Source organism: Mesorhizobium sp. B1-1-8 (assembly GCF_006442795.2).
GTDB lineage: Bacteria > Pseudomonadota > Alphaproteobacteria > Rhizobiales > Rhizobiaceae > Mesorhizobium.
Map to the genome: position 1 here is coordinate 623772 of NZ_CP083956.1, position 54716 is coordinate 678487.

General features: G+C 63.8%; 58 protein-coding genes and 1 pseudogene (2 of these 59 cut by a window edge). 28 read left to right on the plus strand and 31 right to left on the minus strand.

Annotated features, from left to right (window positions below):
* On the plus strand, positions 1-984 hold the 3' portion of the coding sequence (locus FJ974_RS02910; protein ID WP_140537565.1) for a class I SAM-dependent methyltransferase. Its footprint begins 63 nt before the window's first position; 984 of the gene's 1047 nt are visible here — the last part of the coding sequence; its start codon lies off the left edge, out of view; it ends in the stop codon at positions 982-984.
* Between the two features lie 111 nt (positions 985-1095).
* Here FJ974_RS02910 and FJ974_RS02915 read toward each other — a convergent pair whose 3' ends face one another.
* Positions 1096-3075, minus strand: coding sequence for a putative bifunctional diguanylate cyclase/phosphodiesterase (locus tag FJ974_RS02915; RefSeq protein ID WP_140537564.1), 1980 nt, complete (start codon positions 3073-3075; stop codon positions 1096-1098).
* Positions 3076-3302: 227 nt separating this feature from the next.
* Entirely contained in the window at positions 3303-3779 is a 477-nt protein-coding gene (locus tag FJ974_RS02920) for an Lrp/AsnC family transcriptional regulator (protein ID WP_140537562.1), read from the minus strand.
* A gap of 140 nt (positions 3780-3919) precedes the next feature.
* Between FJ974_RS02920 and phhA the strand changes: the two genes are divergently transcribed.
* Positions 3920-4756 (plus strand): phenylalanine 4-monooxygenase, encoded by an 837-nt coding sequence (gene phhA / locus FJ974_RS02925; RefSeq protein ID WP_140537561.1) that lies wholly within the window; start codon positions 3920-3922, stop codon positions 4754-4756.
* A gap of 74 nt (positions 4757-4830) precedes the next feature.
* Here phhA and FJ974_RS02930 read toward each other — a convergent pair whose 3' ends face one another.
* The 3 genes from FJ974_RS02930 to FJ974_RS02940 form a co-directional block, all read right to left on the minus strand.
* Positions 4831-6270 (minus strand): GMC oxidoreductase, encoded by a 1440-nt coding sequence (locus FJ974_RS02930; protein ID WP_140537560.1) that lies wholly within the window; start codon positions 6268-6270, stop codon positions 4831-4833.
* A complete protein-coding gene (locus tag FJ974_RS02935) occupies positions 6267-6473 on the minus strand; it encodes a hypothetical protein (protein ID WP_140537558.1) in 207 nt (68 codons plus the stop codon). The genes FJ974_RS02930 and FJ974_RS02935 overlap by 4 nt, the downstream gene beginning before the upstream one ends.
* Positions 6474-6621: 148 nt before the next feature.
* Positions 6622-7383 carry a GGDEF domain-containing protein gene (locus FJ974_RS02940; protein WP_140537556.1) on the minus strand — a complete coding sequence of 254 codons (762 nt, stop codon included), beginning with the start codon at positions 7381-7383 and terminating at the stop codon, positions 6622-6624.
* A gap of 150 nt (positions 7384-7533) precedes the next feature.
* On the opposite strand from FJ974_RS02940, the gene FJ974_RS02945 reads away from it, so the two are divergent.
* A complete protein-coding gene (locus tag FJ974_RS02945) occupies positions 7534-8241 on the plus strand; it encodes a pyrimidine 5'-nucleotidase (RefSeq protein WP_140537555.1) in 708 nt (235 codons plus the stop codon).
* Between the two features lie 72 nt (positions 8242-8313).
* Here FJ974_RS02945 and FJ974_RS02950 read toward each other — a convergent pair whose 3' ends face one another.
* The 3 genes from FJ974_RS02950 to FJ974_RS02960 form a co-directional block, all read right to left on the minus strand.
* Positions 8314-8808, minus strand: coding sequence for a hypothetical protein (locus FJ974_RS02950; RefSeq protein WP_226891452.1), 495 nt, complete (start codon positions 8806-8808; stop codon positions 8314-8316).
* The gene (locus tag FJ974_RS02955) at positions 8808-9266 is read right to left on the minus strand and encodes a hypothetical protein (RefSeq protein ID WP_140537553.1); all 459 of its coding nucleotides are present in this window, start codon (positions 9264-9266) and stop codon (positions 8808-8810) included. The genes FJ974_RS02950 and FJ974_RS02955 overlap by 1 nt, the downstream gene beginning before the upstream one ends.
* A gap of 140 nt (positions 9267-9406) precedes the next feature.
* Positions 9407-10147: a hypothetical protein gene (locus FJ974_RS02960; RefSeq protein WP_226891453.1), complete on the minus strand. Its 741-nt coding sequence runs from the start codon at positions 10145-10147 to the stop codon at positions 9407-9409.
* A gap of 13 nt (positions 10148-10160) precedes the next feature.
* Here FJ974_RS02960 and FJ974_RS02965 point away from each other — a divergent pair, with 13 nt between their 5' ends.
* Together FJ974_RS02965 and FJ974_RS02970 are read left to right on the plus strand one after the other, a co-directional pair.
* A complete protein-coding gene (locus FJ974_RS02965; protein WP_181177255.1) occupies positions 10161-10784 on the plus strand; it encodes a sensor histidine kinase in 624 nt (207 codons plus the stop codon).
* A gap of 288 nt (positions 10785-11072) precedes the next feature.
* Positions 11073-11693 (plus strand): response regulator, encoded by a 621-nt coding sequence (locus FJ974_RS02970; RefSeq protein WP_264296799.1) that lies wholly within the window; start codon positions 11073-11075, stop codon positions 11691-11693.
* 25 nt (positions 11694-11718) lie between these two features.
* On the opposite strand, the gene FJ974_RS02975 is transcribed toward FJ974_RS02970, so the two are convergent.
* Positions 11719-12558: an LOG family protein gene (locus FJ974_RS02975; RefSeq protein WP_140537548.1), complete on the minus strand. Its 840-nt coding sequence runs from the start codon at positions 12556-12558 to the stop codon at positions 11719-11721.
* 144 nt (positions 12559-12702) lie between these two features.
* Between FJ974_RS02975 and dapD the strand changes: the two genes are divergently transcribed.
* The gene (gene dapD / locus FJ974_RS02980) at positions 12703-13557 is read left to right on the plus strand and encodes a 2,3,4,5-tetrahydropyridine-2,6-dicarboxylate N-succinyltransferase (protein ID WP_140537546.1); all 855 of its coding nucleotides are present in this window, start codon (positions 12703-12705) and stop codon (positions 13555-13557) included.
* A 21-nt stretch (positions 13558-13578) separates the two neighbouring features.
* Positions 13579-13950, plus strand: coding sequence for a DUF805 domain-containing protein (locus FJ974_RS02985; RefSeq protein WP_140537544.1), 372 nt, complete (start codon positions 13579-13581; stop codon positions 13948-13950).
* A 7-nt stretch (positions 13951-13957) separates the two neighbouring features.
* On the opposite strand, the gene FJ974_RS02990 is transcribed toward FJ974_RS02985, so the two are convergent.
* A complete protein-coding gene (locus tag FJ974_RS02990) occupies positions 13958-14992 on the minus strand; it encodes a 2-dehydropantoate 2-reductase (protein WP_140537542.1) in 1035 nt (344 codons plus the stop codon).
* 113 nt (positions 14993-15105) lie between these two features.
* Here FJ974_RS02990 and dapE point away from each other — a divergent pair, with 113 nt between their 5' ends.
* Positions 15106-16305, plus strand: coding sequence for a succinyl-diaminopimelate desuccinylase (dapE, locus tag FJ974_RS02995; protein ID WP_140537541.1), 1200 nt, complete (start codon positions 15106-15108; stop codon positions 16303-16305).
* A 2-nt stretch (positions 16306-16307) separates the two neighbouring features.
* Entirely contained in the window at positions 16308-16913 is a 606-nt protein-coding gene (locus tag FJ974_RS03000; RefSeq protein WP_140537599.1) for a transporter, read from the plus strand.
* Here the strand turns inward: FJ974_RS03000 and truA are convergent.
* Genes truA through def form a run of 4 tightly spaced genes read right to left on the minus strand, consistent with a single transcriptional unit; the run spans position 16910 to position 19730 of the window.
* Positions 16910-17698, minus strand: coding sequence for a tRNA pseudouridine(38-40) synthase TruA (gene truA / locus FJ974_RS03005; protein ID WP_140537539.1), 789 nt, complete (start codon positions 17696-17698; stop codon positions 16910-16912). The two genes, FJ974_RS03000 and truA, sit on opposite strands and share 4 nt — an antisense overlap.
* A 57-nt stretch (positions 17699-17755) precedes the next feature.
* Positions 17756-18262, minus strand: a complete 507-nt coding sequence (locus FJ974_RS03010; RefSeq protein WP_140537537.1) for a GNAT family N-acetyltransferase — start codon at positions 18260-18262, stop codon at positions 17756-17758.
* Complete coding sequence (gene fmt, locus FJ974_RS03015) at positions 18259-19194, minus strand: methionyl-tRNA formyltransferase (RefSeq protein WP_140537535.1); 936 nt, start codon at positions 19192-19194, stop codon at positions 18259-18261. Before fmt ends, FJ974_RS03010 begins: the two co-directional genes overlap by 4 nt.
* Positions 19195-19199: 5 nt before the next feature.
* Positions 19200-19730 (minus strand): peptide deformylase, encoded by a 531-nt coding sequence (gene def / locus FJ974_RS03020; protein WP_140537533.1) that lies wholly within the window; start codon positions 19728-19730, stop codon positions 19200-19202.
* A 103-nt stretch (positions 19731-19833) separates the two neighbouring features.
* On the opposite strand from def, the gene FJ974_RS03025 reads away from it, so the two are divergent.
* Positions 19834-21087, plus strand: a complete 1254-nt coding sequence (locus FJ974_RS03025; RefSeq protein WP_140537531.1) for a DNA recombination protein RmuC — start codon at positions 19834-19836, stop codon at positions 21085-21087.
* A gap of 62 nt (positions 21088-21149) precedes the next feature.
* On the opposite strand, the gene FJ974_RS03030 is transcribed toward FJ974_RS03025, so the two are convergent.
* Positions 21150-21554, minus strand: a complete 405-nt coding sequence (locus FJ974_RS03030) for a GFA family protein (RefSeq protein WP_140537529.1) — start codon at positions 21552-21554, stop codon at positions 21150-21152.
* Positions 21555-21589: 35 nt separating this feature from the next.
* Positions 21590-22549 (minus strand): cation diffusion facilitator family transporter, encoded by a 960-nt coding sequence (locus tag FJ974_RS03035; RefSeq protein WP_140537528.1) that lies wholly within the window; start codon positions 22547-22549, stop codon positions 21590-21592.
* A 235-nt stretch (positions 22550-22784) separates the two neighbouring features.
* On the opposite strand from FJ974_RS03035, the gene FJ974_RS30135 reads away from it, so the two are divergent.
* Positions 22785-22910: a hypothetical protein gene (locus FJ974_RS30135; RefSeq protein ID WP_006200611.1), complete on the plus strand. Its 126-nt coding sequence runs from the start codon at positions 22785-22787 to the stop codon at positions 22908-22910.
* Positions 22911-23241: 331 nt separating this feature from the next.
* Here the strand turns inward: FJ974_RS30135 and FJ974_RS03040 are convergent, their stop codons facing one another.
* On the minus strand, positions 23242-23670 hold the full coding sequence (locus FJ974_RS03040; RefSeq protein WP_140537526.1) for a DUF6481 family protein: 429 nt from the start codon (positions 23668-23670) through the stop codon (positions 23242-23244).
* Positions 23671-23895: 225 nt separating this feature from the next.
* Between FJ974_RS03040 and FJ974_RS03045 the strand changes: the two genes are divergently transcribed.
* A complete protein-coding gene (locus FJ974_RS03045) occupies positions 23896-24954 on the plus strand; it encodes an LLM class flavin-dependent oxidoreductase (protein WP_140537524.1) in 1059 nt (352 codons plus the stop codon).
* An 81-nt stretch (positions 24955-25035) separates the two neighbouring features.
* Here FJ974_RS03045 and FJ974_RS03050 read toward each other — a convergent pair whose 3' ends face one another.
* Together FJ974_RS03050 and FJ974_RS03055 are read right to left on the minus strand one after the other, a co-directional pair.
* On the minus strand, positions 25036-25854 hold the full coding sequence (locus FJ974_RS03050; RefSeq protein ID WP_140537523.1) for a helix-turn-helix domain-containing protein: 819 nt from the start codon (positions 25852-25854) through the stop codon (positions 25036-25038).
* 115 nt (positions 25855-25969) lie between these two features.
* Entirely contained in the window at positions 25970-26536 is a 567-nt protein-coding gene (locus tag FJ974_RS03055; RefSeq protein WP_140537521.1) for a carboxymuconolactone decarboxylase family protein, read from the minus strand.
* Positions 26537-26795: 259 nt separating this feature from the next.
* On the opposite strand from FJ974_RS03055, the gene FJ974_RS03060 reads away from it, so the two are divergent.
* The 3 genes from FJ974_RS03060 (at position 26796) to FJ974_RS03070 (ending at position 30046) form a co-directional block, all read left to right on the plus strand.
* A complete protein-coding gene (locus FJ974_RS03060) occupies positions 26796-27959 on the plus strand; it encodes an AI-2E family transporter (protein WP_140537520.1) in 1164 nt (387 codons plus the stop codon).
* A gap of 221 nt (positions 27960-28180) precedes the next feature.
* On the plus strand, positions 28181-29179 hold the full coding sequence (locus FJ974_RS03065) for an LLM class flavin-dependent oxidoreductase (RefSeq protein ID WP_140537518.1): 999 nt from the start codon (positions 28181-28183) through the stop codon (positions 29177-29179).
* 72 nt (positions 29180-29251) lie between these two features.
* A complete protein-coding gene (locus tag FJ974_RS03070) occupies positions 29252-30046 on the plus strand; it encodes an inositol monophosphatase family protein (RefSeq protein ID WP_140537516.1) in 795 nt (264 codons plus the stop codon).
* Between the two features lie 134 nt (positions 30047-30180).
* Here FJ974_RS03070 and FJ974_RS03075 read toward each other — a convergent pair whose 3' ends face one another.
* The gene (locus FJ974_RS03075) at positions 30181-30801 is read right to left on the minus strand and encodes a L,D-transpeptidase (protein ID WP_140537514.1); all 621 of its coding nucleotides are present in this window, start codon (positions 30799-30801) and stop codon (positions 30181-30183) included.
* A gap of 487 nt (positions 30802-31288) precedes the next feature.
* On the opposite strand from FJ974_RS03075, the gene dnaK reads away from it, so the two are divergent.
* From dnaK to FJ974_RS03105, 6 genes are all read left to right on the plus strand, one after another.
* Positions 31289-33205, plus strand: a complete 1917-nt coding sequence (gene dnaK, locus FJ974_RS03080) for a molecular chaperone DnaK (RefSeq protein ID WP_140537513.1) — start codon at positions 31289-31291, stop codon at positions 33203-33205.
* A 222-nt stretch (positions 33206-33427) separates the two neighbouring features.
* Positions 33428-34558, plus strand: a complete 1131-nt coding sequence (gene dnaJ, locus FJ974_RS03085; protein ID WP_140537511.1) for a molecular chaperone DnaJ — start codon at positions 33428-33430, stop codon at positions 34556-34558.
* A 119-nt stretch (positions 34559-34677) separates the two neighbouring features.
* Positions 34678-35283, plus strand: a complete 606-nt coding sequence (gene pmtA / locus FJ974_RS03090; protein ID WP_140537509.1) for a phospholipid N-methyltransferase PmtA — start codon at positions 34678-34680, stop codon at positions 35281-35283.
* A 98-nt stretch (positions 35284-35381) separates the two neighbouring features.
* Positions 35382-35978, plus strand: coding sequence for an NADPH-dependent FMN reductase (locus tag FJ974_RS03095; protein ID WP_140537507.1), 597 nt, complete (start codon positions 35382-35384; stop codon positions 35976-35978).
* Positions 35978-36700, plus strand: a complete 723-nt coding sequence (gene pyrF / locus FJ974_RS03100; protein ID WP_181177257.1) for an orotidine-5'-phosphate decarboxylase — start codon at positions 35978-35980, stop codon at positions 36698-36700. The genes FJ974_RS03095 and pyrF overlap by 1 nt, the downstream gene beginning before the upstream one ends.
* Before the next feature lie 30 nt (positions 36701-36730).
* A complete protein-coding gene (locus FJ974_RS03105; protein ID WP_140537506.1) occupies positions 36731-37018 on the plus strand; it encodes a DUF1330 domain-containing protein in 288 nt (95 codons plus the stop codon).
* 288 nt (positions 37019-37306) lie between these two features.
* On the opposite strand, the gene FJ974_RS03110 is transcribed toward FJ974_RS03105, so the two are convergent.
* From FJ974_RS03110 to FJ974_RS03140, 7 genes are all read right to left on the minus strand, one after another.
* Positions 37307-38365 carry a D-alanine:D-lactate ligase-like protein gene (locus FJ974_RS03110; RefSeq protein ID WP_140537504.1) on the minus strand — a complete coding sequence of 353 codons (1059 nt, stop codon included), beginning with the start codon at positions 38363-38365 and terminating at the stop codon, positions 37307-37309.
* Positions 38366-38474: 109 nt separating this feature from the next.
* On the minus strand, positions 38475-39347 hold the full coding sequence (locus FJ974_RS03115; protein ID WP_140537502.1) for an SMP-30/gluconolactonase/LRE family protein: 873 nt from the start codon (positions 39345-39347) through the stop codon (positions 38475-38477).
* Positions 39347-39985, minus strand: a complete 639-nt coding sequence (locus tag FJ974_RS03120; protein WP_140537500.1) for a 2-dehydro-3-deoxy-6-phosphogalactonate aldolase — start codon at positions 39983-39985, stop codon at positions 39347-39349. The genes FJ974_RS03115 and FJ974_RS03120 overlap by 1 nt, the downstream gene beginning before the upstream one ends.
* The gene (locus tag FJ974_RS03125; RefSeq protein ID WP_226891454.1) at positions 39982-40917 is read right to left on the minus strand and encodes a 2-dehydro-3-deoxygalactonokinase; all 936 of its coding nucleotides are present in this window, start codon (positions 40915-40917) and stop codon (positions 39982-39984) included. Before FJ974_RS03125 ends, FJ974_RS03120 begins: the two co-directional genes overlap by 4 nt.
* Positions 40914-41681, minus strand: coding sequence for an SDR family NAD(P)-dependent oxidoreductase (locus FJ974_RS03130; protein WP_140537497.1), 768 nt, complete (start codon positions 41679-41681; stop codon positions 40914-40916). The genes FJ974_RS03125 and FJ974_RS03130 overlap by 4 nt, the downstream gene beginning before the upstream one ends.
* Positions 41682-41831: 150 nt before the next feature.
* A complete protein-coding gene (locus FJ974_RS03135; protein WP_140537595.1) occupies positions 41832-43181 on the minus strand; it encodes a putative bifunctional diguanylate cyclase/phosphodiesterase in 1350 nt (449 codons plus the stop codon).
* 110 nt (positions 43182-43291) lie between these two features.
* Entirely contained in the window at positions 43292-45091 is a 1800-nt protein-coding gene (locus tag FJ974_RS03140) for a GtrA family protein (protein WP_140537495.1), read from the minus strand.
* Between the two features lie 127 nt (positions 45092-45218).
* Between FJ974_RS03140 and FJ974_RS03145 the strand changes: the two genes are divergently transcribed.
* The 3 genes from FJ974_RS03145 (at position 45219) to gshB (ending at position 47623) form a co-directional block, all read left to right on the plus strand.
* Positions 45219-46229 carry a glycosyltransferase gene (locus FJ974_RS03145; RefSeq protein ID WP_140537493.1) on the plus strand — a complete coding sequence of 337 codons (1011 nt, stop codon included), beginning with the start codon at positions 45219-45221 and terminating at the stop codon, positions 46227-46229.
* On the plus strand, positions 46226-46603 hold the full coding sequence (locus tag FJ974_RS03150) for a GtrA family protein (protein ID WP_140537491.1): 378 nt from the start codon (positions 46226-46228) through the stop codon (positions 46601-46603). The genes FJ974_RS03145 and FJ974_RS03150 overlap by 4 nt, the downstream gene beginning before the upstream one ends.
* A gap of 78 nt (positions 46604-46681) precedes the next feature.
* Positions 46682-47623 (plus strand): glutathione synthase, encoded by a 942-nt coding sequence (gene gshB, locus FJ974_RS03155; RefSeq protein ID WP_140537489.1) that lies wholly within the window; start codon positions 46682-46684, stop codon positions 47621-47623.
* Positions 47624-47701: 78 nt separating this feature from the next.
* On the opposite strand, the gene FJ974_RS03160 is transcribed toward gshB, so the two are convergent.
* On the minus strand, positions 47702-48316 hold the full coding sequence (locus FJ974_RS03160) for a TetR/AcrR family transcriptional regulator (RefSeq protein WP_140537487.1): 615 nt from the start codon (positions 48314-48316) through the stop codon (positions 47702-47704).
* A gap of 3 nt (positions 48317-48319) precedes the next feature.
* Positions 48320-48754 (minus strand): ester cyclase, encoded by a 435-nt coding sequence (locus FJ974_RS03165; protein ID WP_226891456.1) that lies wholly within the window; start codon positions 48752-48754, stop codon positions 48320-48322.
* Between the two features lie 241 nt (positions 48755-48995).
* Between FJ974_RS03165 and FJ974_RS03170 the strand changes: the two are divergent.
* Positions 48996-49216 (plus strand): annotated as a pseudogene (locus FJ974_RS03170) (glutathione synthase); the annotation flags it as partial.
* Between the two features lie 228 nt (positions 49217-49444).
* Entirely contained in the window at positions 49445-50539 is a 1095-nt protein-coding gene (locus FJ974_RS03175; protein WP_140537483.1) for a cyclic nucleotide-gated potassium channel, read from the plus strand.
* Here the strand turns inward: FJ974_RS03175 and FJ974_RS03180 are convergent.
* The gene (locus FJ974_RS03180; RefSeq protein WP_140537481.1) at positions 50536-51423 is read right to left on the minus strand and encodes a metal-dependent phosphohydrolase; all 888 of its coding nucleotides are present in this window, start codon (positions 51421-51423) and stop codon (positions 50536-50538) included. The genes FJ974_RS03175 and FJ974_RS03180 overlap by 4 nt on opposite strands.
* A 286-nt stretch (positions 51424-51709) precedes the next feature.
* On the opposite strand from FJ974_RS03180, the gene FJ974_RS03185 reads away from it, so the two are divergent.
* Together FJ974_RS03185 and FJ974_RS03190 are read left to right on the plus strand one after the other, a co-directional pair.
* A complete protein-coding gene (locus FJ974_RS03185; protein WP_140537479.1) occupies positions 51710-53242 on the plus strand; it encodes a YifB family Mg chelatase-like AAA ATPase in 1533 nt (510 codons plus the stop codon).
* 177 nt (positions 53243-53419) lie between these two features.
* On the plus strand, positions 53420-54301 hold the full coding sequence (locus FJ974_RS03190) for an SMP-30/gluconolactonase/LRE family protein (RefSeq protein ID WP_140537477.1): 882 nt from the start codon (positions 53420-53422) through the stop codon (positions 54299-54301).
* A gap of 295 nt (positions 54302-54596) precedes the next feature.
* Here FJ974_RS03190 and FJ974_RS03195 read toward each other — a convergent pair whose 3' ends face one another.
* A protein-coding gene (locus tag FJ974_RS03195) for a malate synthase G (RefSeq protein WP_140537475.1) crosses the window boundary here: on the minus strand, positions 54597-54716 show its 3' end. The gene runs 2055 nt beyond the window's last position; the window shows 120 of its 2175 coding nt (coding positions 2056-2175); the start codon falls outside the window, past its right edge; its stop codon occupies positions 54597-54599.

A 54716-nucleotide genomic window follows, 5' to 3' on the forward strand; every position in this document is an offset into this window, starting at 1 on the left:
AAGCACAAGGCGGCACCTGGCGACGCCGTCGATGCAGCCGAACTCAAGGCGCGCACGGGCCAGCTCGCGCTTGTGCTCGACCTTGCCTACCAGGCTTTCGGGCGACAGGAGCCGGCGGGCCGGATAGTGGAAGCGCTGGCGGGCCGGCTGCACCAGCTTCGCAGACAGGTCGCTCCGGCGCTGTGGCATGAACTCATCCCGTTGGCACAACAGCATCGCGTCGCGAAATACCTGCTGCAGGACCCGTTCACACGCTGGTCGTCCGAGAAGCCGCGCGGCTATTCGGGCGACGCAACGCTGCTCGACATTTACTACAAGCACCGCAGCGCCGATGAAATCGTGGCCTCGTCAAGCGAGCTCGGCCGGGAGATCTTTGCCTATACGAGCGAGGCGGCGAGTTCGGTGGCCGGGCGGGAGCGGCGCAGCATCCTGGCAAGGACTGTCGATGAAACGGCCGACCAGGTGGACGATGCGGAGATCCTGGCAATCGCCTGCGGTCATCTGCGCGAAGCCGAGCTTTCAAAAGCGCTCTCCGAGAAGAGGTTGAAACGCTGGGTCGGTCTTGACCAGGACCCCTTAAGCGTCGGCACCGTGAACCGCGATCTGGCCGGAACCCCGGTCGAGGCGATCGACGGGTCCGTGCGCGGCATTCTGCGCCGCGCCTACAACCTCGGCACATTTGACCTCGTCTATGCGTCGGGCCTGTATGACTACCTGCCGGACGCCGTGGGTGTCCGCCTGCTGCAGCGGGCCATGGAGATGGTCAAGCCGGACGGCGAATTCCTGTTCGCCAACTTCAGCGACGAGATCACCACCGACGGCTACATGGAGACATTCATGGACTGGCCGCTCATCCTGCGCTCGGCCGATGATATGTGGAGCATCATCAATGCGGCGCTCGACAGGAACCGCGTGGACGCCGAGGTATATTACGGATCGAACCGCAATATCGTTTACGGCAGGATCCGGAAGCGCGGTTCCTGAGACGCGAGATCCTGCCCAGACATTCGGCTGGAGCATGTCGTCGCGCGACATGCTCCAGGCCGTCGATTTCAAGCAGCTTTGTCCCGAAGCCGCCGCGCAGTTTCGGGTGACTTAGGCGACGAGCCCCGCTTTGGCCTGGTTCGATTCCTCGATCGGGACAGGGCGTCCCGTAAGGAAACCCTGTATCGATTGGATGCCCAGGCCCTGCAGCAAGGCTTGCTGCTCTTTCGTCTCGACGCCCTCGACAAGCACGGTATGGCCAAGATTGCGCAGGAGCTTGACCATGTCCTTGAGCAGGCTAAGGCCTCGAGACGTCTGGCAGTCGTGCAGGAAACTCCGGTCGATTTTGACGACGTCGAATTTGAAACGGCGCAGCCAGGCAAGGCCCGCAAATCCAGTGCCGAAATCGTCAAGCCAGATCTGGACGCCCAAATTGTGAAGCTGCTCGATGTTTCTGGCCGCCTGAGCCTCCAGGAAAATGTCGCTTCCTTCCGTGATCTCGAGCGCCAGTTTCTGCGGGGCCATGCCGTGCCTGCCGAGGATGTCGGCGATGCGCAACGGGAAATTCGGAGCCTTGAGCTGAACAATCGAAACATTCGCCGACACGACCGCGCCCAGTCCGTGCTCCATCATGTCGGCGCAGACCCGATCGATAAGCCACATGCCCAGTTCCACGATCCTGCCCGTCTGTTCGGCGACGGGTATGAATACGGCCGGACTGATCATGCTGCCGTCGACGTCGCGCAGGCGCATCAGCGATTCATGGCCGATCACGTCTCCGGACGCCACATCGCAAATCGGCTGGTAAACGACAGAAACAAGCCGTTTGGAAATAGCGAGTTTGAGCAATTCCGACAGGTTTTCGGTGGCGCGCTCCTGGTCGATAGCCTGCGCATCATAGATCGTGAATGTCGCGCGACCTGAAAATTTCGACGCGTAGAGTGCGCGGTCGGCTTCCTGCAACAGAACCCGCAGTTCCATGCTCTGCTCGGCGCGGGTCAGCGAGGCGCCGGCGCTGATGGTGACGACATCGATCTTGTCGCCCCGATCGGGATGAGGGATCTTCAAATCCTCGACAGCCCGGCAAAACTGCTGGGTTAGCTCCCGAAGATGGTCGCGTCCGGCCACCTTGCAGAGCACAACGAATTCCTCGCCGCCATAGCGTCCGGCGACCGCGTGGTTCAAGGCCGCCGTTTCGCGGAAGGAACGGGCAAGTTCGGTCAGACAATCGTCACCGGCCTGATGGCCGAGCCGGTCGTTGTATTTCTTGAAATAGTCCACATCGATGAGAATGACGCCGATCTCGTCATTATCGGTGCCCCAGTCGTTGCGCAGTTCGGAGAATTCCCGGGTGATCGCCCTGCGGTTCTTCAGTCCGGTGAGCGGGTCCGTGTCTGCCATCTCGATGAGTTTTTGCCCTTTTTCGATGGCGGCCTGCTCCTGGATCTGGGCCTGAAGCGAGTGCACGAAGGTCTGGTATCGTTCCAGACTAAGCCGCCACGAAAGGTAGAGGGACAAGACGAGGCAGTTGGCGAAATAGGTTGAAAGCACCAGGCGCGTGGCAAGCTCGGCCTGGAGAAGGAAAAGCGCGGCGCCGACAAAGGCGACCGTCACGGTCGCCGACGAGATCGCCGAAAGCCACAGGCGAAAATTGAAGAACAGGTTGGCCCCGAGGATAAACACCGTGCCGAAGATCATGAAATGGGCCAGCGCCGCCTGATGCGTCGTTCCGAGCGCGGCAAGCAGCCAGCCGATTGCGCCCGACACGATCGCCAATGCGGCAACGTAGTGCAGTGTGATGACGGCAAAACGCCTTCGGGCAACGATTTCGACAAGCGCCAGGAACACAAAACCCAGCGTTAAGCGTGTCAGGACAAGACGAATGGCAACGTCCGGAAAGAGAAACCAATCGAAGACACCGTAAGCGACGTAGCTCAGAACCGCAGCCGCTATGCCCCATCGCACGATCTGGCGGTTCTGATCCGCGTTTTTTTGCAGGAGCATCTCCGACAGCATCGGATCGGCCGGTTTCCACCTCGGCCGCGAGATCGCTTGTGTGACCCTCTGGGCCACAGCCTCCGTCAGTTGCATCGCAACGCTCCCTTGGCGATCATCCTGCGCATGCGGTTGGATGACCGAGGTCCATCAAGTCCCCACGGAAGGACGAGGGAAACCCGTGTATTATAGAACACTAATGTCGCTAACTGGCGGTAAACGGGCCAAAATTGCGTTGCGGGCGGTGCCTGTTCCTGATCCACCTGGTTTCACATCTTGCCGGTTCCGTTGCCGTTGCTGAGATCTTAAGAAGCATAACATCCTTATCGCCGAAGATGTCCGAGCGGCACGTGGCCCGGCCCCTTGATATTCTGCAATACCAGCTGGGTGTGGACGTCACGCACGCCGGAAAGCCGCATCAGCCGGTGCATGACGAAAGCGTTGAGATCGTCCACCGACGGCACCATCACATGCAGCAGGAAATCGTGATCGCCGGTCATAGTCCAGCAGGACGACACCTCATCCATGCGCTGCACGGCGGCGATGAAGCTTTCCGGCGAGCCGTCGCTGTGGCTGACCAGCCGCACCTGGATGAACACTTCGACCATCAGGCCGACGGCGCGGCGGCTGAGCACAGCGGCAAAGCCCTTGATGAAGCCGGCCTCCTGAAGCGCCTCGAAGCGGCGCGCGCAAGGCGTGGTCGACAGGCCGATCTCCTGCGCCAGCTCCGACACGGGCTTGCGTCCATCACGCTGCAGGGTGTCGAGCATCTTTATCTCGAAATCGTCAAGATGAGGCATTTTCACTCCCGCGAGGCGCCCTCGAAGTTAATATTAACTCGATTGGTCGATTCGGGCCACCATCAAAACCGATTTCTCTCGCCGAATCCGGTTAACCTCAAGGCACCATTCGCCATTCATGCCTTGCAGGGAGAACAACCATGACGACGATGAGCGTTGCCGAATATGCCCGCGAATGCGCGGCTCAAGGGTTGCGCGGCGACTATTCGGTCTGCCGCGCCGACTTCACAGTGGCTCAACAGTACAATTATTCAGACGAGGAGCAGGCGGTGTGGCGCACGCTCTGCGACCGCCAGACGAAGCTGACGCAGAAGCTCGCGCACCGCTCCTATCTCGACGGCGTCGCGACGCTCGGCCTGCTCGACAGGATCCCGGATTTCGACGCGATCAGCGAGAAATTGCGCAAGCTGACCGGCTGGGAGATCGTCGCGGTGCCGGGCCTGATCCCGGCCGCGCCTTTCTTCGACCATCTCGCCAACCGCCGCTTCCCGGTCACCAACTGGCTGCGGACGAAAGAAGAGCTCGACTACATCGTCGAGCCGGACATGTTCCACGATTTCTTCGGCCATGTGCCGATCCTGACGCAGCCGGTGTTTGCCGATTTCATGCAGATGTATGGCGACAAGGCCGAGGACGTGATTGCGCTGGGCGGCGACGAGATGATCACCCGGCTCTACTGGTACAGCGCCGAATACGGCCTGATCCAGGAAGCAGGCCAGCCGCTGAAGGCGTTCGGCGCCGGGCTGATGTCGTCCTTCACCGAATTGCAATTCGCGGTCGAGAGCAAGGACGCGCATCACGTGCCGTTCGACCTCGAGACGGTGATGCGCACCGGCTACGAGATCGACAAGTTCCAGCGCGCCTATTTCGTGCTGCCGTCCTTCGACGTGCTGCGCGACGCCTTCGGCAGCGCCGATCTCGCCGGCATCGTCGCCCGGTTCAAGGATCAGCCGGCGCTCGATCCTGCGACGGTTTGAGACCCAAGCCGCGCGAAGGCGGCGGCACCGGCGCCGCCTATGACCCTAAGGTCACACCGTGATGACCTTGCCGGTCACACCGTGATGACCTTGCTCAGATGATCGCCGAGCCGGCAGGCAAGCGCGGTAATAGTCGTCGTTGGGTTGCATTGGCCCGAGGTGCAGAACACGGAGGAGCCGCCGACATAGAGGTTGTCCATGCCGTGCACTTTGCAATTGGCGTCGACGACGCTCCTGGCGACATCGGCGCCCATGCGGGTGCCGCCCATATGATGGTGGCCGGCCGTCTCCTCGGTGGTCGGGTAGTCGCCGCCGTTCAAGATCCAGTCGTCGATGCGCACGCGGCCGAGATTCTTTGCGGCGAGCGTGGCGCCGAACAGCCTCAGGCCCTCGAGCAAGGTGCGGCGCTCCAGCGGCGACTTCTTCCAATGCAGTTCGATGCGCGGCACGCCGGCGTGGTCGACATCGGTCTTCGACAGCTCGATTTGGTTGGAAGCGAGCGGCGCCTGTTCCCAGGCGACGTAGAGCTGGGCGGCGCAGCGCAGGTTCTGGCTGAGCTGGGACGACATCCATTCCGCCATGTTGGGCGCGGTGCAGGCGAGATCGGCGATCAGTCGCTTGACATTGGGGTAGGGCGTTTCGATCAGCCTGATGCCGAAATTCAGGATCCGCAGCCGCTCCATCGCGGCCGGCGTCGGCGAGAAGAAAGCCTCGTTCGAGGCATCGACCTCGAACTCGTTGTAGTTGCCAAGAATGGCGTTGCCGCCCTCGAAGGTCGGATGCTCCATCCAGTAGCGGCCAAGGGCCGCGGCATTCGGCACCACGCCGCCATTCGAGCGCTGGTTCGACCATAAAAGCAGCCTGGAATTCTCCAGCCCGCCGGTGCAGGTGATGAAATAATCGGCCGCGAAGGTGCCGGCGTCCTGGCCGTTCGACCACAGCCTGGCGCCGGTGACGCGCTTGCCATCGCCGGCGAGCTCGGTTGCATAGGTGTTGAGCACGACGGCGATGTCCTTGCTCTTGTCGAGCTCGTCGGCGTATTTCTCGGCGAAGCGCACGGCCGGACTCTTGATCAGCTGCACCCAGCGGATGTCGTCCGAGATCGGCACATCCGGGCGGAAATCGGGAAGTTCGAGGATGTCGTGGACTTCCCCCAGATAGGGTTCGATGTCGGCGCGGCTGATCGGCCAGCCGGTGTCCGGCGTCCAGGCCTTGGGCTCGAAATCCTGTTTGTCGAGCACGCGGCACCAGCCGGCCCAGTGATTGGACGAGCCGCCCATGAAGCGCAGCCGCGTGATGTCGAGGTCGAAATAATAGTCGCCGACCGTGGCGCCCCGATAGAAATCCTGCGAATCGTCGCTGAATTCGCGCGAACCGGCCTCCAGCACGACCACTGGAATGCCGGCGGCGCCCAGCTTTCGGGCGATGGTGGTGCCGGCAGGACCGGAGCCGAGGATGCAGGCCTTGGGTTTGAAGCCTGCCTGCCTGTAGGCTTCGTAGCTGTCGAAGATCATTCGAGGTCGCTCCGCCTCAGGATCCAGCCATTGACCTCAATGATTTCGTTGGGGGCGATTTCATCCGGGTCGGCGATGGCGGGCTGGTTGCGGAACAGCGACAGCGCGGGCAGCGCGATCAGCGCCCGCACGATCACGCGGCGCGACATTTTCTTGACGAGATAGTTCATGACACGTCTTTCGATGGGCTTCGATCCACGCATGCAGTTTCCTCGAACGGCACACATGCCGCCGGACAAGCCAATTCCGTGCCAAGCCTAGATGAAAACCGTGTTGCAACCGGGCGAACGTCCCGGTTGATTTTGAACAAGGTTAGAACTTCGTTAACAGCCGCCTTCGGCTCTACGCGGTTCAGGCGGCTTCCGAAATGTCGCGATCGAGGATCGAGAGATTGCGGCCGCGATGCTTGGCTTCGTAGAGCCGGCGATCGGCGGCGCGCATCAGTTCCGACACGGTGGCGCTCTCGGCGCAGGTGATGCCGCCGATGCTGACGGTCAGCGGCACGATGCGCTCGTCGACGGGGCGGAAGCGGATCAGTTCGACCTCGCGGCGGATGCGCTCGGCGACCCGTCTCGCCTCCTGCTCGGTGGCGCCGACCAGGAAGGCGGCGAATTCCTCGCCGCCGATGCGGCCGAGCACATCGCCGCTGCGCACACCGCGCTCGATGGCGCCGGCGATCAAAAGCAGCGCGTCGTCGCCGGTCAGGTGGCCGAAATTGTCGTTGACGGTCTTGAAGTGATCGGCATCGATGATGAGCAGCGCGCCACGGTCGGTCTTGCGCCGGGATCCATCGAGCGCGGCAAAGAAGGTTTCGCGGTTGAGCATGCCGGTCATGTCGTCGCGGCTCGCCTTCTCGGAAAGGCGCCTGTGGGCGGCGGCAAGCTGGGCGTGGGCACGGGCAAGCTCGCGATGCGCGTTCTTCAGGCGGTCGCTCTGCCAGAAGGTACGGGCGCTGGCGATCCAGGCAAGCATCAGCGGGCAAAGGGTGGACGCCAGCCAGACGGTGCGGCTGATCGGAAAACCCATTGCCGGAACCACAATCAGTGTCAACAAAAGCGATATTGCGACCGAAGCGAACGCCACGGCTGCCGACTTCAAAAATATGCGACTCATCGCTGACTCCCAACGGACTGCTTGTGTGCCAGCAAGCGTTGAAGGCGACCTTTCCGAGACGGTTAAAATTTGAAACGAGCCGCCATTTTCAACACGCACGACGCGCAGAAGTTGTGGATAAGTTCGGCGCCGGCATGCCATAAGGAAGCCATGACAACGACGCCCGATCCCGCCCGTTTTGCCCATGTCACGGACTGGGTGTTCGATCTCGACAACACGCTCTATCCGCACCATTCGAATCTGTTCGCGCAGATCGACGTGAAGATGACCGCCTATGTCAGCGAGCTGTTGACCTTGCCGCGCGAGGAAGCGCGCAAGCTGCAGAAAGAGCTCTACCAGGAATACGGCACGACGCTGAACGGACTGATGACGCGCCACCACATCGACCCCGACGACTTCCTCGAAAAGGTGCACGACATCGACTATTCCTGGCTGGTGCCAGACCCGGTGCTGGGGGCCGCGATCCGCCAGCTTCCCGGCCGCAAGTTCATCTTCACCAATGGCGACCGCAGGCATGCCGAGCGCACCGCGCGGCAGCTCGGCATACTGGATCATTTCGACGACATCTTCGACATCGTCGCGGCGGGGCTGAACCCAAAACCGGCGCGCCAGACCTATGAGCGGTTTGCCGAATTGCATTCCGTCACCGGCCACAATGCGGTGATGTTCGAGGATCTGGCGCGCAATCTGTCGGTGCCGAAATCGCTCGGCATGACCACCGTGCTGGTGGTGCCGCGCAATTTCGAGCCGACTTTTTCGGAGATATGGGAGCGCGATCCGGCGAACGAGGACGACGTGGATTCCGTCACCGACGACCTCGCCGGCTTCCTGACGGCGATCGTCGAGGTCGCCGCGTGAGCCAACTCTAGATTGCCGGCGCCGCACGAGGCGCGGCGGGGTCCTTGGGAAGCGGCCGTCCACGGGCGCCTTCTATTCGAAATCCGGGATCGTGCCGGGCGGCAGGCCGAGCTGGCCATTCAGGTTCTTCAGAATTCGACACCATTGAGGCGTGTCTTGGCCATTGCCGTTGCCGTCGGACCAAAATCCGTTGCCGAAGCCGCTGCCGCAATTCGCGTTGCCGTTGAAGCTGCCGGTATTGCCGTTGCCGTTGAAGCTGCCGGCGTTGCCGTTACCGTTGAAGTTGCCCGAATTCCCGTTGCCGTTGAAGCTGCCGCGATTGCCATTGCCGTTGAAATTGCCGGAGTTCCGGTTGCCGTTTGAGGCGTTGGTGTTGCCCGGGCCAACGGCTGTCGCGGCATCGTTGCGGCCGATCGGAAGCTCGGCGATCCTGACCAGGGTCGAGGCGTCGGCAACCACAATTGCCGCGAGCAGCATACAAACCGCGAGGCCGTTTCCATCAAACAGCCTGGCTGTAGCCTGACGGCTGCCACGCCGGACGGATGCGTATGGTCGCAAGACGCCCATCAGTGATTTCCCCGCCCGTTGAAATTGCCGTTAAAGCCGCCGACGTTGCCGTTGCCGTTGTAGGAGCCGCCGTTGAAGTTGCCGTTGAAGGCTCCGACATTGGTGTTGCCGTCATACTCGCCGGTGTTGCCGTTGCCGTTGAAGGCGCCGATATTGTGGTTGCCGCTTGTCGAGGACGTGTTGTCGTTGCCGTTGAAGGCGCCGACATTGCCGGTGCCGCTGTTGAAGGCGCCGATGTTGCCGGTGCCGGTGTTCTTGTAGCCGGTATTGCCGTCCAGGCCGCCCAGCGGGTCCATGTTCCTGACATTCGAGCCGATGTACTGGCCGTACTGGCCGGCGGTTTGAGCGATCCGGGACGTGCTGAAGGCCTGGCTACCTGTTGCGCCGTTGTCAGCGGCCTTCGCAGCGGTCGCAGTCAAGAGCGCCAGGCATAGTGCCGATACGACGCGCGATTTCATGGGCGATTCCTTCCATGGCTTCGATAAAAAAAGGGCTTCGATTGAAAAGGACTGGGACCGCCGGCGACATGTCGCGATAGCCTGGCGCGGGGGACGGGCGCGTGGCTCGGCGATCCCAGAGGCTTCAGCATCTTTCGATGCTACTGGTTGGCGTTACCGTTGCCGTTGCCGTTGCCGGCGCCCCAGTTGCCGTTGCCGTTGGCATTGCCGTTGCCGAGGCCAAAGTTGCCGTTGCCGTTCACGTTGCCGTTGCCGAAGCCGAAATTGCCGTTGCCGTTGCCATTGCCGTTGGCGACGCCGGCATTGAGGTTGCCGTTGAAATTGCCATTGAAGGCGCCGGCGTTCGCATTGCCGTTGCCGTTGCCGTTGCCGATGCCGAAATTGCCGTTGCCGTTGAAGTTGCCGTTGAAGGCGCCGGTATTGGCGTTGCCGTTGCCATTGCCGTTCCCGACGCCAACATTGCCATTGCCGTTGCCGTTGCCGCTGCCGACCGAAAATGCGGATGCCGAACCAGTCAGGGCTGCCAGGACAGCCGCAGCGAGGATGATCTTTCTCATGACGTTCTCCTTGGTTGCTGTTGCAAATCCCGGCTCAACAGGAGGCCGGGACGACAGGACGAAGGATGCACGCAGAAGAGACGGTGTGACATTCGGGCCGATCGGCATGTTCTGTCGGTTTTTTTGCTGATGGCCTTGTCGGGGAAATTCTGCACGATCGGGAAAAATCCGACAGGCATCGGCGTATCTGCTTGGTGTAGATTGTCCCAAGAGATAGGCTTCGTGGCTTTCTCTCGCGCCTGTAGACGGCTCGCGCCGCGTCGCCGGCAAAGAGAAGAACGGATCGATGCAGGCAGGTATCCCTGGTAAAAACAACCTGGACACCAGGCGTCAGAAATTGGCGCGGCGATTGATTGCCGTGCAGGAAGAGCAGCGCCTGCGCCTGTCGCGGGAACTGCACGACGATCTGGGCCAGATGCTGGCCAGCCTCACGCTGGAATTGCACAACGCCCGCTCAATATACGGGGAACTCGATGGCCGCCTCGCGCGCGCCGCCGTGCTGGTCGACCAATTGAGCACCAAGGTGCACGATGCCGCCTGGAACCTGCGGCCGGCCGATCTCGACCGTCTTGGGCTACGCGCCTCGGTCGAGGACCTGGCGACCATGCTGTGCGCCCAGCTCGGCATTCCCTGCGACGTGGACCTCGAAGCCCTTTCGAGCCCGCTGCCCGGTGAAATTGGCCTGACGCTTTATCGCATCGCGCAGGAGGCGCTCACCAACATCGGCAAGCATGCACGGCCAAGCCGCGTCAGCGTGACGGCGCATATCCATGATCATCGCATGCGCCTTGCCATTGAGGATGACGGCCACGGCTTCGACAATCATGTCGAGCCCGGCCCCGGCCATTTGGGACTTGCAGGCATGAAGGAGCGGCTGGCACTGGTCGGCGGCGAGCTGACGGTCGAAACCGCCAAAGGCAAGGGAACCGCTGTCTATGCGGACGTGCCTTTGACCGGCTGAGCCGGCCTCTCCAAAGACAACACGCCCGGAAGCGGCGGCTTCGGCCCGACCTACGCCTGCGTGAAGCGCTCCACATCCGAGATATTAGTTGGGGCTTACTATCCAGCCGCGTGGGTCAGGCGGGGGATGGCTTACCCGTTGCTGCTGCCTTGCGCTTTGCGAGGAAAAGACGGGCGTCCCGCGCCAGGCGGGGCAGTTGCCTAGACCATCAAGGACAATGGGGACCCTCCATGCGAGGGCCTTTCACGGACTGATGGAGGTCAAGAGATGTGCTGTAGACGGATATTTGTGGTTGACGACCACCCGATCGTCCTGTCCGGGGTCGGCGCGATGATCGACGGCCAGGAAGACCTGACGCTCGTCGGACTGGCGGCGAACGCCGCAGAGGCGCTTGAAGGCATCGGCAAGACCCTCCCCGACGTTGCGGTGGTCGACATCTCGCTGCCCGGCATCAATGGGGTCACGCTCATCGAGCGGCTTGTCGAACGGTTTCCCGAGCTCGGCTGCATTGCGCTGACGGCGCATGAGGACCCAGGCTGCCTGCGCCAGGTGCTGGCCGCAGGCGGGCGCGGTTTCGTGGTCAAACGATCGACCGCGACGGACCTGCTGCAAGCCATCCGATGCGTGCTGGCCGGCGCCAATTACGTCGACCCGGCACTGGCGGCGCGCATCTTGAGCCCCCGCAACGGCACGCAAGGCGATGCCGGCAATCTCAGCGAAAGGGAGCGGTCGGTCATCCAGCTGGTGGCGCTTGGCTACAGCAACAAGGAGATATCCTCGCGGCTCAACCTCAGCATCAAGACCATCGAAACCTACAGGACCAGGGCTACCGACAAGCTCGAACTCCACTCGCGGGCGGCCATTGTGCGTTTCGCACAGTCAAATGGTTGGCTGCTCGAGCTGCAATAATACGCCGGCGCGCGCCGCGCTTTCCTCAGAGATTGTAGAAGCGGCGCACGATCTCCCAGGCCTCGTCGGCGGTGTCGACGAAGTCGATGATGTCCTGGTCGCCGGGCGAGATGGTGCCTTGCTCGGCAAGGAAATCGAGGTCGATCGCCCGCTGCCAGAATGCCTTGCCGAACAGGATCACCGGCACGCGCTCCATGCGGCCGGTCTGGATCAGGGTCAGCGTCTCGAAGAATTCGTCCATCGTGCCGAAGCCACCGGGGAACACCGCGACCGCCTTGGCGCGCATGACGAAATGCATCTTGCGGATGGCGAAATAGTGGAAGTTGAAGCAGAGCTCGGGCGTGACATAAGCGTTGGGCGCCTGCTCGTGCGGCAGGACGATGTTGAGGCCGATAGACGGCGCTCCGACGTCGTCGGCGCCGCGATTGCCCGCCTCCATGACGCCCGGACCGCCGCCGGTGACGACGACGAATTCGCGGTAGTAGGAATTAGCCGACTGCTGCGAGCAGAGCCGGGCGAACCTGCGCGCCTCCTCGTAATATTTGCTGTTTTTCTCGAGGTTCTTCTTCTGCGTCTCGTTCTTCGCCGCCCAGGCCTCGCCGCCGGGCTCCGGCAGCCTTGCGCCGCCGAACAGGATGACGGTCGAGCGGATGCCGCGCTCGGCAAGGATCATCTCCGGCTTCAGCAATTCAAGCTGCAGGCGCACCGCGCGCAATTCGCGCCGGGTCATGAAATCGGGATCGTTCCAGGCCAGCCGGTAGGTGTCGGCGCGGGTCTGTGGCGTGTCCGGCACACTTTTCGACCGCTGCAGATCCTCGTCCGAATGCGGCAGCGGCGTCCACCCCGCCTTTTCCATGGGAGTCATCGTATCCACCCGTCCAATTCCCTTACTTGCGCCGCCCCGTGACGCAGGCGCGATTGACCCTCATTGAGCCTTAACATAGGGTCCGCGCGACTTTTAAACAGGTTAAGGCGCAGCCCCTTAACAGCTTGGTAATGGAGCGAAATCATGTCGAAGCCCGATCTGGCGAGCCTCGAAAGGACTATTGAGAAGGCCTTCGAGGAGCGCGACGCGATTTCGACCGCGACGCGCGGCGAGACGCGCGACGCCATCCAGTCGGCGCTCGACCTGCTCGACCGCGGCGTGGCGCGCGTCGCCGAGCGGCGGGACGACGGCAAGTGGCATGTCAATCAATGGCTTAAGAAGGCAGTGCTGCTCTCCTTCCGGCTGAACCCGATGGAGATCATCAAGGGCGGCCCGGGCCAGGCCGTGTGGTGGGACAAGGTGCCGTCGAAGTTCGACGGCTGGAGCGCCGTCGATTTCGAGAAGGCCGGCTTCCGCGCCGTGCCGTCGTCGGTCGTGCGCCGCTCGGCCTATGTGGCGCCGGGCGCGGTGCTGATGCCGTCCTTCGTCAATGTCGGCGCCTATGTCGATAGCGGCACCATGGTCGACACCTGGGCCTCGGTCGGCTCCTGCGCCCAGATCGGCAAGAACGTGCACCTGTCGGGCGGCGTCGGCATCGGCGGCGTGCTGGAGCCGATGCAGGCCGGCCCGACCATCATCGAGGACAATTGCTTCGTCGGCGCGCGCTCGGAGGTGGTCGAAGGCTGTATCGTGCGCGAAGGCTCGGTGCTCGGCATGGGCGTGTTCATCGGCCAGTCGACCAAGATCGTCGATCGCGCCACCGGCGAGGTTTTCTACGGCGAGGTGCCGCCCAATTCCGTCGTCGTCGCCGGCTCGCTGCCGGGCAAGCCGCTGCCCAATGGCGAATCCGGCCCCAGCCTCTATTGCGCCGTCATCGTCAAGCGCGTCGACGCCAGGACCCGCTCGAAGACGTCGATCAACGAATTGCTGCGCGATTGATCTTTGTTGAAACCGAATCCTATGGCCGACAAGCCGCAGTATTTTTGGCTGTTTTTCAGCCTTTCCGGACGGCTCAGTCCAAGCGCCTATGCGTGGGCGGGCCTTCTGCCATTCCTTGTCCAGCTCTTTCTGCTCTACCAGTTCGCGCGGACCGAACCCGGCACCGCGGCAAGCGAGAATTGGGCGCTGGCCTCGTGGATTGCCATTTTAGTCACGACATGGTCGACCTTCGCCCTGACGGCGAAGCGTTTCCATGATTTCGGCAAGCCCACCTACTACGCGCTGATCTCGCTCATCATCGGTGCCATTCTGCTGATCATCCTGGCCTTTTTCAAAAGCGATCCAGGACCCAACCGCTACGGCAGGCGCACCAACGCGCCGGCCGACTCGTGAGGGAAGATCACGCTGATCGAGGACCGGCGCTGACGGCTTCGGCTGAAAGTCCAGGCGGACCGTGCTTGTCCGCTTCCGCCTGGTGCACGAGCGCCGTGATGCGCTCGATGGTCGGCATTGGTGTGCCCGTTTGCCTTGCCAGGCGCAGCACCGCGCCCTGCAGGTCTTCGATCTCGGTCGTTCGGCCGCGCTTCAAATCGTCCCACATCGAGGAGCGCGCCTGCGGGTCGATCGCCAGCATGCGCCGCGCCAGCAACCCGAACAGCCAGTCGGGAAGCCGCAATACATTCGGCAGCATCCACGGCGGCGGGCCGGCTATGCGCGCCGGCTCGATGCCGGCTCTCTTCATCGCCGCGAGCGCCTCATCGATCTGGCCGGCGAGGAGCACGCGCCAATGGCGGTCGGCCAGCTCGGCCGCCAGCGGCAGGTCGGAGAGCGCCACAAGCGCGTTGTTGAGGTTCATCAGCAGCTTGCTCCATTGCACCGCCTTCATGTCTCCACGTGCTTCGACGGCAAGCCCGCTCACATTGAGCAGATCGACGAGACCATCGACGCCATCATCGATCATCACCCCTCCGTGGCTGGCGCGGTGCACGCGGAAGGGCACGTCGCCGTCCGCCGACTGGACGACATTGAACGCCACCATGCCGGCAAGCACTCGCAACGCGGGAAGCCTGGTGCCCAGCTTGTCGGCATTGTCGACGCCGTTCTGCAGGCTGACCACGATCGCGTCCTGACGCCCGTGGTTGGCGATCTCAGCCGCCATCTCTTCGGTCGCACCGCTCTTGACCGTCACCAGGATGATGTCGGCGTCATGCAGCGCGGTGGCAGGATTGTCGGTGACCGCAAGCGCTTCCGGCTCGATGCGGCGGTCGCGGCCGTCGAGATCGCTCACTTGCAGCCCGTCGTTGCGCAAGGCCTCGACGATGCGGCCGCGGGCGAGGAAAACCACCTTGCGGCCGGCGAGCGCCAGACAGCCGCCGACGTAGCAGCCGATGCTGCCGGCGCCGGCAATCGCAATGGTTTTTTCTTTATCGGCCATGCAATCATCCTGTCCTGGCCAACTATAAGGCATGAAAATCATATTGTCGGCGACATGATCGGCGATCACGTCGCACCGTGACAGGCCAGCTGCTTTCGATTATCGCTTTGCCCATGACATTGCCGACCGACCCCGCCCGGAACCTTGCCGCCCTGATCCGCTGCCCTTCCGTGACGCCCGCCGAGGGTGGCGCGCTGCAGGCGCTGCAAAGGATGCTGGAGCCGCTCGGCTTCTCGGTCGAACGGCCGGTCTTTGCCGAGGACGGCACGCCGGACATCGAAAATCTCTACGCGCGGCGCTCCGGCAACGGCCCGCATCTGATGTTTGCCGGCCATACCGACGTCGTGCCGGTCGGAGACGAGGCGGCCTGGACGCATCCGCCCTTTGGCGCCGTGATCGCCAATGGCGAGATGTATGGCCGCGGCGCCGTCGACATGAAGGGCGGCATTGCCTGCTTCATCGCCGCGGTGGCGCGCCATGTCGAGAAGAATGGCGGGCCGAAAGGCTCGGTGTCGCTGCTGATCACCGGCGATGAAGAGGGACCGGCGATCAACGGCACGGTGAAACTGCTCGAATGGGCCGCCGCCAAGGGCGAGAAATGGGATGCCTCGATCGTCGGCGAGCCGACCAACCCGGACGGACTGGGCGACATGGTCAAGATCGGGCGGCGTGGCTCGCTCTCCGGCAGCGTCATCGTCAATGGCCGCCAAGGCCATGCCGCCTATCCGCAGCTTGCCGACAACCCGGTGCGCGGGCTGATCAGCTTGGTCGAGGCGCTGCTCCATCCGGCCTTCGACAAGGGGACGAAGGATTTCCAGGCGACCAATCTGGAAGTGACTTCGATCGATGTCGGCAATCCGGCGACCAATGTCATCCCGGCGAAGGCGACCGCCACTTTCAACATCCGCTTCAACGACACCTGGAATGCCGAGACCGTCCAGGCCGAGATCCACAACCGGCTCGACCAGGCGGCGCTGCGCAAGAAATACCGGCCGGGCAAGAAAAGCGCTGTCGACTACGAGCTCGTCTGGCGCGACCGGCCGAGCCATGTCTTCCTGACCCGCGACGAGAAGCTGATCGAGACGCTGAGCGGCTCGGTCGCGGCAGTTGTCGGCAAGACGCCGGCGCTCTCCACCTCCGGCGGCACCTCGGATGCCCGCTTCATCAAGGATTATTGCCCGGTGGTCGAGTTCGGGCTGGTCGGCAAGACCATGCATATGGTGGACGAGCGCGTGGCGCTTGCCGATCTCGACACGCTGACACAGATTTACGAGCGCTTCATCGAAGACTGGTTCGGACAAGGCCTGTCGTGAGCATGCTCTCCGCCGACGAAACCTACTCTTCCCTGGCCGGCGCCTGGCGGCTGATGCTCGGCAAGGCCGACGGCCTGCGCCTGCTCGACCTCTCGGCGGACGGTTTCTGGAATTCGTTCTTCGCTATCGTCGTGGCGGCGCCTCCGCTGATCGTCGGCTGGGTCGGCCTCGCCAACGAGATCGGCGATCCGACCGCCTTTGCCGGCCGCTTCGGCATGGTTTTGCGGCTGGCGACGGCCGAGATCGGCGCCTGGGTGCTGCCGCTGGTGGTGCTTGCACTGGTTGCGCCGCGTGCCGGCATCGGCGGCCGCTTCGTCCACTATGTCGTCGCTTCCAATTGGACATCGGCGGCTCTTGCCTGGATCACGCTGCCCTCGGCGCTGCTCCAGCTCTTTCTGCCGTTCCAGAACGACGTGGTCACCCTTGTATCCTATCTGATGTTCGGGCTGTCGGCGGTGCTGACCTGGCGCATGACCAACGCCGCGATTGCCAAGGGCGCAGCAGTCGGCACCGCGGTTTTCTTCGGCATGTTCGTGACATGGCTGATCGTGCTGAGCGCACTATGCGCGCTGCTAGGCATCCCCCTGCCCAGCAGCGCGGCGAGCTAGGTCGGGGCGGATAGCGTGCCGGCGGATTCACCAGCTGTCTCAGGATAATCGACGCCCACCAGGAAAAGCCCATCCGGTGGCGCGACCTGGCCGCAGGCGGCGCGGTCGCGCGCTTCGAGCGCCGCCTTGAGGTCGTCCGCAGTCCAGCTGCCATCCCCGACGCGCCTCAACGACCCCACCATCGAGCGCACCTGGTTGTGCAGGAAGGAGCGCGCCGAGGTTCTGACCACGATCAGGTCGCCCGAGCGGCCGACGTCGAGACGGTCGAGCGTCCTGACTGGACTCTCCGCCTGGCATTGGGTGGAACGGAAGGTGGTGAAATCGTGCCGTCCGAGCAGCACCTTCGCCGCCTCGTGCATGGCCTCGGCATCGAGCCGCTTCGGCACCCACCAGACCTTGCCCTTTTCCAGCGCCGACGGGGCGCGCCGGTTGAGGATGCGGTAGAGATAATGGCGGCCAGTGGCGGAAAAACGCGCGTCGAACGCGTCGGCGACGATAGCCGCCTTGAGGATGGCGATGCGGTTGCCGGCCCCCTGCAGATGGGCATTGACGGCGTCGCGGACCTTGTTGCCCGACCAGGTCCCGGCAAGATCGACATGCGCAACCTGCGCGGTGGCATGCACGCCGGCATCGGTGCGGCCGGCGGCGCGGAGCCTCACCTCTTGGCCGCAGAACTTTTCGATCGCCTGCTCGATCGCCTGCTGCACCGACGGCTGGTCCGCCTGGTGCTGCCAGCCGGCGAATTGGCTGCCGTCATACTCGATGTCGAGACGAAAACGCGGCATCTCAGCGAGCGATCTGCACTCGAGACGAGACGCCGCGTTTCCGGTTCGGGGTCATGCCTATGCTGCAAGCGCGGTGAAGGCCGAAGCGTAGACCAGCTTGCCGGCCTCTGGCGCATCGCCCCAGGCCAGCGCCTGCAGCGCTTCGCCCTGATACTCGCTCTCGAATTTCTCGGCGCGGGCATGGCTGTAGCCGAAGCGGCCGTAATAGGCCGGATCGCCCAGCACCACGGCCAGCGTCTCGCCGGCATCCTTGAGGCGGATATGCGCCTCGCGGATCAGCGCGCCGCCGATGCCGCTGCCATGGAAGGACGGCTCGACCGCCAGCGGCGCCAGCGCCACAGCGGCGAAGCGCCTGCCGCCGTTCTGGACGAACAGCCGCGAAAACAGGATATGGCCGACGACCTGGCCGTCTTCTTCCGCAACCAGTTCGACGACGGCGTCGCCGCCGGTGACCAGCGCGTCGACCAGACCGGCCTCCGTATGCTGGCCGAAGGCATGTTCCTCGACGAGGCGGATCGCCTCGCGGTCCCGCGGCGTCGCCGCGCGTATCGACATCATGCTCATTTGAGTTTCATTCCTTTTTCGATCTTGGCCCCGCGCAGAAACTCCTGCGCAGCGGCGGGCTTTCCGCCCGCCCGTTGAACTTCGACCAGCCGAACCGCGCCTGATCCGCAGGCGACCGTCAGCCGGTCATCGAGAATTCCTCCCGACTCGCCGACGCCATTGGAGAGCGTCGTGCGAAGCAGTTTCAGCCGCTCCATGCGGCCACCAATTTCGACCTCGCTCCACGCGCCTGGAAAGGGTGAGAGGCCGCGAATGTGATTGTGGACTTCGCCGGCAGGCCTAGTCCAGTCCACGCGCGTCTCCGATTTATCGATTTTGCGGGCGTAGGTCACCCCCGTCGTCGCCTGCGGGGTAAATGTCAGACAATTTATCCCCAACTGCGTAAGCGCTTCCACCATCAGCGATGCGCCGATCGCCATCAGGCGGTCATGCAATTCGCCGGCGGTCATGTCGGGTCCGATGGCGCATTTTTCAACCAATGCCACCGGCCCGGTGTCCAAACCCTCTTCCATGCGCATCACCATCATGCCGGTCTCGGCATCGCCGGCCATGATGGCTCGCTGGATGGGGGCGGCGCCGCGCCAGCGCGGCAAAAGCGAAGCATGGCCGTTGAGGCAACCAAGCCTGGTCGCCTCCAGAACAGGTCTCGGCAAAAGCAGACCATAGGCGACGACAACGGCGACATCGGCGTGCAAGGCGGCAAAGGCCTGCTGCTCGGCCTCGCTCCTGAGTGATGTCGGCGTCCGCACCTCAAGGCCCAGGCGCTCCGCCTCGCGCTGCACCGGCGAGGGCGTCAATTCCAGCCCGCGCCGGCCGGCGGCGCGCGGCGGCTGGGTGTAGACGGCGGCGATGTCATGGCCGGCTTCGGCGATGGCGCGCAGCGTCGGCACGGAAAAATCCGGCGTGCCCATGAAGATGATGCGGAGGGGCATGACCCCTAACCCACCATCCTGCCCGGCGCCTTGTCCCTGGCGAGCTTCTTGAACTTCTTCACCACCATATCGCGCTTCAGCTTCGAAATGTGGTCGATGAACAGCACGCCGTTGAGATGATCGATCTCGTGCTGCAGGCAAGTTGCCATCAGGCCTTCGGCCTCGATTTCCTGCAATTTGCCGTCGCGGTCGAGATATTTCACCCGCACGGCGGCGGGGCGCTCGACCTCGGCATAATAGTCGGGGATCGACAGGCAGCCTTCCTCGTAGACCGAGCGCTGGTCGGCGCTTTCGAGGATTTCAGGGTTGATGAAGACATGCGGAGCCGGCGTCTCGCCTTCCTTGGCAAGGTCGATGACCAGCATCCGCAACGGCTCGCCGATCTGAATCGCCGCCAGCCCGATGCCGGGGGCGTCATACATGGTCTCCAGCATGTCGTCGGCCAGCTTGCGCAACGGCGCGTCGACGCGCTCGACCGGTTTGGAAACCTGGCGCAGGACGGGATCGGGAAGGATGATGAGCGGCTTGATCGACATGGCGTCTCACGTAAGACCTAGGCGGAAAAGCGTCAACCGGGGGATCTTTGAGTTGTTCACGTTTTGATCTGTGCCAGCCCAACGAATCGGCTATGCTGTCGTCATGAATGACATGACCTCCATCTTTTCAGAGCCGGTGGCGCGGCTCGGCGCGACCACCATCACCCTCGGCCAGGCGCTGGCTTTCGGCGCGATCCTTTTGCTTGCGCTGTTTCTGGCCCTCGTCGTTGCGCTGTGGCGCGCGGCCAAGGCGCGCGCGGCGGCCGCGGCGGAAGCCGCCGACCGTGCGCGCGACACCGAGGCGCGGATGGCCGACATCCTGCAGTCGCAGGCGGAGATGCAAGGCCGCATGGGCGCGATCGCCGAAGTGTTCGGCGCCAGGCAGGCCGAGCTCACCCAGTCGCTCGGCCAGCGGCTCGACGCCATGACCGGCCGCCTCGGCCAGACCATGACCGAGCAGACCAAATCGACGCATGAGAGCCTCGCCAAGCTGCAGGAGCGGCTGGCGGTGATCGATACCGCGCAGGGCAATATCCAGTCGCTGGCCGGCCAAGTCGTGCAATTGCAGGCGATCCTGTCCAACAAGCAGACGCGCGGCGCCTTCGGCCAGTCGCGCATGGAGGCGATTATCGCCGACGGCCTGCCGCACGGCGCCTATGAGTTCCAGGCAAGCCTGTCGAACGGCAGCCGGCCGGATTGCCTGGTGCGGATGCCGAATGGCGCGCCTTCGCTTGCCATCGACGCCAAGTTCCCGCTGGAAGCCTGGAATGCCATCCGCGCCGCCGAAGGCGCCGACATGCAGAAGGCGGCCGCACAGGCTTTCCGGCGCGACATCGAGGTGCATGTCCGCGATATCGCGGAAAAATACCTGATCCGGGGCGAGACGCAGGACACCGCCTTCATGTTCGTGCCGTCGGAATCGGTGTTCGCCGAAATCCACGAGAATTTCGAGGCGGTGGTGCAGAAGGCGCATCGGGCGCGGGTCGTCATCGTCTCGCCGTCGCTGCTGATGCTGTCGATCCAGGTCATCCAGGCGATCCTGAAGGATGCGCGCATGCGCGAGCAGGCGCATCTGATCCAGGGCGAGGTCATCCGGCTGATGGAGGACGTGGCGCGCGTCGATGAGCGGGTGCGCCGGCTGCAGACGCATTTTACCCAGTCGGCCAAGGACATCGACGACATCCTCGTCTCGACGTCGAAGGTGACCAAGCGCGGCCAGAAAATCGAGGCGCTGGAATTCGCCGAAGGCGAGACCGAGCCGCCGCATGGTGCTCCGGCCAGGGCCGAGGCCGGCGTGCGGGTGGCGGACTCCAAGACAGGCCAGTTGCGACTGCGCGTCGTCGAAGGCGACGACTAAGCAAAGCAATTCCAGGAAAAGTGCATCGCGGTTTTCCGTCCGGAATTTAGACCGGTTTCCGCTTACTGGCCCTCGATGATCGTGGTGCCTTCGATTTCCGGCAGCCAGTGAAGCGCCGAGCGATGCCAGATCTGTTTTCTCGGAACCAGCTCTTCGCGCTGACTCGTCGTACCAACCCGGATGCCATAGATTTTCGGGCCGTCGCCGACCGATGTCGCATAAAGATGCGAGCCGCAGTCGGCGCAAAAGGCCTGGGCCCGCTTGGCGCCGCTCGATCCGGTCTTGATATAGATCTTGGGCGTGCCCTTGGTAATCCGGTAGTGATCTTCGGGCGCAGGGACCGTCACCCGAAAGGCCGTGCCGGTCAATTTCTGGCAATCGGTGCAGTGGCAGATCGAGGTCTTTTCAGGATCGACCTCAGCCTCATAGGTGATGGCGCCGCAATGGCAGCCGCCGTCGATCTTCATTAGCCTTTCCTCCTTGCGGGTTCGCTGCATTGAGCCTAGCCCTCTTCGGAAGCTTCGGCGATGGCCTTGCGCCGGCGCTCCCATGTGCCAGTGGTCTGCGGTTTGACGAACAGCCTGGTGATCTGCGGCACGTCTTTCTTCAGACGCGCCTCCAGCCGCTCGATGCAGGCCTCGATCTCGGGCACCGTCAAGTGGTCCTCGAACTCGATACTGAGGTCGGCGACGATTTCCTGCGGGCCGATGTGGACGCTCAATATGCCATTGGCGCGCTGCACCGCGGAGTCTTCCTGGGCGATGTCCAGCACCTTCTTTTGCACCTCCGGCCTGGCCGGCTCACCCAGCAACAGGCTTTTGCTTTCTCGCGCCAGGAAGATGGCGGTCGCGCCGAGAATCATCGCGATGCCGATCGAGCCGGCGCCGTCGAGCTCGGGCATGTCCATCAGTTCCGCCGCCAATATGCCGGCGAAGGCGACGATCAGGCCAAGAAGGGCGGCGCTGTCCTCGAACAGCACGGTAAAGACGCTCGGATCCTTGCTTCGGCGAATCGCCTCGAACCAACCCTGCTGGCCCTTCTGCTGGCGAAACTCCCGGAGTGCGATCAGCCAGGAACTGCCCTCGAACAGGAAGGACAGGCCGAGCACGATGTAGTTGACCCTGGCGTTGACCACCGGTTCGGGCGCCATGATGTGGATGACACCTTCGTAAAAGGAAATGCCGGCGCCGAGCGCGAAGACCAGCAGCGCGACAATAAAACTCCAGAAATAGAGCTCGCGCCCGTGGCCGAGCGGATGCGTCCGGTCAGCCGGGCGGGCGGCGCGATGCATGCCGTAGAGCAGCAGCGAGCCATTGCCGGTGTCGACCAGCGAATGCACACCTTCGGAAAGCATAGCCGAGCTGCCGGTGAAGAAGGCAGCGGCGAATTTCGTCAGCGCGATGGCGAGGTTACCGGCAAGCGCGGCGTAGATCACCCTTCTCGAGCCACTGTGCCCTGCCATTCGGTTCCGTCCTGTGCAACGCAACGAGCTTCGCCGCCAATCGGCCGAAGCTCCACCAGCATCCACAACGCGCCGACCGTCCGGGCGTTCAAAGGTGTTTGCCCATTGCAAGCCGGCTTATCGCGGGAAAACGGTTTACATCGGGCAAACCGCCTCCCCAAACAGGCTACACCCTCTTGCGGTCCGGCATTTCTCTTGTTTCACTTAGCCTGCCCACAAATCGGAGGAGCGAATCATGGCTAAAGGTGCGATGAAGGCGGGCAAGGAAGCCCGCAAGCCGAAGAAGGACGCGAAGAAACCAGCCGCGGCCCCGGCCCTCAAGGCGCCGCCGGTCAAGGCGATGAGGCTCAAGGAAAAATAAATCTCGATCCGATCCGTTTCGGCGCAGATCTGGACCGGCGGCATGGCCATGCTGCCGGTCGATTGTTTGATCGGGGGCGAGGCCGCCCATATTGGCGCAGCGAGCACAACCTCGCTTCCCGAAAAACCAGGCCGGGACGACCCGCCACTTCGAACATCGGACATCCGATGTGGAACGGAGCGTTTGCGATGTCGTGGATTTTTCTCTTTTTTGCCGGTCCGTTCGAGATCGGCTGGGCGATCGGCATCGTCGGATTGAGCTCGTCTGAGTCAAGACAAACGCATTCAGGGCCGCCACCGGCGACCCTGATCTTTTTCGAACGAAACCGCTGTCAGCGGGCGGAGAAGCCCGGCGGCGTCCTGCCGACGCGCGACTTGCGCGCCGCATAGCGTGCGTCGCGCTTGGCCTTGCGCTCGGCCTCGTCGGCAAGCAAACGGGCGATGCGCTCGTTCTCTTCGGCTTCGCGGATCTTCGCCTCGGCCTGCGCCGCCTCTTCCGCGGCGATACGTGCCGCCTCGGCCGCTGCTTCGCGCTCGGCCTTTTCGGCCGCTTCGCGCGCCAGCTTTTCCTGCTTCAGCCTGGCCTTTTCGGCCTCACGGATCGCGCGAGCCTCGAGGATCGCCTTGCGTTCGGCCTGGCGCGCCAGCACGGCAGGATCGTCTGCCGCCGGCTTTGCCTTGAAGCGCTCCAGGAGCGCCTTCTTTGCCTCGTTCGCGGCGTTGCGCCGCTCGAAAATGTCTTTTTCCCTGTAGATAGCCAAGTCCACTTCCCTGAAGTCAATTCGCGACGCTTACATACGCGCGAAAGCGGCGAGTTCAAGCGCCAAAACGGTATGCCAGCCATGAAAATCTGCGCTGTTGCCTGAGGGATACGTCACGACGACGCAATGCACTGTTCACAAACCGCACCTCTGGCGCCCTTCGGGGCGCATCGCTACGTCTATCGGCGACCCCAGATAACCCGAACAAACCCCGGAAAGCACAAGATGGAACTCGGTCTCTACACTTTCGCCGATGTCAGCCCGGAGCCCGGCCCCGATGCCATCGGCCCTCATCAGCGGCTGCGCAACCTGATCGAGGAGATCGAGCTGGCCGACCAGGTCGGCCTCGACGTGTTCGGCCTCGGCGAGCATCACCGCCCCGACTATGCGGCATCGGCGCCGGTGGTGGCGCTGGCGGCGGCGGCCGAGCGCACGAAACGCATCAAGCTCACCAGCGCGGTCACCGTGCTCTCCTCCGACGATCCGGTTCGCGTCTTTCAGCAATTTGCGACGCTCGACCTTCTGTCCGGCGGCCGCGCCGAGATCATGGCCGGGCGCGGCTCGTTCATCGAATCCTTCCCGCTGTTCGGCTACAACCTGGAGGACTATGACGAGCTCTTCGCCGAGAAGCTCGACCTGCTGCTCGCCATCCGCGACAAGGTCAAGGTGACGTGGCAAGGCGGGCTGCGCGCGCCAATCAACGACCGCGGCGTCTATCCGCGTCCGTACCAGGAGAAGCTGCCGATCTGGATCGCCATCGGCGGCACGCCACAGTCCGCCGCCCGCGCCGGCGCGCTCGGCCTGCCGCTGGCGCTTGCCATCATCGGCGGCGAACCGGCCCGCTTCGCACCGCTGTTCGAGATTTATCGCGAGGCGGCAAGACGCGCCGGCAGCGACCCGGCCGGGCTTGCCACCAGCATCAACGTGCATGGTTTCATCGCCGAGACGACCGACAAGGCGGCCGACGATTTTTACGGACCGCAGGCCGAAGTGATGAACCGCATCGGCCGCGAGCGTGGCTGGGGCCCGACATCGCGCGCGCATTTCGACCACGCGCGGGGTCCCGGTGGTGCCTTGTTCGTCGGCAATCCTGAAGCTGTGGCGGAGAAGATCGTCGCCCAGCACCGGATCTTCAACAACGACCGCTTCCTGCTGCAGATGGCGATCGGCACCATGCCGCACGCCAAGATCATGAAGGCGATCGAGCTCTACGGCACCAAGGTGGCGCCGGTCGTGCGCAAGGAAACGGCAAAACCGGCGCCAGCGGCGGCGCCAGCCGCCTGATCCGGTGAGGCTCGCATGAGCGGGCCAAGTGCCAAAGCATGTCTTTGTCCCGAACCGCTGCACACTTTCGGCAGACATGCTTTATGGCGCCGTTTGCTGGTTCGCGCGGGCCGTGTCCATCATCGAGGCATGATGGATCTCGGTCGCCTCGTCCGCCGGGAACAGGCACTCGATGCGCAGTTCCTGGGCGGCGACGGTCTGCGGGGTGCCGACCGTGGTGACCATCGAAAAGTAATTCAGGACGCGGTCCCGCCTGGTGAAACTCAGCGGGATGACCGGCATGAAGCCGATCGCCACGGGATTTTTCCACTCGCTTTCCACGTCCGGATAGGCGAGCAGCGCCGCCAGCAAATCCCTGGTCTTCTGGTCGACGACGCGGCCGATGGATTCGCGATAGACGCGCTCGAACAGGCTCCGCGCCACGTCCCGCCAATTGGCGACAAACGGGCGCATGCCTTCGGGATCGAACATCAGGTGCAGCATGTTGCGCGGCCCTTTGCGGGCGGCCATGTCGAAGAAACAGCCGAAGAAGAGCGGCGCCGCGCCGTTGGTCATCAGCACGTTCCAATAGCGGTCCATGACCATCGCGGGAAAGGGTTCATGCTGCCGCAACATGCGGGTCAAAGCATTGGTGACGCTCTTCATTTCCATGGAGTCCCATGCGCCCTCGGAAAACATCGGCGCGTAGCCTGCCGCCAAGAGCAATGTGTTGCGGTCGCGCAAAGGCACATCGAGCGCCCGGGCAATCGCCATCAAGGTCTCGCGGTTTGGAACGCTGCGGCCGCTCTCGATAAAACTGATCTGCTTTTGCGAAATGCCGGTATCGAGGGACAGATCGAGCTGACTTGAGCCGCGCAGATCGCGCCAGTGACGCAAGAGCGTGCCCAGGTCGGGTGTCATGCTCGTTGCGTCATTCGACGGTTTCATAGTGTCCTCGCCTCAACGATACATTGCGATGCGCCTCGCATGTGTTGGTCGACGGCGCATGGCACCAGTTCATGCGCCGTTGATCGGCTCAGGCCGCTATCGCAGTGGCCGCAGACCATGCCTGCGCCTGGAAGCGTTCCTCGACCGGGGTACCGGCCATGTTCGTTGTGGTGGCCGCCATCGTGGAAATGCCGACGCCGGTTACGACTTCCAGTATCTGCGCCTTCGAGTACCCGGCCGAGGTGAACCTGTCGATGTCCGCGTCGGTCACGTTTCCCTTGTTTTCGATCAATGCTTTCGTAAGCGCCGAGAGTGCCGCGTATTTCGGATGCTTCGGCAATTTGCCTTCACGGATCGCTTTGACCTCGCTCCCGGCAATGCCGTCTTCGAGGGCAAAAGTCGAATGGGCGGCGACGGTCCAGGGGCACTTGATCGTGACCGCGTTGGTGAGCAGCAGGACCTGCTTTTCTATCTCATCGAGACTGCCGCCGTGAAAACTGCCGAAGCTGGCGGCGAACCCGTTGAGCAGCACCGGATTGTTCGCCATCGTCGCCATGACGTTCGGAAGGAAGCCAAACTTCTCTTCCAACGCCTTCAGCGTCGGTTTGGATTTCTCCGGTGCCGATTCGGTTGTTTGAAGGGGAAACCTTTGCATTGTGAACGTCCTTTTCCAAAATCGGATGTGGTTGCGCGCACGATGTCCTCGCCGCGCCTGCTTTCTCGTTCTGAGGCCGTGAAAGCCTGTCCGTATTAGGCCCGCCGGGAGCACGGCTTCAATTACACGTCGTGTAATAGCGGCGATCAGGCAGGTGCCATCGAAAAGCCGGCTCATGGAACCTTGCCCGAAACTCGGCGTTTCCGGCAGTGGCCTGCCATGCACCATCGTTGGGTGGCAAGCCGGCAAGGGGAACCCGATGAAAGCCGAACAGATTGCTTCGGGTGCCAGCGCAGCCGAAACGCCCGATCAGCGCGCCGGCGCGCGCGCCGAGCTGCGGCTGATACGGTCGCTGCTGATCGGCATCTTCATCCTGATGACCATTGCCGCGCTTTACTTCGGCCGCGCCTTCTTCATGCCTGTCATCCTCGCCTTCCTGCTGGCGCTGACGCTGACGCCGATCGTGCGGTTCCTGCGCAAGCACGGCATACCCGACGCACTCTCCGCGACGCTGCTGGTGTTGCTGTCGGTCTTCTTCGTCGCCAGTGCCGGCTATCTCATCAGCGGTCCGGTCATCGATCTCATCAACAACACCTCGTCCATCGGCCAGCAGCTCGCCGAACGGCTGGCGCAATTCAGGCAACCGCTCGAAAGAACGATGGAGATAGCGCGCCAGCTCGAAGCGCTGACCGAGACTTCGCAGGAGCCCGGCGTGCAGAAGGTGGCGGTGGCGCCGTCGGGCATCCTGTCCATGGCCGCCAGCAACCTCCTGTCGGCGGGCACCAGCATCACCATCGTCTTCGTGCTGTCGCTGTTCCTGCTCGCCTCCGGCACCTTGTTCTATGAGAAGATCATCCAGTCCTTCGCCAGCCTCAACGAAAAGAAGCGAGCGCTGCGCGTCGTCTATGACGTCGAGCACGAGATTTCGCATTATCTGCTCACCGTCTCCATCATCAATACCGGGCTGGGCACGGTGATCGGGCTCGGCCTGTGGGGGCTCGGCATGCCCAACCCGCTGGTCTGGGGCGCCACCGCGGCGCTGCTCAACTTCCTGCCCTATGTCGGGGCGCTGATGACCATCATGCTGGTCGCCGTCATCGCGCTGATCAGTTTCGACTCGATCACCTACGCGCTTCTGGCGCCCGCCTTCGTGCTGATGTGCGACATCGTCGAAGGTCAGTTCGTGACGCCGACGGTGGTCGGTCGAAGGCTGGAGATCAATGCCGTGGCGGTCTTCATCGCCATCGCCTTCTGGTCATGGCTGTGGGGCTTCGTCGGGGCGCTGATGGCGGTGCCGCTGCTGGTCGTCATCAAGGTCTTCTGCGATCATTTCGATGGCCTCAGCCATGTCGGCAACTTCCTGGCGGCGCAGCAGACCTTCGTCGTCGATGATGAGGAAGACAGTCACAAACCGCCTGCCTGACCTGGAGCGTTTCACCGTTTCACGGAAACGGCGAATCGCTCTATCTTTTTTGTTTTACGCAATTCCGGACGGAAAACCGTTCCACACTTTTCCTGGAATTGCTCTAGCCAATCCGGAGTCCCAACCCGCTGTTTGCGGCATCGGCGACGAGTGCCTATATCGGACCGGTCGGCCGGACCGGCCTCAAGCCGCGGCAGAAGAACATCGTGGAGACCTGAGCAATGACGGCCCTTTCGGTTCTCGACCTGTCGCCGATCACCCAGGGCAGCAATGCCTCGCAGTCGCTGGCCAATTCGCTCGACCTTGCCCGCCATGCCGAGCGGCTGGGCTACAAGCGCTACTGGCTGGCCGAGCACCACAACATGCCCGGCATCGCCAGCGCGGCGACATCCGTCGTCATCGCCCATGTCGCGGGCGGCACCAGGACCATCCGCGTCGGCGCCGGCGGCATCATGCTGCCCAACCATGCGCCGCTGGTGATCGCCGAGCAGTTCGGCACGCTGGCAGCGCTGTTCCCCGGCCGTATCGACCTCGGCCTTGGCCGCGCGCCGGGCACCGACATGCTGACCGCGCGCGCATTGCGCCGCAATCTGGAGGCCAGCGATAATTTCCCGCAGGACGTCGTCGAGCTGATGGGCTATTTCCAGCCGGCCGAGGACGGCCAGCGCATCCGCGCCGTTCCCGGCGAAGGCCAGAAGGTGCCGATCTGGATCCTCGGCTCCAGCCTCTACGGCGCGCAGCTCGCCGCAATGCTCGGCCTGCCCTATGCCTTTGCCTCGCATTTCGCGCCAGCCGAGCTCGACCATGCGCTGGAGGTCTACCGCTCGCGCTTCCAGTCGTCCGGTGAGCTCGACAAACCGTATGTAATGCTCGGCCTCAATGTCATCGCCGCCCCCACCGACGCCGAGGCGCGACTATTGTTCACCTCGTTGCAGCAGGCCTTCGTCAACCTGCGGAGCGGCCGGCCCGGCCAGTTGCCGCCGCCGGTCGAAAACTATGACCGCGACCTCGATCCGATGGCCAGGACCATGCTCGCCCAGGCGCTGTCCTGCGCCGTCGTCGGGTCGCCGGAAACGGTGCGGCAAGGCATCGACGCCTTCGCGCGACGCACCGGCGCCGACGAATTGATGGTGACGGCGCAGATCTTCGACCATTCGGCGCGTGTGCGCTCGTTCGAGATTCTCGCCGGCGTCCACAAATCGCTGTCGCAGGCGGCCTGAGCGCACGCGGCGCTTTTGCCGGGGATGTCGGTCTGCTAAGGGCAGGCATCGCTTCTCAAGCACGAGCCTCCCGTGACCCATGACCTCGACCAGCGCATGCATTTTACCATCCATCTGGCGCGGCGGGCCGGCGAGCTGGGGCTTCAATATTTTCGCGATCCCGACAATCTGACCATCGAGAGCAAGGGCCATCAGGACCTGGTCTCGGACGCCGACCGCGAGGTGGAGCTGTTCATCCGCGCGGCGATCGCGGACGCGTATCCCGACGACGGGATCGTCGGCGAGGAACATGCGCCGACGACCGGCAAGACCGGCCATGTGTGGGTGATCGACCCGATCGACGGCACCGCCAATTTCGTGTGCGGCATTCCCGCCTGGTGCGTGGTGATCGCCTGCGCCAGGGACGGCGAAACGGTTGTCGGCGTCATTCACGAACCCTCGACGGGCGAGACCTTTCATGGCCGCCTCGGCGGCGGCGCCTTCGTCAATGGCCGGCCGATCAGGGCTAGCAACGCGACGGCGCTTTCCGAAGGCTCGGTCGGAACCGGCCTCTCGAACCGCGCGGCGACCGAGCATATCGCCGTGCTGATCGGCATGATCATGGCCGAAGGCGGCCTCTTCTTCCGCAATGCCTCCGGCGCGCTGATGCTTGCCTATGCCGCATCCGGCCGGCTGCTCGGCTATGTCGAGGAGCACATGAACGCCTGGGACTGCCTGGCCGGCATGCTGCTGGTCGAAGAGGCCGGCGGCACGGTGCTGAAAGCTGACCCGAAGACCGTGCTCGATGACGGGACGCAGGTGATTGCCGGCGGGAACAACATCTTCCCGAAGCTGCGTGCGCTTTGCAGGGAAGCTTTCGGAGACTAAAGCATGTTGCGTGAAAAAGAATTCACGCGACATGCTTTAGGTCTTTGATTTTAAGCATGTCTTTGTCCCGAAACCGCTGCACACTTTCGGGAGACATGCTTTAGTCCTTCGGCATCGGCGTCACCCGGTGGTGTCTATTTGACGATCACCTTGGTGCCGATTGGCGCGCGCTCGTAGAGATCGATGATGTCCTGGTTCATGAGACGAATACAGCCCGCCGACACGGCCTTGCCGATGGACCACCATTCAGGGCTGCCGTGCAGGCGATATCCGGTGTCACCCTTCTCGTTATAGAGATAGAGCGCTCGCGCACCGAGGGGGTTCATGAGTCCGCCTTCCATATGGGCCGGTATGACGTGGCCTCGATTGCGCTCGCGCACGATCATCGCCGACGGCGCGCTCCAGTCCGGCCATTCGCGCTTCCTTGCGACGTGGGCGGTGCCGTGCCACTCGAAGCCCGCCTTGCCGACGCCGATTCCGTAGCGCAGCGCCTGACCGTCTCCCAGCACGTAGTAGAGGAATTTCGCTCCTGTATCGACAATGATGGTGCCGGGCGCTTCGTCGGTCGCGTAAGGCACGGTCTGCCGATGGAACTTTTGGTCGACCTTGTAGATCGGAACCGGCGGAATACGGAAACCGGCGTCGGTAAGGCCACCATAGGCGAGAGGAGAAGTCTGCAACGCGCCGCCGGTGGTGCAGCCGGAGAATGCGACCATCCCGACAAGTAACCAGACAAGGATCGATTTCGCGCGCATCACTCAAGCCGGCGCTCGTGCCGGCGATCTGCCGCATCTCGCCTTAATCGTAGCCCCGGCTGCCTCGATTGCCAAGCATTCCATCTTCCCCGCCGGCTGATTGTCGCCCACATGGCGGAAAAGATTGTTTTCAGACTTATTCGCGACCCAAAGTCACGCCCCAGGGCAAAAGTCTTCCCCCGCCCGATACGCGACTGGCGCGTGATGGCGACGTCCCGTTCGAGAAAAATCCAGCCTGGACAATGAGATAGGGCGAATCCGGATCGATCCCGGCGTAGAGCGCGCCGGTCCGTTTCCCGAACGCCCCGCCCGACAGCGGCCACCATGCGCAGAATGCTTGCGCCCGATGCCGGCTGTTCTTATATACGCGCCAAGCCGTTCGGCGCCGGAAGCCGGTTGCCGGAACGGAATTTCTTGTGAACAGGGGCTTTCGCCGGAACGCCTGATCCAGGGTCCTGATAGCCTGCTTAGCGGAGAGACTTGAACAATGGCAAAAGTAATCGGTATCGACCTCGGAACCACCAACTCCTGTATCGCCATCATGGACGGCAAGGAGCCCAAGGTAATCGAGAATGCGGAGGGCGCGCGCACGACCCCTTCCATCGTCGCCATTTCGAGCGACGGCGAACGTCTCGTCGGCCAGCCGGCCAAGCGCCAGGCGGTCACCAATCCGGAAAACACCATCTTCGCGGTCAAGCGCCTCATCGGCCGCCGCTATGACGATCCGGTAACGGAGAAGGACAAGAAACTTGTCCCCTACAGAATCGTCAAGGGCGACAATGGCGACGCCTGGGTCGAGGCCGGCGGCAAGAAGCAGTCGCCCAGCCAGATCTCGGCCATGATCCTGCAGAAGATGAAGGAAACGGCGGAAGCCTATCTCGGCGAGAAGGTCGAGAAGGCGGTCATCACCGTTCCGGCCTATTTCAACGACGCCCAGCGCCAGGCGACCAAGGACGCCGGCAAGATCGCCGGCCTGGAAGTGCTGCGCATCATCAACGAGCCGACAGCCGCAGCGCTCGCCTACGGCCTCGAGAAGAAGGAAGGCAAGACCATCGCCGTCTATGACCTTGGCGGCGGCACCTTCGACATTTCGGTGCTCGAAATCGGCGACGGCGTCTTCGAGGTGAAATCGACCAATGGCGACACCTTCCTCGGCGGCGAGGACTTCGACATGCGCCTGGTCGAGTATCTGGCGGCCGAGTTCAAGAAGGAACAGGGCATCGACCTCAAGGCCGACAAGCTTGCACTGCAGCGCCTGAAGGAAGCGGCCGAGAAGGCCAAGATCGAGCTGTCGTCGACGACGCAGACCGAGATCAACCTGCCCTTCATCACCGCCGACGCCACCGGGCCGAAGCACCTGACGATGAAGCTCACACGCGCCAAGTTCGAGAGCCTGGTCGAGGACCTCGTGCAGCGCACGATCGATCCCTGCAAGGCGGCGCTCAAGGATGCCGGCCTGAAGGCGGGAGAGATCGACGAAGTGGTGCTGGTCGGCGGCATGACCCGCATGCCCAAGATCCAGGAGATCGTGAAGCAGTTCTTCGGCAAGGAGCCGCACAAGGGCGTCAACCCGGATGAAGTCGTGGCGCTCGGCGCCGCCATCCAGGCCGGCGTGCTGCAGGGCGACGTCAAGGACGTGCTGTTGCTCGACGTGACGCCGCTGTCGCTCGGCATCGAGACGCTGGGCGGCGTGTTCACCAGGCTGATCGAACGCAACACTACGATCCCGACCAAGAAGAGCCAGGTGTTCTCGACCGCCGAGGACTCGCAAAGCGCGGTGACCATCCGCGTCTTCCAGGGCGAGCGCGAAATGGCGGCAGACAACAAGCTGCTCGGCCAGTTCGACCTGGTCGGCATCCCGCCGGCGCCGCGCGGCGTGCCGCAGATCGAGGTCACCTTCGACATCGACGCCAACGGCATCGTCAACGTCTCGGCCAAGGACAAGGGCACCGGCAAGGAGCACCAGATCCGCATCCAGGCCTCTGGCGGCCTGTCCGACGCCGACATCGAGAAGATGGTGAAGGACGCCGAAGCCAATGCCGAGGCCGACAAGAAGCGTCGTGCCCTCGTCGAGGCCCGCAACCAGGCCGAGGCGCTGGCGCATTCGTCCGAGAAGTCGCTGAAGGAATATGGCGAAAAGGTCTCGGAGGCCGACCGCACCGCGATCGCCGACGCCATCGCCGCGCTGAAGACTGCCGCCGAAGGCGAAGACGTGGCCGATATCGAGGCCAAGTCGCAGTCGCTCGCCGAAGCTTCGATGAAGCTCGGCCAGGCCATGTACGAGGCCTCGCAGAAGGAAGCGGCCGAAGCCGACGCCAAGGCGGACGCCGCCAAGGACTCGGATGTGGTCGACGCCGACTTCGAGGAAATCGACGAAAACGACGACAAGAAGAAGTCGGCCTAAGCCGGCTGACGGCAAATAATGCGAAAAGCCCGGCGCAAGGCCGGGCTTTTTTGCAACCTCAGTTGAAAAAGTGCGGGCTTCGCTGAAAAAGTAACGGAAAACTACGAACAAGCGCACGCCGGCTCTGGCATCCGGGCGGCATCGCTCCTAAATCGAAGCAACGTGCCGGCAAACGACGCCAACAATGCTTGAAGACATTGAGCATCCGGACTGCGGGAAAAAATGAAAGCAGATTTCTACGAAACGCTGGGCGTGCAAAAAGGCGCCGACGACAAGGAGCTGAAAAGCGCTTTTCGCAAGCTCGCCATGCAGTTCCATCCCGACCGCAATCCAGGCGACCACGCCTGCGAGCACAAGTTCAAGGAAATCAACGAAGCCTACGAAACGCTGAAGGACCCGCAGAAGCGCGCGGCCTATGACCGTTTCGGCCATGCCGCCTTCGAACATGGCGGCATGAACGGCGGCGCGCAAGGTTTTGGCGCCGGCGGCTTCGCCGACATTTTCGAAGATATTTTCGGCGACATGATGGGCGGCCGCCAGCGTCGCTCGTCGGGCGGCCGCGAGCGCGGCGCCGACCTGCGCTACAATATGGAGATCTCGCTGGAGGAGGCGTATTCCGGCAAGACGGCGCAGATCCGCGTGCCGGCGTCGATCTCCTGCACCGAATGCTCGGGCAGCGGCGCCAAGCCCGGCACCCAGCCCGTCACCTGCTCGATGTGCCACGGCCACGGCAAGGTGCGCGCTACGCAGGGCTTCTTCTCGATCGAGCGCACCTGCCCGCAATGCCATGGCCGCGGCCAGACGATCAAGGACCCGTGCCCGAAATGCGCCGGCCAGGGCCGCGTCACCGAGGAGCGTTCGCTGTCGGTCAATATCCCGGCCGGCATCGAGGACGGCACCCGCATCCGGCTTGCCAATGAGGGCGAGGCCGGCCTGCGCGGCGGCCCGTCCGGCGACCTCTACATCTTCCTGGCGGTCAAGCCGCACGAATTCTTCCAGCGCGACGGCGCCGATCTCTATTGCAAGGTGCCGATTTCGATGACGACGGCCGCGCTTGGCGGCTCGTTCGAGGTCACCACGCTTGACGGCACGCAGACCAAGGTGAAGGTGCCGGAAGGCACCCAGGACGGCCGGCAGTTCCGGCTGAAGGGCAAGGGCATGCCGGTGCTGCGCCAGCCCAATGTCGGCGATCTCTACATCCAGACAGCGGTCGAGACGCCGCAGAACCTGTCGCGCCGCCAGCGCGAACTGCTGGAAGAGTTCGAGCAGCTCTCGTCACAGGACAACTCGCCCCAGTCGAGCGGCTTTTTCGCCCGCATGAAGGATTTTTTCGAGTCGTTCGGCGAACACTGAAGGGCCGGGATGCGGGAGACGCTTTGCGAGCGTCATCAACATCTTATGCCGGCATGATGCCTTGCCTTGTCCCCCTTAGCTGCTAAGTAGCGGGTCGGGGAGCGTTGAGGAGAGCTCGCATGGCACGTGGTCCCGGATTGCGCAAAGCGCTGGCGGAAAAATTCGACGACGAGCTGAAGTTCTTCAAAGGCTGGATCGACAGACCGAAGACGGTCGGCTCAATTGTCCCCACCAGTTCCATCACCGCGCGCAAGATGGCGTCCATCGTCAACCCGAGATCCGGCCTGCCGGTGCTCGAGGTCGGGCCCGGAACCGGTGTCATCACCCGCGCCATCCTAGCCGAGGGCATAAAGCCGGAAAATCTCTACGCCATCGAATATTCGACCGACTTCGTGCGCCATCTGCGCCAGCTCTATCCGGGCGTCAAAATCATCGAGGGCGATGCCTTCAACCTCGACGCCACGCTCGGCGACAGGCGCGGGATGGTGTTCGATTCGGTCGTCTCCGGCGTGCCGCTGCTCAATTTCCCGGTCGCCCAGCGCATCGCCTACGTGGAGAGCCTGCTCGACCGCATCCCGGCCGGGCGGCCGATCGTGCAGCTGACCTATGGACCGCTGTCGCCGATCCCGGCCGGCCGCGGCGACTACACGGTCGAGCATTTCGACTTCATCTTCCGCAACATCCCGCCGACGCAGCTGTGGATCTACAGGCGCCAGGCGCATTAGATGAGGGGAATAGGGGAGTAGGAATGAACGGTTCAGCTTCCGCGCTATCCCTACTGCCCTACTCCCTTACTCTCCTACTCCCTTAGCGAAGCAAGCCAATGGCAGTGATCCCGAAAATTCTCGTCTTCGCCGGTTCGGTGCGCACCGGCGCCTTCAGCGGCAGAACGGCCGATGTGGCGCAGAGGGAGCTTGCCAGGCAAGGCGCGGAGGTGACCCGCATCTCGCTCGGCGACTACCCGCTGCCGATCATGGACGAGGACCTCGAAAAGGAAGAAGGCGTCCCCGAGAATGCCGTAAATCTTGGCCGTCTGATCGCCGCCCATGACGGGCTTTTGATCGCGACGCCCGAATATAACGGCTCGATCCCGCCGCTGCTCAAGAACGCCATCGACTGGGTGAGCCGGTTACGGCGCGACGGCAGCCGGTCGTTCAGGCCGCTATACGGCAAGCCGGTCGGCCTCTGCTCCTCCTCCGAAGGCAAGTTCGCCGGCATCCGCTGCATCAACCATCTGCGCGCCGTGCTGGTGCGCTGCCAGATGGAGGTGATCACGCCCGAATGCTCGGTTTCGGGCGCCGCCGAGGCGTTCGCCGAGGACGGACAATTCCGCGACGAAAGACTGCACCAATCGATGGAGCGCCTATGCCGCATACTGATCGAGACCTCGCGCATGCTGTCGGTGCGGATCGAGGCATGATGCACGCCACGCAGGCCCACACGATGCACGCCAAATCCATGCAAGAGAGGCTGATCGTCGGCCTCGACTTGCCGACGCTCAGGGAGGCCGAGAAGGCGGTGCGCGAGCTGGAGGACGTCGTTTCCTTCTACAAGATCGGCTACCAGCTCGCCTTCGCCGGCGGCCTCGATTTCGCCCGCGAGCTCGCCAGCGGCGGCACCAAGGTCTTCCTCGACATGAAGCTGCTCGACATCGACAACACGGTGGCCAAGGGTGTCGAAAACATCGTCCGTATGGGTGTGTCGATGCTGACGCTGCACGCCTACCCCAAGGCGATGACGGCGGCGGTAGAGGCCGCCAAAGGCAGCGACCTTTGCCTGCTTGCGGTAACCGTGCTGACCTCGATGGACGAGCAGGACATGATCGACGCCGGCTATGAATACGACCCGCACACGCTGGTGCTGAGGCGTTCGGAGCAGGCGCTGCATGCCGGCATGGGCGGCATCGTCTGCTCTGCCGGCGAGGCATCGGCCGTGCGCCGGATCGTCGGCCCCGACATGGCTGTGGTGACACCCGGCATCCGGCCGGCGGGAAGCGACCATGGTGACCAGAAGCGGGTGATGACGCCGGCCGACGCGATCCGCAGCGGCGCCAGCCATCTGGTCGTGGCCCGCCCGATTGTGGCCGCCCCGGACCGGCGCGCTGCCGCGCAAGCGATCCTCGAGGAAATGCACGCGGCCTGACGGACCAGCGCCAACACATAGGAGGAAAAGATGCCAAAGGGATATTGGATCGCTCGCGTCGATGTGCGCGACGCCGAAGGCTACAAGGAGTATGTCGCCGCCTCGAAGCTCGCCTTCGACCGCTTCGGCGCGAAATTTTTGGCGCGCGGCGGCGAGCATGAGAAGGCCGAAGGACCGGGCCGGGCCCGCAACGTCATCATCGAGTTCGAATCGCTGGCGGTGGCGCATGACTGCTACCATTCGCCTGAATACCAGCGCGCGGTGGCGATCCGGCAGAAGGTAGCCGACGGCGAGATCGTGCTGGTCGAGGGCGTTTAGTTCGTCGAAGCAGGAGTTGGCAGATCAGTCGTTGCTGCGTTGGCGCGTTGGAGATTAGCCGAAACGCCCATCTTGTCGTCATCCACGGGCGGAGCAAGGAGCGTAGCGACGCAGCGCAGACCCGAGGATCCATTCCGTGACTTCGAGGCGCCCGCTACGGTCCAGAATTCTGCTCCGCTGCACTCCACGGCCGAGGTAATGGCATGGATTCCAGGGTCTGCGCGCGTCGCTTCGCTCCTTGCTCCGCCCTGGAATGACGAGGTTGTTAGTCTCAGCCAATCATCAAGATCATGTCGTCAATCTATTGGCGGCCGTTTCCGCCATCGCGTCCGCAAGGCTCATGCCCCATTGCCTGCGGCAATAGTCGCGGAAATCGAAGCAAGGCAGGCCGGGGCAGACCTCGAACTCGATGAGGTGCACGGTGTCGTCAGCCTCGACCCTGAAGTCGACGGAAAAGACGTCCCGCAGGCCAAGAGCGCGCATCAGCTTCTGCGCGATGGCGCCGATTTTCCGATCCGCCTCCGGCTGACTGGCGCCGACGGCCTCAAGTTCCGGCTCGGCGTAGGTTCCCGCTGCCTTGGCTGCTTGGCCGGTGTCGCCATAGAGCGCCATCGAGTCGGCCATGGTCTGGAAATCGCCGCCGGAATCGACAAAGGCGACGCCAAGCGCCTCGATCCCGGTGTCCGGCTTGAGGCCGAGGAAGCTCGCGCGCGCGTTGCGGCCGGCGACATAGGGCTGGACGACGACATCGTCGCGATAATGGGCGAAAACACGCAGACTAAGCTCCAGGGCGTGACCCAAATCATGGCAGCGCGAATCCGGCCAGATGCCTATCTTGGCGCCGAGCCGGTTGGGCTTGACGAACCAACCGGCTGACGAGGCCGGCGGCGCGACCAGCCATTCACCGTTTCGTGCGAGACCAGCCTGCGGCACCGGCAGGCCGAGCGTGCCGAGCACGGCGCCGGAGCGGAACTTGTCCTGGCAGAGCGCAAACAGCGCGTCGTCGACGCCGATCGTTCTCAGCCCGTTCAGCCGCGCGAGCGCAGGGGCTGCGCCGCCGCGGAAATAGGCGATGCCGTCGGTCAGCGTCCAGACCACGGTTTGGACCCGATCGGCTTTCGCGAGAATTTCCGCCGCACCGTCCAGTTCCACGGCAATGAAGGCGAGGTCGTGCTTTTCGCAGGCAGCGGCGAGTTGGCCGAATTCGGGTGCGAGATCGGTCGACTGGGCCAGATAGGACGAGATCTCGATGGCTCGTTCCGCCGCGAAACCTTCGGCGACCAGCCGGTCGAAGCAGGCCTTCTCCGGCTCGTGGACAAGGATCAGCGTCGGCTTGTTGTGCGGCATGGAAATGGAACGCTCTCCGCGGAAAAATCAGGCGCTACCATCGCATGGCGGTCGCAATCGGCTTGCGAGAAACCGACCGGGCCGGGCGATTGCTCAATAGCGCGGAACCTCAGGCGATCAGCACGCGCGGCTCGAAGCGGCCCTTGACCGGAACGTCGAGGAGAAAGGTCATGCCGGCCTGCAGGTCGAGCTTGCGCTGCTTGTCGTCCTTGCCTTTCCAGGCCGATGTCACCGCCAGCCGATCCGCTTTCCGACCGACGAAAGCCGGGCAGGAAGGCTGCGACACCGGCATTGCAATTTCGCGCAGCAATGTGCCATCCGGCGCATAGGCCTTCACAGCCTTGCCGCCCCAGACGGCGTTCCAGAGAACCCCGTCGCGGTCGACGACCGAGCCGTCGACATAGCCCTTGGAGGAGCGATGGTCGACGAACACTTTCGGCTCGCCTGTCGGCAGGCCGGTCGCCGCATCGCAGGCGACGCGCATCAGAAGCCCGGTTGCTGTGTCGGTGTAGTAGGCAATCTTGCCATCCTCCGAAAAGCAGATCGAGTTCGACACCGTGATGTCGGAAAACAGCCGGCGAAGCTCGCCCTTGAAGAACCAATAGATCGCGCCGAGGCCTTTTCCCTCGTTCTTGCCCATCGTGCCGGTCCACAAGGCGCCGCAGGGATGGACGCGGGAATCGTTGGAGCGCGTCAGCGGGTTGTCGGCCTCGATGGCCGTATGCAGCGCCAGCTTGCCGGTCGCTACGTCGCGAACCTGCAGCCCGGTCTCGGTGGCTATAAGCTGGCGGGCGTCGTCGATAACGGCGATGGCGCTGGCCATAACGCCGAGATCGTGGATTTTCAGCGCGCCGGCCAGCGGCTTCTCCAAGAGCTTGCCGTTGACGATATCGAACCAGAACAGCGTTTCGGTGGCGGGGTCGTAGCTCGGGCCTTCGCCGAGCTCGCAGATATGATCGCTGAAGACCGAAACGCCGTCCATCATGCCCCTCCGAATGCCTCGTCCCAGGCAGCGACCGCGGCGCGGGCGCGCTGCGCCACATCCTCGACGCCGGCGCCCGGCTTGTAGAGGCTGGACCCCAGGCCGAAGACGCTGACGCCGACCGCCTTATAGCCGGCAAAGTCTTTTTCCGAGACGCCGCCGACCGCGCCGATCAGCGTCGCGGGCGGCAACACGGCGCGCACCGCCGAAATGCCACCGGCGCCGAGCACGCTGGCCGGGAAGAATTTCAATGCCGAGGCGCCGAGCCGGATCGCCTGAAACGCTTCGGTGGGCGTGAAGACGCCAGGCATGGTGACCATGCCGTAATGCATGGCACGGCCCATGACCTCGGCATCGATGTTGGGGCTGACCAAAAGCCTGCCGCCGGCTTTATGCAAGGCATCGACATCGGCCGCCGTCAGCACCGTGCCGGCGCCGACCAGCGCGGTCCCGGGCAGCGCCGCGACGATGCTGGCGATGGAGGCGAACGGATCCGGCGAATTGAGCGGCACCTCGATGGCTTCGATGCCGGCATCGAAAACCGCCCGGCCGATCGCCACCGCTTCATCGGGTTTCAGCCCGCGCAGGATCGCGACCAGGCCGCGTTTCAGCTTGGGGAAAGGTGCGGTCTGCGTCACTGCGCATCTCCAATCATGCCGTTTTCCCGCGCCGCCTCGACAAGACCGGCGCGAACCGCTTCATCGGCATCGACGGTCCTGAAGGCAAGGCCGGCAAACCCGAGCGCCGCGCCGTAAAGTGCCGCGAGCGCGCCGGAGACGATCAGCACGACCGGCGCTTCGCCCGCGCCATAGCGGCGTTTCGCCGAGGCGATCTCGCCGCCGATCAGCAGTCCGGACAAGCAGGCCGCCGCTTCGTCAGCTTTGAGGTCCTGCAGAAGCCCGGCGGCGCGGATGGCAAACAATTTCGAGCTTACATCGCCGCCCTCGCCCAGCGCCCGCTGGCACCATTGACGAAAATACGGACTGTCCGGCACCACTGCCGCCGGATGCTCGCCCAGCGAATGTTTCAGGATCGAGTGCGCGGCGAGCACCGAGAACAATTCGCCGGTCGGCCAGGTGCCGAAGCCGGCGACGGCGCCATCCTCGACCACGACCCATTTCGAATGGGTGCCCGGCATGCAGACGAGATGCCGGCCCTTTGCCGGCAAACCGGCGCCGGCGAGCTGCGTTTCCTCGCCGCGCATGACATCCGGCGCGTCGGCTAGGTGCTGGGCAAGGCCGGGCACGATGCGGATGTCACGGCGCTCGCCCTCGATGCGGGCGGCACCGGCAAGAATGGCGCCGATCGGCGCCGGCACGCTGACATAAGGGGCTTCGATCCAGCCCTGGCGGGAGCCGGCCATGCCGCAGATGATCACAGGCAGCGTCTCAGGCGCGCCCATGGCGGCAAGGTGGCCTTCCAGCACTTTGGCAAACCCTTTTTCGCGCGCGGTGATCAGGCCGTCGTCGCCGCGCTGTTCGGCAAGCACCTTGCCGGAATTGTCCAGCAGCCAGGCCCTGAGCCGCGTTGTCCCCCAATCGACCGCGGCGACCGCCGCTGCGCCGCTCACAGAAAGCCTCCATCGACAATCAGCATCTGCGCCGTCAGCATGCGCGAGGCGTCGGAGGCCAGGAACAGCACGGTGCCGACGATGTCGTCGGGCTGCATGACCTCCCTGATGCATTGCTTGGCGACATGGGCGGCAAGCGCCTCTTCGGTGACCCACAGCTCCCGCTGCCGCTCGGTGATCACCCAGCCGGGCGCGATGGCGTTGACGCGGATGCGGTCGGGGCCGAGCTTGCCGGCGAGGCTCTTGGTCAGCCCCAGGATGCCGGCCTTGGCGGCGGTATAGGCCGGCAGGTCGGGATGATTGATGAGATAGGAGGTCGAGCTGAAGTTGATGATCGAGCCGCCGCCGGCCCGCTTCATGCCCGGCGCCACGGCTTGGGCGGTGAAGAAATGCGGCCGCAGATTGATCGAAAGGTTGTTGTCCCAGAACTCGACCGTCACGTCTTCGACGGCGTGGCGTTGGTCCCATGCAGCATTGTTGACCAGCACGGTAACATCGCCATGCATCTCCGCCGCCTTCGCCGCCGAGGCGCGCAGCGCCTCGATGTCGCGCAGGTCGGTCTTGAGGTAGAGCGGCCGCTTGCCCACTTCTTTCTCCAGGCGTTCGGCCAGGGCGGTGCTGGGCTTGTCGGCGATGTCGATGAAGGCAACCTTGGCGCCCTGCCGGATAAAGCCCTCGGTCAGCGCAGCACCTATGCCGGAGCCGCCACCGGTGATCAGCACCGAGGCGCCGTCGAGGTCGGCGAAATGCGCCGATGGCATCATGGTCTTTTTCTCCTTTGGCCGGCGCGCATCCTAGCCGGACGAAGCGCGCGGGCAAGGGAGAACCGTCAGATTTGCCGCCCTAATGTCTGACAAAAGACTGGCATGGCAATAGAACCGCGCCGCCAAGTCACTCGAACAGGAATTGTCTGGTCAGATCGCCTTGGCGTGCAGCGCGCCGCGATGGGAGTCGCGGAGGTACCCCAGCGTGGCGTCGGCATCGACCGGCTTACCGAACAGGTAGCCCTGGCCGCCGGCGCAGCCGAACTGCACGAGGCGGTCGGCCTGCGCTTCCTCCTCGATGCCTTCGGCAACCACATCCATGCCCAGCCCCTCGCACATGGCGAGAATGGCGCGGATGATGTGTTCGGAGGGGCGGTCGTCGAGAATGGAGGAGACGAAGGCGCGGTCGATCTTCAGCTTGTCGAAATGGAACTCGCGCAGGCGTCCGAGCGAGGACTGGCCGGTGCCGAAATCGTCGAGCGAGACGCGAATGCCGACGCGGCGCAGATCGGCGACGATCTTCGCCGCCGAAACCGGATCGGTCATCAGGCCGGTCTCGGTGATTTCGATCTCCAGCCGGCGCGGGTCGAAGCCGGTGCGCTCGAGGATCGCCAGTATGTGCAGGCCGGTGTTCTGGTCGACAAGCTGCGACGGCGACAGGTTGAAGGACAGGAACAGGTCCTTCGGCCAGTTGCGCGCCGCTTCGGTCGCCTTGCGCAGCACCAGCTGCGACAGCGGGCCGATGATGCCGCGTTCCTCGGCGATGGGGATGAAGACGCTCGGCGGCACCGCGCCGAGATCGCGGTCGCTCCAGCGCGCCAGTGTCTCGAAGCCGACGGTGCGGCGGGTGTTGAGATCGACGATGGGCTGGAAATGCGGCTCGACCTCGCCGGCCGAGACGGCGCGGCGCAACGCCTGCTCGATGCGGGTGACGTGCTTGGCGGCCTCTTCCATCTCGCGGGTGTAAACGACGACGCGGCCGCGACCGGAGCGCTTGGCGTGGTAGAGGGCGGTCTCGGCCTTGTTGATGAGGATCTCGGTGGTCTCGTCGCCGGAGTAGAACAGCGAGCAGCCGACCGAGGCCGACAGCCTGGCGGTGCGCTCGCCGACGTCGTAGGGCGCCGAAAGGATCTCGATCAGCATGCGCGACTTCTCGGCCGCCTGCTCCTCCGAGAACACCATCGGATAGAGGAAGGCGAACTCGTCGGCGCCGATGCGGCAGACGGTGGAATAGCCGTCCATCGAGGCGCGCAGCCGCATCGCCACCTGGATCAGGATATCGTCGCCGGCCTTGTGGCCGAACAGGTCGTTGATCGGCTTGAAGCCGTCGAGGTCGAGAATGCCGACGGTAAAGGGCGCGGGATCATCGGCGCGGTCGCTGATCAGGCGATCGACCTTGTCGAAGAAGCGACGATGGTTGCCAAGCCCGGTCAACGAATCGGTGAAGGCCAGATCCGTGTTTTCCTTACCCGGCTGGCCGGCGGCAAACGTCGTTTGCATCATGTCCCTGTTCTGAAGGCGGTATTTTGGCCAGACTGGCAGCAAAGCGTTTAGGAAACGTATCGAAAAAATCGATTTTCCGCGGTCCGAAACGCGTCAGTTCGTGCCGATTAGCCGGCTGACCTGACGCGATAGAGTTCGACCGGACTGCCTATGGTCAGCGCAACGGGCTCGAGCCAGGCCGGCATGGTTCCCTTCAGCAAGGCGGCGAGAAAGCCTTGCGGGGCTTTTTTGGTCAGCGTCAGGCTCTCGGCATTACCGCGGCAGACCGCCAGCAGACCGACGCGATGCGCTTCCACGATCCGCCGCGCATCGTCGGCCGAGCCGAGGAAGGCGTCCAGCACCAGAAGGTTGCCGGTAACGTTGCGGTGGTAGGGGCCAGCAAAGACGCGATGCCCGGTATAGGCAAGGACCGGTGCGCCGAGGTTGGAGATGGCAAGCACGGTGGTGTCTGGCATGGCACCGAGCAGCGCGAAGCTTGCCTTTTTCTCGCAAACCTTGTCGGTGCCGTCTTCGGCGGCCACGGGCGTATCCTTGTCGAACGCCAGCGAAGCGGCCGCCGCGGCGCCGGTCCAGACCGGATTGACCGATACCAGCCAGACCGCGGCCAGGCGCAGCGCCACGCCGGGGGAAGAGCCGGCTTCGGCCCTTGCTCGCCATTCAGCAATCCAGGCCGACAGCGGGATCACGGCAAAGGCGATCGAGAACGTCGTGCCGCGCACCTGCCAGGCGCCGACAGCGAAGGCGGCAAGAAGCATCGCGCCGACGAGGCTGTCCTGCCGGCGCCAGCCGCCGCGGCTGAACCGCAGCGCCATCAGGACGATCGCCATCAACGGCGTCGCGTAGCGCGCCGCGACCCGCGCCGGGTCATGGATAAGCAGCGTGACCAGCGACTGCGCCTCATCGATATGGTCGAGCCAGAGCTCCTTCAGGCGCGGATCGAGATCGGCATAGGGCGCCGCTAGGCATTGCGGGAACAGCGCCACCACGACCGCGCCGATGGCAACCCCCAGCAGGCCGAGCGACACCAGGCGACGCCGCCAGCTGCGCGCGGTGACATCGCTCGAGGCGATTGCCGAAAGCCCGGCGCCGGCGATTGCCGCGACGACGAACTGCACGGTCGAGAAGGCATCGCATTGCGCCTCGCCCCAGGCGGATGCCGGGACGGTGGCCAGGAACACGAGGGCCGAGACGCCGGCGAAGCCGAGGCCGAAATCGCGGGCGATCGCGCGCTCACCACTGTCGTCGACGACAAACAGCAGCGAGACAGCGACGCCGATGGTGGCGACATAGGGCACGGTTTCCATGCCGACGGCGAGCGTCAACGCGGCGCACAGACCGGAAAACAGCGCGGCCGTGTGCCGCGCCGGCGCCTCGAGAAGCAGGCTGAGGCTCGCCATGGTCAGCATCAGCTGGACGTTGTGATGATCGAGCGCGCCCGGCGCATAGATGCCAATGAAATGGTAGGCTGCGGCGCCAATCAGGACGGCAGGCAGCACCGCGCCTTGACCGGCGAAGCTGCGTGCGGCACGGACGGTGAAGAACAGCGTCAGGCAAAACAGCAGCGCCGGCCACAGCACTTGCGCCACGTCCTCGGCAAGCGGCGTGTTGCCGGTCAACTTCGAAGCGGCAAGGATGAGGGCGGCAATGGGCGCGTCGACCAGCCTGGACCAGTGCATGACAAACCCGCCTTCGAGCCCCATCCTGTACTGGTGCAGGTCGAACCAGCCCTGGCCGCCAAGCAGGTCGCGAACCTCGACCAGCCGCAACAGATTGTCGTTGTCGCCGCCGGCGTCGGTCAGCGGGCGAAAGCCCGCCCAGGCATCGAGGGCGAGCCCAGCCAGGGTGGCAAGCAGCGCCAGCATGATGTCGGACTTCCAGGTGGCGGCGCCGTCCTTGGCTGTGCTCATCGTCTGGCCTTGCAGGATGGGGATCGCCTTAAACCTAGCCTTAACGGCTTCAATAAATAGTAAAGCGGCCTGACAGGGCCGGGCATTTGGCGCGGCCGGAGACTGGATCAGGCATCCGGAGACAAGCATGCCGCAGGAAGTCCGTTACGAGCCGGCCATCGCCGTGCTTCTGCCTTGCTACAATGAGGAGCTGACGATCGGCGAGGTCGTGCGGCGCTTCCGCGAGACGCTGCCGGCAGCCACCGTCTATGTCTACGACAACAATTCGAAGGATCTCACCGCGCTGAAAGCCCGCTCGGCCGGCGCCGTCGTCATCCGCGAGCCGCGCCAGGGCAAGGGCAATGTCGTGCGCCGCATGTTCGCCGATATCGACGCCGACATCTATGTGATGGCCGATGGCGACGGCACCTATGCGCCGGAAGACGCCCCGCAGCTGATCAACACGCTTTTGACCGAGCGCTGCGACATGGTGGTGGGCACCAGGCGCGGCGTGACCGACGATGCCGGCCGCTCCGGCCATGCTTTCGGCAACCGTATCTTCAACGGCCTCTACAAGAGCCTGTTCGGCACCGACTTTACCGACATTTTTTCCGGCTACCGGGTCTTTTCCAGGCGCTTCGTCAAGAGCTTTCCGGCCGTCTCCGGCGGCTTCGAGATCGAAACGGAGATGTCGGTGCATGCCTCGCAGCTCAAGCTGCCGGTCAGCGAAATGGCGCTCGACTACGGCCGCCGCCCGGAAGGCTCGTCGTCGAAACTGTCGACCTTTCGCGACGGCGCCAGGATCCTTTGGATGTTCGCCATGCTGGTGAAGGAGACGCAGCCATTGCGTTTCTTCGGCACCTTCGCCTTGTTCTTCCTGGCAGCCAGCATCGGCCTGATGATCCCGGTGCTGATCGAGTTTGCCGAGACCGGACTGGTGCCGCGCATGCCGACCTGGGTGCTGTCGGTCGGCATGCTGCTGTTGTCCATGCTGTCGATGGTGACCGGACTGATCCTCGACTCCGTTTCGCGCGGCCGCGCCGAGCAGAAGCGCATCTTCTATTTGTCGATCCCGTCAGGGCGGGTGGAACGCCGCCCGAGCGCCGGCGAGCAGTCCCTGCCAAAGAGCGCGCCGGGCAAGGCCCCGCGGGCGGCATGACGAGCCGCCTCACCCGCTTCCTGTTTGCCGGCGGCATCGGCTTCGTCGCCGATGCGGCAGCACTCTGGCTGCTGCTCAGCGTGACGCCGCTCGGATCGCTGGCGGCGCGCGTGCTGTCGATCGGCTTCGCGCTCTGCATCACCTGGCAGCTCAATCGTCACCTGACCTTCGCGCCGTCGAGCCGCGGCATCGCGCAGGAAGGCGCGCGCTACGGCGGCGTCGGCATCGCCACCAGCATCGTTAACTATCTCGTCTATTGCGCCATGCTTTTGGCGCTGCCGGCCATGCCGCCGCTCGCGGCGCTGGCCATCGCCTCGGCCTTGGCCATGGCGCTCTCCTTCCTCGGCTATTCGCGGCTGGTCTTCGACCGCTGAGCTTCTGCACCAAGCAAGCACGATTGGCAGATGCCGCCGATTTCCTTATATCGGCGGCAAAGCTCGTGGAGACCGAAGATGCCGCTCAAGATCGCCGTCCAGATGGACCATGTCTCCACCGTGTCGATCGCCGGCGACACCACCTTCGCGCTGTCGCTGGAGGCGCAGCGGCGCGGCCACCAGCTTTTCCACTACACGCCCGACCGGCTGTCGATGCTGGGCGGCAAGGTGTTCGCGCGCGTCGAGGAAATGCAGGTGCGCGACGAGAAGGGCAGCCACTATTCCCTCGGTGAAAAGGTGCGGACCGACCTTTCCGAGATGGACGTGATCTTGCTGCGCCAGGATCCGCCCTTCGACATGAATTACATCACCACTACCCACATATTGGAGCGCATCCATCCGAAGACCCTGGTGGTCAACGACCCGGCCTGGGTGCGCAACAGCCCGGAAAAGATTTTTGTCACCGAATTCCCGGAGCTGATGCCGGAGACGCTGATCACCAAGGACCCGCTGGAGGTGGCCGCCTTCCGCAAGGAGTTCGGCGATATCATCGTCAAGCCGCTGTACGGCAATGGCGGCGCCGGCATTTTCCACCTGCACGAGGCCGACCGCAACCTCGCCTCGCTGCTCGAAATGTTCGGCCAGCTGTTCCGCGAGCCCTACATCGTGCAGCGCTACCTCAAGGACGTGCGCAAGGGCGACAAGCGCATCATCCTGATCGACGGCGAGCCGGTGGGCGCCATCAACCGGGTGCCGGCAGAGCATGATTCGCGCTCCAACATGCATGTCGGTGGCCGCGCCGAGAAGACCGAGCTAACAGAGCGCGAGCGCGAGATCTGCGCCAGCATCGGCCCGTCGCTGCGGGAACGCGGCTTCATCCTGGTCGGCATCGACGTCATCGGCGACTATATGACCGAGATCAACGTGACCTCGCCGACCGGCATTCGCGAAGTGCAGCGTTTTGGCGGCGCCGATATTGCCAGCCTGTTCTGGGATTGCGTGGAGGGGAAGCGGGGGTAGGCCGCCCGGCAACCCTGCATGCGACGAGCGGGTGCGGTCTCGCGCATGCTCAATGGCGCGATCCGACCATGCGGCCGATCAGACCTGCTGTTTGCGCGCTGCCGTGACCAGTGTCCTAATGGCCCAGCGCTTCACTTCACGCGCTTCGGCATCATCGAGTTGCAAGACGTCCTTGCACACCACCATCGCCTCCGGACCGAGAATAAGGGCCAGCGCCTTCGCCAGCCTGTCGAAGTCTTCCGGGTCGTATCGACCGCGTGCAGGCTCGAGAGCCGCTTCGATCAGCGGCGTTCGGCGATTCTGACGGGCTGGGAGATCACCATCGTCGACAGCTTTGGCCCGCCGTTCGATCGACTGCGCCAGCATTGCACGCAGCGGAGCCTCGTTGGCGAGGATCATGTCGTGCAGCGCCCGGTCGGCGCGCTCGACGCGCGCCACCGGATCGGTCGAGGACTCGTTGCCGAACAGCTCTTCCGGACCGGGCACGGCGATGTCGATGGAGGCTTCCAGAAGCAGCGCGTCGATGCTCGGGAAGTAGCGGTAGGCGGTGGCCCGCGAGACCAACGCCTCCGCCGCGACATCTTCCAGCACCGGTTGCCGGCCCAGTTTGATCAGCCGTGTCGCGGCCTCGAGCAGGTCCTTGCGGGTTCGCCGCCGCTGGTTCGGCCGTCCGGCCTTACCCACTCCCGTCATTGGTCAGTCCTGTGGCAGTTGCTGCATGATTGCCGCAAGGTCGAGCCAGACGTTTTCCCGCCTGATGTCGCCCCGATCGTTGAACTCTATGACATGGAGCAGCCGGAACTCCAAAGGCCGATCGCGGCCTTCAAGGCCAAAGGGCCGGCCCGGCGCGCGGCCGCGCCACAATGACTCATCGACGAGGAAGTCGCTGCCGTAAAGCCTGCGAATGCATTTGACCGAGCTTTCTGAGAGATCCGAGAAGGTGGCATCGTAGAAGGCGCGGGCCGCGTCCCGTCCATGGGAGGGACCAAAAGGCCAGCCGACGACATCATGCTCGACGTCCTCGGCCAGCGTTTGCAGCACGCCTTCGATGTTGTCGCTGGCTTCGAAGCCGAAATGCTCATCAATCTTCCGATCCATGTCCCGGGGGGTAAGCATCATCTTGGTCCTCATCGTTTTCGGTGAGAAGGAAGGGGAAGCCGCGGCCTTGACGCCGCTGCGGTGGAATATCGACCCCTACTTCATGGTGGGTTTGGTAGACGCAGCTCGCATAATGAGATTAACGTCTCATTGCAATAAAAATCTTATTAATAGATTCAGTTTCGTTATTGGATTCGAGTTCCAGTCATGGATGCTCCTGAAATCCATGGTTGTCCTGGCAAAGCATCGCCTGCCGTTGATTGCAGAATCGGTGGCCGAAGGGACCAAGCTGAGGGAGCGCGAGCGCGAGATCTGCGCCAGCATCGGCCCGTCGCTGAAGCAGCGCGGCTTCATCCTGGTCGGCACCGACGTGAACCGGCGACTATATGACCGAGATCAACGTGACCTCGCCGACCGCATTCGCGAGGTGAAGCGTTCGGTGGCGCCGATATTGCAAGCCTGTTCCGGGATTGCGTGGAGGACAAAAGGCGATAGCTGGCCGTTCGCCCATAGCGTTTCACGGAGAAGAACCACTCTATCTCCTTGTTTTAACGCAATTCCTGACGGAAGATGGTGTCGGAAACGACGTAGCCGACATGTGATGCCTGACCGCTGTCCGTCTTGACGACCGGCACATTCGGACCATTCGCGGCGACAGCGAGCACCTTTGCGCTTGCTTTGAAGCATTCTATTTTGTCGGGAGTAGCCGCTCGTGGGAACAGAATGTCGGTATTGCCTTTCCTAAGAATTTACGCGCCGCTCAACGCGGTGCTGGCTGCGCCTGGGCTTCTGGCGGTGGCTGCGCTCACCATGCCGGACTTGCCCGGACGAAGCAGACTGGCTCTGACTGTCCTGCTTGCCGTCATTTGGGGCGTCTATCTCCTGCAAATGGCCGCGACACTGCTCAAGCACCGAGCGGGAGACGCACGGAACAGTACGCCGGTAATCGCCATTGATGTGCTCGCGGTTTTGGTTCCACTCGCCGCGTTTGTGCTCGTCGGCACGCCCGACCGGAGCCTCTACTGTGCTGTCTGGCTGCTGAAACCGCTGCGCGACTCCACGTTCTTCCCGGTGCTGGGCAGGGTCCTGGCCAACGAAGCGCGCAACCTGATCGGCGTCACCACGCTGTTCGGCGTCGTTCTGTTCGCCGTCGCGCTCGCGGCCTATGTCATCGAGCGCGACATTCAGCCGGAAAAGTTCGGCAGCATCCCCCAGGCGATGTGGTGGGCGGTGGTGACGCTGTCCACCACCGGCTATGGCGACGCCATTCCGCAAAGCTTCGCCGGCCGCGTCCTTGCCGGGGCGGTCATGATGAGCGGCATCGGCATCTTCGCGCTCTGGGCTGGCATTCTTGCCACCGGCTTCTATCAAGAAGTCCGTCGCGGGGATTTCGTCCGTAATTGGCAATTGGTCGCCGGCGTGCCGTTGTTTCAGAAGCTCGGCCCGGCCGTGCTGGTCGAGATCGTGCGCGCGTTAAGACCTCGCATCCTGCCGGCGGGCGCCGTGATCTGCCGCATTGGCGAGCGCGGTGATCAGATGTTCTTCGTCGTTGAGGGGCGCGTCAGCGTCGCGACGCCGAACCCGGTGGAGCTTGGCCCCGGCGCCTTCTTCGGCGAGATGGCGCTGATCAGCGGCGAACCGCGTGCGGCGACCGTCAGCGCCGCAACGGTGGTCTCACTCCTGTCGCTGCACGCGGTGGATTTCCAGATGCTGTGCAGCAGCAGCCCGGAAATCGCGGAAATCATCCGCAAGACCGCGCTCGAACGGCGCCGCGCCGCGGCGACGGGCGGAAAAAAGGAAACAACCTCTGGCCCTTAAGTTACCACCGAAAGGCTCCCCGAAGTCGGCTGCGATACGCCCGGGAACGGCCCGATCTTGGCCGGACGATGCCCGGACTGGAAGAGGTTGCTATGGAGGTTTGCGATCCACTGCTTGCCTTCCGTCGTCAGCTCCAGATAGCGGATCGCGTCGCCGATATAGGGCTCGACCTGCAGCGTGAAGAAATCGGTGAAGATCGCACCGAGATCGGCGGCAGTCCTACAGCCGAGCTTTTCCGCCGTCCCGATCTCGGAGAACTCGGCAAACAGCGCCGTCAGCTTGCGGTGGTAGAAGGGATCGGCGAGCTGGCCGATCAGGTCCGCGGCCCTGACCAGCGCCGGCTCGGTGTTGGTGACCCGGTAGGCCGGATCGTTCGGTACCGGAAAGCGCGTCATCTCGATCGCCTCGACAATGCGCTCCTCGTCGATGAACTTCGAGGAGGCAAAACGCTGGCGCGCATACATCTTGGCACGGTCGATATGATAGGGCGCAAGCACGGCGTCGGAGGCGCCGCGCGGTGGCGTGTAGCGGTCGCCGGCCTCGTTGATGACGAAGCTTTCCTCGGTGTCGCCCTCGCACACGCCGTGCACCATGCCAATGTCGTGGACGAGCAGCGCGCAGGTATAATGCAGCCAGTCATCGGGGGTCAGGGCTTCCGAAAGCAGCCGGCCGCGGATTATCTGCTGGCCAGCGAGCGTAACCATCATCGTATGCTCGATGTTGTGATAGAGCGCGTTCGAACTGCCGATGCGCTCCAGGACAAGGCGAGCCGCCCCGCCCATGTAGCTCGCATATTCCGGATGGCGATGCGAGAAATACTGGAGATAGAGTTCTGACAGATAGTCGCCGAGCCGGTTGGCCATGATGGAGATTGGATTGAGCATGACAATCGTTCCTGACCGCTTTGAGGCATGACAAGTCGCACCGCGCGGCGGACACCGTAGCACGGTTCCAGCATTGCGTGCGCGAGGTGCCGCGTTTGCGGCGCCGCCATTGCCGGCGTGCTCCGGGATTGTGTCGAGGCAAAGCGCGTGGCCGACGATCCTTTGCGGCAAATGTTCCTGTAATGTTCTTGCCCAAAGCGAAAATCTGTGGTTGTCTGGCTTTGACCTCGCACGCGCCATGATCGCAGGGCCGCATGCGAGCCGGTATCCGGGGGCTTGAGACAAAATGGTGGCGCGGGTTCGCACGGTCGCTTTCCAGGGCATCGAGGCCGTGCCGGTCGATGTCCAGGTGATGATCGCGCCGGGCAAGATCGGCATGCACATCGTCGGCCTGCCGGACAAGGCGGTGGCCGAGAGCCGCGAGCGGGTGCAGGCGGCGCTGCATGCGTCCGGCCTGTCGATGCCGTCGAAGAAGGTGACGGTCAATCTGGCCCCGGCGGATCTCCCCAAGGAAGGCAGCCATTACGACCTGCCGATCGCGCTTGGCCTGATGGCGGCGCTCGGCGCCATCCCGGGCGACATGCTGGCCGGCTATGTGGTGCTCGGCGAACTCTCGCTCGACGGCACCATCGCGGCGGTGGCCGGCGCGCTGCCGGCGGCGATCGGCGCCAATGCGGAGAATAAGGGCCTGATCTGCCCGTTCGGCTGCGGGCCGGAGGCAGCCTGGGCCGGCAAGGATTTCGATATCCTGGCGCCGCGCAGCCTGATCGCCATCGCCAACCATTTCCGCGGCACGCAGGTGCTGTCGCGCCCCGAGGCCGGCATCCAGCTTGCGGCGCGCGACCTGCCGGATCTTGCCGACATCAAGGGCCAGGAAAGCGCCAAGCGGACGCTGGAGGTGGCGGCCGCAGGCGGGCACAATCTGATGATGGTCGGGCCGCCCGGATCCGGAAAATCGATGCTGGCGCAGCGGCTGCCGTCGATCCTGCCGCCGCTGGCGCCGAAGGAGCTGCTCGAAGTCTCGATGATCGCTTCGGTTGCGGGCGAGCTCGGCGAAGGCAAGCTGACAGACCGGCGACCGTTCCGCGCCCCGCATCATTCGGTCTCGATGGCGGCGATGGTCGGCGGCGGCATGAGGGCGCGGCCGGGCGAAGTGTCGCTTGCGCATCACGGCGTGCTTTTCCTCGATGAATTTCCCGAATTCACGCCGCAGGTGCTCGACGCGCTGCGCCAGCCGCTGGAGACCGGCGACTGCATGATCGCGCGGGTCAATTATCGCGTCACCTATCCGGCGCGCATCCAGCTGGTGGCGGCGATGAACCCGTGCCGCTGCGGCATGTCGGGCGAGCCGGGCTATCGCTGCCTGCGCGGCGAGCGCTGCCGCACCGATTACCAGGCGCGCATATCCGGCCCGCTGCTCGACCGCATCGATCTTCGGATCGAGGTGCCGGCGGTCTCGGCCAACGACCTGATCAGGCCCGACAGGGCGGAGACGAGTGCTGCGGTGGCTGAGCGCGTGGCGCGTGCCCGCATCATCCAGCGCGAGCGCTTCGAGCGGCTCGGCGTGACCAGCGCCACCACCAATGCGCATTGTTCGCCGTCAGTGATCGAGGACATCGCCAAACCCGATGCCGCGGGGCTGACCCTGCTCAGGGACGCCAGCGAGAAGCTCGGCTTTTCGGCGCGGGCCTATCATCGCGTGCTGAAAGTGGCGCGCACGCTGGCCGACCTCGACGCCAGCGAGACGGTCGGCCGCATCCATCTGGCCGAAGCGATTTCCTACCGGATGAGTGCGGAGCGCGTGGCGCAGGCGGCGTAGGATCGTTCGCTGTCCTTCTCACAAGGGCCGCCTCCCTGTACACCGGACCAGGTCAAGCATAGGGTCAGCGGAACAGCCCGGCCCGGCGGCAGACGTGCGAGGCAAGCGCGAACGGCGCCAGAAGGCCGGCCGAAGAAGATCGATGCCAAACAACCGATCTCAATCAGGGGAAGAGACATGAAGCTATCCATCGCAATTTTTTCGCTCGTTGTCGGCATGGGCTCCGCCCAGGCCGCCGACATCAAGGTCATCGATGCCGATGCAAAATTTCCCGAGGGCCCGTTCGTCGAAAACGGTATCCTCTACTTCGCCCAGTATGGCGCCGGGGAAATCGACAAATGGGACGGCAAGGCGCTCACCCAGCTGTGGTCTCAGAAGGATTCGGGCGCCAATTCCGTGCAGCGGTTCGGCGACGGCTTCATCATCGCCGGCTACGACATCGGCACCATCATCCTCACCGATGCCGCGGGCAAGACCAAGCTGACGATCGACAAGGACGACGAGGGCAACAAGCTTCTCGGTCCCAACGATATCGCTTTGGACAAGCACGGCGGCGCTTATGTGAGCCTGTCCGGACCCTGGGAGACCGATCCCATCGTCGGAAAGGTCGTTCATGTCGCCGCGGACGGCACGATCAAGGTCGTCGCGAAAGACATCCATTACGCCAACGGGCTGGTTGTCTCGGCGGACGGGAAAACCCTCTACGTCAACGAGTCCGAGGCCAACCGGCTGATCCAGTTCAGCATCGGTGACGATGGTTCGCTGTCCGACCGCAAGCTATTCCTGCGTCTCTACACGCTGGGTGAACCCCCGGAGGCCTACCCGGATGGCGTCAAGCTCGGGCCTGATGGCAACCTCTATATCGGCGAGTACAGCGCGGGCCGCATCCTGGTCGTCGACCCGGCAACGAAAAAGCTGGTCAAGAAAATCGACGTGCCGTCCGCCGCCGCGCCGAACCTCGCCTTCTCCGCCGATGGCAAGACGATGTATGTCACCGCCGTCGACGACAAGTCGGGCGCGCCCTATCCCGGCAAGGTCTACGCCATCACCAATTTCTGATCGATCGCAAGCCGGGCGATTTCTCGCACCCGGGAAGCGCGACGCCCCCCTCCCGCTCGAGGGCAGGGCAATCGCATATGGCGCTCCCCCACTCCGTCTCGGCTTCGCCGAGCCACCTCTCCCCCACCTTCGGTGAGGGAGAGGAAATGCCAGCCGCCGGGGTCGCGGCTTGAAAGGCTTGGGTTTCCTCTCCCCCATGGACATGGGGGAGAGGTGGCCGCGCAGCGGACGGAGTGGGGGGCAGGCGCTGCTATATGCGGTTGCGATCCCCTCAAGGGTGAGGAGGACGCCGGGCCTATCCCACCCTGTCGCGCGCCTTCAGCTCCAGCCGCCGCTTGTGCAACACCGGCTCGGTGTAGCCGTTTGGCTGGCTAGTCCCCTTGAACACCAGGTCGCAGGCGGCCTGGAAGGCGAT

What these genes read in the sequence shown, in the direction of transcription:
- FJ974_RS03115 (WP_140537502.1), bottom strand. Translation starts at nt 39,347, where the DNA reads ATGGACGGCGTTTCGGTCTTCAGCGATCATATCTGCGAGCTCGGCGAA.
- FJ974_RS02945 (WP_140537555.1), top strand. Translation starts at nt 7,534, where the DNA reads ATGACAACGACGCCCGATCCCGCCCGTTTTGCCCATGTCACGGACTGG.
- FJ974_RS02920 (WP_140537562.1), bottom strand. Translation starts at nt 3,779, where the DNA reads ATGCCTCATCTTGACGATTTCGAGATAAAGATGCTCGACACCCTGCAG.
- FJ974_RS03045 (WP_140537524.1), top strand. Translation starts at nt 23,896, where the DNA reads ATGGAACTCGGTCTCTACACTTTCGCCGATGTCAGCCCGGAGCCCGGC.
- FJ974_RS03180 (WP_140537481.1), bottom strand. Translation starts at nt 51,423, where the DNA reads ATGCTCAATCCAATCTCCATCATGGCCAACCGGCTCGGCGACTATCTG.
- FJ974_RS02955 (WP_140537553.1), bottom strand. Translation starts at nt 9,266, where the DNA reads ATGAAATCGCGCGTCGTATCGGCACTATGCCTGGCGCTCTTGACTGCG.
- FJ974_RS03145 (WP_140537493.1), top strand. Translation starts at nt 45,219, where the DNA reads ATGCCGCAGGAAGTCCGTTACGAGCCGGCCATCGCCGTGCTTCTGCCT.
- FJ974_RS03095 (WP_140537507.1), top strand. Translation starts at nt 35,382, where the DNA reads ATGGCAGTGATCCCGAAAATTCTCGTCTTCGCCGGTTCGGTGCGCACC.
- FJ974_RS03035 (WP_140537528.1), bottom strand. Translation starts at nt 22,549, where the DNA reads ATGGCAGGGCACAGTGGCTCGAGAAGGGTGATCTACGCCGCGCTTGCC.
- FJ974_RS02950 (WP_226891452.1), bottom strand. Translation starts at nt 8,808, where the DNA reads ATGGGCGTCTTGCGACCATACGCATCCGTCCGGCGTGGCAGCCGTCAG.
- FJ974_RS03150 (WP_140537491.1), top strand. Translation starts at nt 46,226, where the DNA reads ATGACGAGCCGCCTCACCCGCTTCCTGTTTGCCGGCGGCATCGGCTTC.
- dnaK (WP_140537513.1), top strand. Translation starts at nt 31,289, where the DNA reads ATGGCAAAAGTAATCGGTATCGACCTCGGAACCACCAACTCCTGTATC.
- FJ974_RS02915 (WP_140537564.1), bottom strand. Translation starts at nt 3,075, where the DNA reads ATGCAACTGACGGAGGCTGTGGCCCAGAGGGTCACACAAGCGATCTCG.
- phhA (WP_140537561.1), top strand. Translation starts at nt 3,920, where the DNA reads ATGACGACGATGAGCGTTGCCGAATATGCCCGCGAATGCGCGGCTCAA.
- FJ974_RS03190 (WP_140537477.1), top strand. Translation starts at nt 53,420, where the DNA reads ATGAAGCTATCCATCGCAATTTTTTCGCTCGTTGTCGGCATGGGCTCC.
- FJ974_RS03010 (WP_140537537.1), bottom strand. Translation starts at nt 18,262, where the DNA reads ATGAGCATGATGTCGATACGCGCGGCGACGCCGCGGGACCGCGAGGCG.
- FJ974_RS03105 (WP_140537506.1), top strand. Translation starts at nt 36,731, where the DNA reads ATGCCAAAGGGATATTGGATCGCTCGCGTCGATGTGCGCGACGCCGAA.
- def (WP_140537533.1), bottom strand. Translation starts at nt 19,730, where the DNA reads ATGTCGATCAAGCCGCTCATCATCCTTCCCGATCCCGTCCTGCGCCAG.
- FJ974_RS03065 (WP_140537518.1), top strand. Translation starts at nt 28,181, where the DNA reads ATGACGGCCCTTTCGGTTCTCGACCTGTCGCCGATCACCCAGGGCAGC.
- FJ974_RS02940 (WP_140537556.1), bottom strand. Translation starts at nt 7,383, where the DNA reads ATGAGTCGCATATTTTTGAAGTCGGCAGCCGTGGCGTTCGCTTCGGTC.
- FJ974_RS03030 (WP_140537529.1), bottom strand. Translation starts at nt 21,554, where the DNA reads ATGAAGATCGACGGCGGCTGCCATTGCGGCGCCATCACCTATGAGGCT.
- FJ974_RS03000 (WP_140537599.1), top strand. Translation starts at nt 16,308, where the DNA reads ATGCTCTCCGCCGACGAAACCTACTCTTCCCTGGCCGGCGCCTGGCGG.
- FJ974_RS03185 (WP_140537479.1), top strand. Translation starts at nt 51,710, where the DNA reads ATGGTGGCGCGGGTTCGCACGGTCGCTTTCCAGGGCATCGAGGCCGTG.
- FJ974_RS02990 (WP_140537542.1), bottom strand. Translation starts at nt 14,992, where the DNA reads ATGGCCGATAAAGAAAAAACCATTGCGATTGCCGGCGCCGGCAGCATC.
- gshB (WP_140537489.1), top strand. Translation starts at nt 46,682, where the DNA reads ATGCCGCTCAAGATCGCCGTCCAGATGGACCATGTCTCCACCGTGTCG.
- fmt (WP_140537535.1), bottom strand. Translation starts at nt 19,194, where the DNA reads ATGCCCCTCCGCATCATCTTCATGGGCACGCCGGATTTTTCCGTGCCG.
- FJ974_RS03165 (WP_226891456.1), bottom strand. Translation starts at nt 48,754, where the DNA reads ATGAGGACCAAGATGATGCTTACCCCCCGGGACATGGATCGGAAGATT.
- FJ974_RS02975 (WP_140537548.1), bottom strand. Translation starts at nt 12,558, where the DNA reads ATGACTCCCATGGAAAAGGCGGGGTGGACGCCGCTGCCGCATTCGGAC.
- FJ974_RS03075 (WP_140537514.1), bottom strand. Translation starts at nt 30,801, where the DNA reads ATGCGCGCGAAATCGATCCTTGTCTGGTTACTTGTCGGGATGGTCGCA.
- FJ974_RS02985 (WP_140537544.1), top strand. Translation starts at nt 13,579, where the DNA reads ATGGCCGACAAGCCGCAGTATTTTTGGCTGTTTTTCAGCCTTTCCGGA.
- FJ974_RS03175 (WP_140537483.1), top strand. Translation starts at nt 49,445, where the DNA reads ATGTCGGTATTGCCTTTCCTAAGAATTTACGCGCCGCTCAACGCGGTG.
- FJ974_RS02935 (WP_140537558.1), bottom strand. Translation starts at nt 6,473, where the DNA reads ATGCGTGGATCGAAGCCCATCGAAAGACGTGTCATGAACTATCTCGTC.
- dapE (WP_140537541.1), top strand. Translation starts at nt 15,106, where the DNA reads ATGACATTGCCGACCGACCCCGCCCGGAACCTTGCCGCCCTGATCCGC.
- FJ974_RS03055 (WP_140537521.1), bottom strand. Translation starts at nt 26,536, where the DNA reads ATGCAAAGGTTTCCCCTTCAAACAACCGAATCGGCACCGGAGAAATCC.
- FJ974_RS03160 (WP_140537487.1), bottom strand. Translation starts at nt 48,316, where the DNA reads ATGACGGGAGTGGGTAAGGCCGGACGGCCGAACCAGCGGCGGCGAACC.
- FJ974_RS30135 (WP_006200611.1), top strand. Translation starts at nt 22,785, where the DNA reads ATGGCTAAAGGTGCGATGAAGGCGGGCAAGGAAGCCCGCAAGCCGAAG.
- truA (WP_140537539.1), bottom strand. Translation starts at nt 17,698, where the DNA reads ATGCCGCGTTTTCGTCTCGACATCGAGTATGACGGCAGCCAATTCGCC.
- FJ974_RS03060 (WP_140537520.1), top strand. Translation starts at nt 26,796, where the DNA reads ATGAAAGCCGAACAGATTGCTTCGGGTGCCAGCGCAGCCGAAACGCCC.
- dnaJ (WP_140537511.1), top strand. Translation starts at nt 33,428, where the DNA reads ATGAAAGCAGATTTCTACGAAACGCTGGGCGTGCAAAAAGGCGCCGAC.
- FJ974_RS03135 (WP_140537595.1), bottom strand. Translation starts at nt 43,181, where the DNA reads ATGCAAACGACGTTTGCCGCCGGCCAGCCGGGTAAGGAAAACACGGAT.
- FJ974_RS02930 (WP_140537560.1), bottom strand. Translation starts at nt 6,270, where the DNA reads ATGATCTTCGACAGCTACGAAGCCTACAGGCAGGCAGGCTTCAAACCC.
- pmtA (WP_140537509.1), top strand. Translation starts at nt 34,678, where the DNA reads ATGGCACGTGGTCCCGGATTGCGCAAAGCGCTGGCGGAAAAATTCGAC.
- dapD (WP_140537546.1), top strand. Translation starts at nt 12,703, where the DNA reads ATGTCGAAGCCCGATCTGGCGAGCCTCGAAAGGACTATTGAGAAGGCC.
- FJ974_RS03130 (WP_140537497.1), bottom strand. Translation starts at nt 41,681, where the DNA reads ATGATGCCATCGGCGCATTTCGCCGACCTCGACGGCGCCTCGGTGCTG.
- pyrF (WP_181177257.1), top strand. Translation starts at nt 35,978, where the DNA reads ATGCACGCCACGCAGGCCCACACGATGCACGCCAAATCCATGCAAGAG.
- FJ974_RS03050 (WP_140537523.1), bottom strand. Translation starts at nt 25,854, where the DNA reads ATGACACCCGACCTGGGCACGCTCTTGCGTCACTGGCGCGATCTGCGC.
- FJ974_RS03110 (WP_140537504.1), bottom strand. Translation starts at nt 38,365, where the DNA reads ATGCCGCACAACAAGCCGACGCTGATCCTTGTCCACGAGCCGGAGAAG.
- FJ974_RS03025 (WP_140537531.1), top strand. Translation starts at nt 19,834, where the DNA reads ATGAATGACATGACCTCCATCTTTTCAGAGCCGGTGGCGCGGCTCGGC.
- FJ974_RS03140 (WP_140537495.1), bottom strand. Translation starts at nt 45,091, where the DNA reads ATGAGCACAGCCAAGGACGGCGCCGCCACCTGGAAGTCCGACATCATG.